Origin of the sequence: Paenibacillus mucilaginosus 3016 (assembly GCF_000250655.1) — a bacterium.
GTDB lineage: Bacteria > Bacillota > Bacilli > Paenibacillales > NBRC-103111 > Paenibacillus_G > Paenibacillus_G mucilaginosus.
Genome location: NC_016935.1, coordinates 8,397,501 through 8,455,171 on the forward strand (window position 1 = coordinate 8,397,501; position 57,671 = coordinate 8,455,171).

Sequence of the window (57,671 nt, forward strand, 5' to 3'; positions counted from 1 at the left end):
GGCTTTCGTCATTGCGTCGTTAACTGCCGTCAGAACCAGATCCTGCAGCATTTCGACGTCATCCGGATCCACCGCTTCCGGCTTAATCGTTACGGCGGTGAGCTTCTTGTGTCCGTTCACTGTAACGGTAACCACACCGCCGCCGGCTGTGCCTTCAAACGTGCGGTTGGCCAAGTCTTCCTGGGCCTTCAGCATTTGCTCCTGCATCTTCTTTACTTGCTTCATCATTTGGTTCATGTTGTTCATGTAACCCACACACTCCTCTAGTCGATTAATCTTCTTTAATCTTCACGAGATCTTCTCCGAACATGGATATCGCCTCGGTAATCCATTCTTCCTTCGTCCCGCCGGCTCCCGGCTCTTCTTCCTGCACCAGCTTCATCTCTTCGCCCGCTTCCGCCGGCTTGGCCTGATCCGCCGATGCCTTCCAATCCTTCATCATGACCGTTACCAAACGGCGGGGCTCCCCATAGACTTCAGACAGCGCCTGCTCGATCAACTGCTTGTTGGCCGGCTTCTCGGTCGTTTCGCGGTGCATGGAGCTCTTGAAAGCAACGAGCAGATTCTCCTCATGCAGCGAGACGGGCTCGCCGTCGACCAACCAGGCGTGAACGGTGATCTTGAGCTCCTTCACCCGGGCAAGCACCTGACTCCACTGCTGCAGCGCGGTACGGAAAGCGGGATCTTCGCGGCCGGCCAGATATGCATCCAGCTTCTCGATCCGCTTGGTTACGACAGGAGCAGCCGACTGCCTCATGCTGCTGCCGCCCCCGCCGCCTGTGCCACCTCCGCCGGCCGCCGGCACCACACCCTGCTTCAGCAGCTGGTTCAGCTGCTCTTCAAGCTTCTGAATGCGGTTCATCAGCTGGCTTACTTGGGCATCCGGCCGTCCGGCTGCCGCAGGTGCGGAAGCGGAGCCTGCCGCGGGAGTCCCGGCGGCCTGGCTGCAGAGCTTCATCAGCGCCACTTCCAGCAGCGTCTGCGGCTGAACCGAGTACTTCATCTCGGTTTGATAATAGTTCAGCGTATCGATCATGGAGATCAGTGCTTCGCTGCTGAACCGGTCCGCCACTTCCTTGAACTGCCGGATATCGAGGATGCGTTCGGTCACAGCCTGGGAATTCGGCACCATCTTGACCATCAGCAGGTCCCGGAAGTAATAGATCAGACTCTCCATGCACTTGTCGGCACTCTTGCCTTCCTGCATGAAGGACTCGATCAGCTTGAGCGCCGCACCCACATCCCGGTTCTGCACGGCCGAGACCAGCTTCTCAAACTGGTCGGAAGCCATGCCTCCCGTGATGGACAGCACGTCATCATAGGTAACCCGCTGACCGGAGAACGCAATGATCTGGTCCAGGAGGCTCAGCGCGTCTCGCATCCCTCCGTCCGACAGACGCGCAATAAAAGCGAGTGCATCCTCTTCACTTTCGATGCCCTCTTCCGTGCACACTTCACGCAGACGCTCGACCTGTTCCTCCAGCGCAACCCTCCGGAAATCGAACCGCTGGCACCTGGAAATAATGGTGGCCGGCAGCTTGTGGGGTTCGGTTGTCGCCAATATGAACATGACATGAGCCGGAGGCTCCTCCAGCGTCTTCAGCAGCGCATTGAACGCCTCTGTCGTCAGCATGTGCACTTCGTCGATAATATACACCTTCTGGCGTACTTCGGTCGGTGCATATTTGACCTTGTCGCGGATGTCGCGGATCTCTTCCACGCCGCGGTTGGATGCCGCGTCGATCTCGACTACGTCCATCACCGCGCCCTCGGTAATCCGGATGCAAGCCTCGCACTCGTTGCAGGGCTCCACCGCCGGTCCGTTCAGACAGTTGACCGCTTTGGCCAAAATTTTGGCCGCGCTCGTCTTCCCCGTTCCCCGGGGTCCGCTGAACAGATAGGCATGGCTGAAGCGTCCCTCCCGAAGCGCGTTCTGCAGCGTCTGGACAATATGCTTCTGGCCGACCATATCCCGAAAGGACTGCGGCCTCCATGTGCGGTATAAAGCAATATGTGCCATTCTGGCCCTCTCCAACTGTTGGTTATCCTTATATTATACTACACTTGCGTAGAGGTTTGAAGCGGCCCCTTTTGAACGCCTCATGAACGAAAAAACGAAGGTTAGGGAAACGGAATGCTCACCGTAAACGTGGTGCCAAAGCCCTTCGATGACACACGAATGTGCCCGCCGATGTCATGGATGATCCGCTGACATACCGACAGGCCCAAGCCGGTGCCTTCCGACTTCGTAGTGAAGAATGGATCAAATATTCGATCGATCACAAAGGACGGAATTCCAGGACCCGTATCGTGAATCTCGATCAGCACTTTGCGCTCTTCCCGGTCGACTTTCTCCGTTATCGTCAAATATCCCCCTTCCCCCATCGCCTCGATTCCATTTTTGCATATATTCAAAAAGACCTGCTTGAGGAGCTCCCGGTCCGCCACGACTTTTGGAAGCCCATACATTGCTTCGTATTGAACAACGACCCGGTGCAGGATCGCCTCGTTATTGATAATCGGGAGAATCTCCCGAAGCACCTTCGGCACTTCGACCTCTTCGAAGGTAACGTTCTTCGGTTTGCTGAGCAGCAGAAACTCGTTCACCAGCTGATTGATCCGGTCGATCTCCTTCAGCATGACGTCGGTATAGCCGCTTTCCCGGTTCATCCCCTGGTCCTGGAAGGTTCGTCGCAGCACTTGGAGAAAGCCTTTGATGGAGGTAAGCGGATTCCGGATCTCATGTGCCGTACCCGCGGCAATCTGTCCGATCATGGCCAGCCGGTCACTGCGCTGCACCTGCTCCTCCAGAGAGCGGAGATTCGTGACATCCTTGAAAATAATATAAGCTCCTACCACACGGTCCATGTCGTCCCGCAGGACATTGGAGTCCACCAGCAGTTCATAGCGCTCCCGGTTGTTAGTCCAGGACATCGCGTGGTTGCGGACCACGATCCCGTCGAGAATCCTGCGGTCCACAAGCTGATGTTCCGCGGGAAGATCGGTAAAAATCCGGTCCATCGGCTGACCGACCACGCTATCCCGCATCACACCCAATACACGGCAGGCCATGTCGCTGATATCCATGATTTCAAACGAAGGATTGATAAGCAAAACACCCAAATTGACATCCTTCAGGAATGTATCCGCAAATCGTTGGAGCAAGCTGAGTTCATGCCGCAACGCTGTTCCTCCCCCCGTGTCTCTCTGTCCGCACAGCCGCATGGCCCCGCCATACCGCTGGTCCGGCAAGCTGCTACAGCTCCCCTACACATTCTCCCAATTTTTTCATTTTCCTTCTGAATCTGCAAAAACACCAGTGCTCTGCCTGATCTACCGGCTTCGGACTGGTGTTGTCTGATTACGCTTATCTAATTATGTAAAAGTAGAACCGTGCACCTACCTTGATATTGTGATCCAAGTGGAATTTTTATCGTCAGCTCAAGTCGGGCTGCCCTCCGGCACATGGAACATCTCGCTTACGGCTGCTTCCTTCCGGACCTGACCGGGTTCACGAGCTTCCATTGCGGAGGACCCGACTCTCAACACCAACTTTAAAACCCAACCCTTACATCACAATACCGCGAATAGGCGTTCGACCCCGCTACAGCGGATTGCGGGTTACAGGGCACCGCTACCTCCCCGTCTAGCACGGTAAGACTAAGTATAGTCGATTCAGAACCAAATAGCAACCTCGGGGAATTACTTGGTAGTCACATCAACCTCAGCTTCATATCGCGGCGCTTCATAGGCAAGCACTCCCGCAGCTTCCTGCCGGAGCCTGTCCCTCTCCTCCGCCGTCATCTCGGCCGGAACGAACAACCGAACCCGGGCCATGGTGCCGTTCAAAGAAATCCGGGTATCCTGCACCTGCGGAAAGCGCCTGACAATCGCCTCTCTCATCACGCGAAGGTCGTCGGGATAGTGCCGGTACGTCCGGCTCATCGGATTGTTGGGGTTCGTATCTGTGATTCCCAGCAGCCCATCCCTTGAATGCTGCTTCACCTGCACTGTATCCTGTCTTTGGCAAGCTGCTGTAGGCATCACCAGCATAGCCGCCATCAAGCTGACAAGAATGACTGCTCGAGACATAAGAAAAACACCTCCTGCGTTCCGTAAGATTACTCTTAGGATAGCCACAGGAGGTGCACTTATGCTCTTCCGGCATATAGAAACAATTAGATGCCGTATTTCTTTTTGAATTTATCGACGCGACCGCCAGCATCCAGGAATTTCTGCTTCCCAGTGAAGAACGGGTGGCAGTTGGAGCAAATCTCAACACGCAGATTTTGCTTCAGGGAGCCTGTCTCAAACACGTTACCGCAAGCGCAAGTAACTGTCGTCTGGTGGTAGTTCGGATGGATTCCTTGTTTCATTGACCTTTCACCTCTTTTGCCCTGAACCACCATGTGGATCAGAGTTATAAAACGCAGTGCCCCGATTATATCACGCCTGGGATCCCTGCTGCAAGTCCTTCTTGCGAATCTTCGCCAGCTCGTCCGGAATATGCGTATAGGAGCCGAGCACCACGCCAGGGAGCTCTTCCCGGAAGATTTGAAGCATTTGCTTCATCCCGTACCGTTCGCCGCGGGCCGGGGGAATCAGAGACAGGTAGCTCTCCGGGTCGATGTTAAGATTGCGCAGCTGGATCAGCTTCAAGTCGGTCCGGCGGACGAATTCGATCATGGCTTCCATCTCTTCTTCGCGGTCGGTTACACCCGGGAAGATCAGATAGTTGATCGAAGTCACCACGCCCTTGTCCGCCGCATACCGCAGGGATTTCTCCACATTCTTCAGCGTATAGCCTCTTGGCTTGTAATAGGCATTGTAATGATCGTCCAGCGCACTGATCGTGCTGACTCTCATCAGGTCCAATCCTGCGTCGACGATACCGCGGATATGATCCGTCAACCCGGCGTTCGTGTTGATATTGATGTAGCCCATATCCGTCCGGCTGCGAACTTCACGCATCGCTTCAATGATAGTCTTCGCCTGGGTTGAAGGCTCCCCTTCGCATCCCTGCCCGAAGGAGATGATGCTCTGCGGGGTCTTCAGATGCTCGAGCATGACCTGAACGACTTCATCCACCGTCGGCTTGAAGTTCATCCGGGTCTGGGGAGCGGGGAACCCGCTGTCGTCGGGCTGTTCCGAGATGCATCCGAAACAGCCCGCATTACAGGAGAACGAGACCGGTACGGCCCCTTCCCACCGGCCGAGGAACGTATTGGAGGCCGTCAGGCATTCATACCCGAGGGCGCAGTTGGACAGATGCTGGTACAGCCGGTTCTCGCTGTATTCTCCGAGGATCCGCTTCACCTGCACTTCCAGCTCGTCCGGGTCGCAGTTCTTCGGGTTCCAGCGCTCGGGATCGTCACAGGCTTCCGCAGCCACATAGAATCCGCCGTCCTTCCAGACTACAGCAGTGTAACCGAAGAGCGGCAGCACTTTGGTCTTGTCCGCTTTGGCGTAGCCCGGCAGCATCAGACGGGTAAAACTCTGGGGCAGCAGAGCTCCAACGGCCGTATACTCCCCCGGAAGCACCTTCATCTCGCCCGTAGCGGAATCGATACCAATGGGCCGCGTATCCGGCAGCGACACCAGCGTAGCGCCTTCCGGCAGAGGAATAAGCTCCTCTTCGAACAGCTCCATGATCTCTTCCCCGCTTCGGCCTACCGCCGTATAATCGGGATGGTCGTACACATTACCGTTCAAGTCGGCATAAACCAAGTTCATCGTGATGTTCCTCCTAGGAAACGGAATGCTTCACCCGACGGGAAGAGCCGCCGCCCGATTGGGGCGCGCTGCTGCCGGTATCCAGCGTATCCAGGAATTCCTGATTCGTCTTCGTATCCCCGAGCTTCTTCAGGAAAGCTTCCACATAATCGTGTGATTCGTTCATATTTTTGCGGATCGCCCATACCTTGTCGAGCTCTTCCTTCGTAAGGAGCATCTCCTCACGCCGGGTGCCCGAACGGCGGATGTCGATCGCAGGGAAGATCCGGCGCTCGGCCAGCTTGCGGTCGAGATGGATCTCGTGATTCCCTGTTCCCTTGAATTCCTCATAGATGACCTCGTCCATCCGCGAACCGGTTTCGACAAGCGCGGTAGCCAGAATGGTCAAGCTGCCGCCTTCTTCGATATTCCGGGCCGCGCCGAAGAAGCGCTTCGGGCGATGGAATGCCCCCGGATCGATACCGCCGGACAAGGTGCGCCCTGTCGGAGGGACGACCAGATTGTAGGCACGGGCCAAACGTGTAATGCTGTCGAGCAGAATCACTACGTCTTTCTTGTGCTCCACAAGACGCTGTGCTCTCTCCAGCACCAATTCCGCCACCTTGATATGATTCTCCGGAAGCTCATCGAAGGTGGATGCAATCACCTCGCCCTTGACGGAGCGCTGCATATCCGTTACTTCTTCCGGCCGCTCGTCGATCAGCAGGACGAAAAGCTCGACGTCGGGATGATTGGTCGAAATGCTGTTGGCGATTTCTTTCAGGAGCAGCGTCTTCCCTGCTTTGGGAGGAGCTACGATGAGCCCACGCTGTCCAAAACCGACAGGAGCAAGCAAGTCCATCAGACGAGTGGAAAGTTTGGAAGGAGAGGGAGTTTCCAAAACCAGTTTCTTTTGCGGGTAAAGGGGAGTCAAAGCCGCGAAGTGCAGACGCTCCGCAGCCGTTTCGGGATTCTCGCCGTTGACGGCCTCTACGTGCAGCAAACCGAAGTAACGTTCGTTTTCCTTGGGGGGCCGGCACTTCCCCGATACGATATCGCCGGATCTGAGATCGAATCTGCGGATCTGAGAAGCGGAAATGTAAATGTCTTCTGCGCTGGGGAGGTAGTTGATCGGGCGGAGGAAGCCGAAGCCTTCCTGGAGAATATCAAGCACGCCTTGCATGAACATGAGACCGCTCTGCTCCGCCTGCGCCCGTAAAATTGCAAATATAAGTTCCTTCTTCTTGAGCTGACCGTAATACGGAATCTGGTGCTTCTTGGCCAGCTTGTACAGCTCGGTAAGCTTAAGCGCTTCGAGTTGCGCCAAGTGCATATCCATAGTATCCAACCACCAAACTATTAAATTTTCAAGCTGCGCGAAATATACACTCTAGCATTACCCAAAAACCGTATCGCCTATACGGACTCAGTCGTTCTGCCGCCAAACTTCCGCACCTAAACTTGATAGATTGGCCACAAGGTGGTCGTACCCCCGGTCGATATATTCCACACCGGTGATCTCCGTCACCCCTTCCGCCACGGTAAGGCCTGCAATGACCAGCGCCGCGCCGGCACGCAGATCCGTCGCCTTGACTTTGGCCGCGCTGAGGGGCCCCCTTCGATAATGGCGGATCGGCCTTCCACCTTCACTTTGGCCCCCATCCGGTTCAGCTCGGGAATATGCTTGAAGCGGTTGCTGTATACATAGTCCGTCATGATACTGACACCGCGGGTCTGTGTCAGCAGCGAGCTCATCGGCGACTGGAGGTCGGTAGCAAACCCCGGGTACACCAATGCTTTGACATCGACACTCTCATACTCAGGCTGTCCGACAACCCGGATGGACTCGTCCATCTCATAGATATGGACCCCCATCTCCTGAAGCTTGGCCGTGACCGCTTCCAAATGCTTCGGGATTACATTGTCGACAACCACATCGCCGCGGGTAGCCGCAGCCATAATCATATATGAACCCGCCTGAATTCGGTCGGGGATAATGGAGTGGCGGCAGCCGTTCATGCCGTCTACCCCTTCGATACGGATCGTTTCGGTGCCGGCACCCTTGATCTTGGCGCCCATGGAATTAAGAAGGGTTGCTACATCTATAATTTCAGGCTCTTTCGCCGCATTTTCGATGATTGTGACACCTTTGGCCCTTGAGGCCGCCAGCATGATATTGATCGTCGCGCCTACGCTGACGACATCCAGATAAATCTTGGCTCCACGCAGTTCTTTCGCGCTGATATGCAAAGCGCCGTTCTCAGTCGTTACCTTAGCCCCCAGTGCCTCAAACCCCTTGATGTGCTGATCGATCGGACGGGGCTCAAAATTACAGCCTCCCGGCATGCCGATAGTCGCTTCGCCGAACCGGCCGAGGAGCGCCCCCATCAAATAATACGATGCTCTTAGTTTCTTTACGTTGCCGTTTGGCATCGGTTTCGATACCAGGCGGCTTGAGTCGATCACCATTTGATCCCGGTCCCACCGGACACCTGCGCCCAGCTCTCCGAGCAGCTCCGTGTAGATGGCCACGTCGCTCAACACCGGCAGATTATCGAGCGTCACCGCACTTTCCGACAAGATGGCAGCCGGAATAAGCGCAATAGCGCTGTTCTTGGCTCCGCTGATCTGAACCGTTCCCCGCAGCGGACGTCCGCCGGCGATCATCAATTTCTCCATTCGATTGTTTTCCTCCCACTTCGATGCTATACGCATGACCAAACTATGAAATCTTGAATCTGAGATGTGTGCTAGAGTTCCGCATGAAGAAGAGAAGGGAAAATACACCGGCTTACCGGTGTATTTTCCTCTATGCATAAAGAATTAAGCTTGGTTGGCGCTGCCGAACAGTTCGATTTTGGATTTAACCACTTCAACCATGGCTTTGCGGGCAGGAGTGAGGTATTTGCGAGGGTCGTACACTTTCGCATCTTTGCCGAGCACATCGCGGATTGCCTGCGTGCAAGCTACCTGGTTCTCGGTGTTAACGTTGATCTTGCCAACGCCTGCTGCGATCGATTGACGGATCATCTCGTCCGGTACGCCGGAACCGCCGTGAAGGACGATAGGCACCGGAATCTGGGAAGATACCTTCTCGATGATGTCGTAACGGATGTTAGGCTCGCCGGCATACATGCCGTGTGCCGTACCTACTGCAATAGCCAGACAGTCTACGCCGGTTTCTTCGTAGAAACGGATTGCCTCTTCAGGCTTGGCCAAACTTGCGTCAGCCTCATCCACGGAGATGTCATCCTCTACGCCGCCGATTGTGCCCAGCTCGCCTTCTACGGAAACGCCCATCGCGTGAGCCGCTTTAACGACTTCTTTCGTCAGGCGGATGTTCTCTTCGAAGGAATAGTGGGAACCGTCGAACATAACGGAGCTGAAGCCTGCACGGATACACTTCATTGCCACTTCAAACGAGCTGCCGTGGTCGAGGTGCAGTGCGATTGGCAGACCGGACTTCTTTGCCGCAGCTTCTGCGATGGCAACCGTGTATTCGATGCCCATGTATTTCAGAGCGCCTTCGGATACACCAAAGATGAACGGGGAGTTGAGCTCTTGAGCAGCATCGGTGATAGCCTGAGCGAACTCCAGGTTGTTCATGTTGAACTGGCCTACGGCGAATTTCTTCTCTCTTGCCTTAGGGAAAAATTCGTTCATTGAAACGAGTGGCATGGTATTTCTCTCCTCCTAGGGTTAAATGGACCGTGCAGAGTGTAATTGACCGCTCTACTGTCATACTGAGACATTATACCATAATCATTTACAAAGGTTAAACATGAAAAGTCTCGGATCCCGGTTTTTACCGCCGATCGGAAGCTCCGCCCCGGCCTCAAAACGGCTAATCCTGCACAAAATGGCATATGCAGGCGGTTCATGGAAGTGAACACACAAAAAAGAGACCCTTTTCAGGATCCCACAGCATAGGAACTATTATTAGGAGAACGCAGCTGGCCGTTCACCGCCTGACGAAGTTCGTCAATGTCGAACGGCTTCGTGAAATGCATAATGGCCCCGAGATCGGTCGCTTCTTTGATCATATCGAGCTCGCCGTAGGCCGTCATCATGATCACTTTGATCGAGGAATCGATACTTTTGATATGCTTGAGGATGTCCAGGCCGTCCATCCCGGGAATCTTCATATCCAGAAGAACCAGATCCGGCGATACGTTACGCACGATCTCGAGCGCAAGCTTGCCGTTGGATGCCTGATATGTTTCATACCCTTCACTGCTGAACACTTCCATCAGCAAGATACGGATCCCATTCTGATCGTCCACGATAAGCAGCTTCTTCTTCATTAAGTTTCCTCCCGTTCCTTCTCCCGTAGGTTGGAATGTCCGTCCTCAGGTGCCGGCTTTTAAACATATTCGATATACAGACAATGATTCCTGCCGGCTTCGGCAAAAAAAGTTGAAACTTTTGACATTTGTAGAAGGGTTTGCTCCAAAACCCACGCTCTGAGTTCCTGTCCCCGGCGGCGGCGCCCGCGGCCTTCTCAAAGAAGAAAAAAGCCGGAACCTCGCAGCTTGCCTGCTCGGATCCGGCTATGATGATTAACGGCTGATGCTGTAAGCCGCCTGTACGAAATGCTTGAAGAGCGGCTGCGGACGGTTCGGACGCGAGGTGAATTCCGGATGGAACTGCACCGCGAGGAACCAAGGATGGTCCGGGCACTCGACAATCTCCACGAGTCTGCCGTCCGGGCTCGTCCCGGAAATCTGCAGGCCTGCGGATTCAATCATGTCGCGGTACTCGTTGTTGAACTCATACCGGTGGCGGTGGCGCTCGTATACCAGCTCGTCATCGTAGCAGCGCATAGCCAGGGAGCCTTCCTTAAGCTTGCAAGGGTAGAGTCCCAGACGCATCGTACCGCCCAGATCCTCGATATCCTTCTGTTCCGGAAGCAGGTCAATGACCGGATATGCCGTGGTCGGGTTGATCTCGGAGGAGTTAGCCCCCTGCAGACCGACAACCGAACGCGCGTATTCCACCACCGCTACCTGCATCCCCAGGCAGATGCCGAAGAACGGAATGCGGTTCTCACGGGCATAACGGATCGCCGATACCTTGCCCTCGATCCCCCGGTCCCCGAAGCCGCCCGGTACGAGAATGCCCTGAACGCCGGAGAGAAGCTCGGCGACATTGTGGTCGAACACTTCTTCTGCGTTGACCCAGCGGATCTTGACCTCGGTATTGCAGTCGATGCCCGCATGGCCGAGCGATTCCACGATCGACAGGTAGGCGTCATGCAGTGCGACATACTTACCGACAATCGCAATCTCCGTCGTGTCCTTCAGGTTCTTCACACGCTGTACCAGCGCTTCCCACTCCACCATGTCCGGCTCGCCGGCTTTGAGCTTCAGGTGGTTGACGACGATCTCGTCGAGCCCCTGCTCACGGAGCATCATCGGCACTTCGTACAGCGTCTCGGCGTCGCGGCATTCGATGACCGCACCCGCGTCGATATCACAGAACAGCGCCAGCTTGCGCTTCATGTCTTCGGCCAGCGGCTGCTCCGTACGGCAGACGACAACATGCGGCTGGATCCCCAGGCTGCGCAGTTCCTTCACGCTGTGCTGCGTCGGCTTCGTCTTGGCTTCGCCCGCAGCCTTGAGGTAAGGAATCAGCGTACAGTGAATATACATCACGTTCTCGCGGCCGATGTCGCTCTTGATCTGGCGGATCGCTTCGAGGAACGGCAGGCTCTCGATATCCCCGACGGTGCCGCCGATCTCGGTAATGACCACATCGGAATGCGCTTCGCGGCCCGCGCGGAACACCCGCTCCTTGATCTCGTTGGTGATGTGCGGGATGACCTGCACCGTACCGCCGAGGTATTCGCCGCGGCGCTCTTTGGCGATTACGGAGGAGTAGATCTTACCGGTCGTTACGTTGCTGTTCTTCGACAGGTTGATATCGATGAAACGCTCGTAGTGCCCGAGGTCGAGGTCCGTCTCCGCGCCGTCATCGGTCACGAACACTTCACCGTGCTGGTACGGGCTCATGGTTCCCGGGTCCACGTTGATGTACGGGTCGAACTTCTGAATGGTCACCTTCAGGCCGCGGTTCTTCAGCAGGCGTCCGAGCGACGCAGCGGTAATCCCTTTGCCCAGCGAGGAAACCACGCCGCCGGTCACAAAAATATACTTTGTCATTATGTAATACCTCCCAAGTTTGTCAAAGTGATGCTCTACTGATTCCCGACCGATCCAACAAAAAAATAAAGGCGTCTTACGGAAGAAAAAGAACAGGCCGCCTAAAGCTATAGGCTTATCTTACCCCGGGGGGATTCCTTCCACTGCTCCAAATAAAAAACTTCTGTCCGAAGTGCGTACCGGACAGAGCTCGTCCCAAGATTTGGTTCTAAACAAGAAAAAGCGCCCCGCCTGCGGACGGGGCACTTTTATTGTAAGGACCGGCTGGTCCGTAACGTATCTTCTAAAGCCCAAAAAATAGTTTACATCGGCCTCCGGCTCCCTGTCAAGGAGAATCCTCGGACCGCCGGTTCTGTTCCGACAGCGGCCCGGGATGGCGGCTTCACATGCCCCTCCCCCGGCCGGCCGGAACGCGGATCAGACCGTTTTACTTGTCGTCGTCGTCATCTTCGGCAAGGTCGTCATCCGCCTCTTCCTCTTCAAGATCGCCTTCCTCTTCTTCGAGGTCGGCGTCCTCGATCTCTTCTTCCTCAACCTCTTCATCTTCGAAGAATTCGGTCTCTTCCTCGGCTTCCTCTTCCGCTTCGAAGTCGTCACGCGGCGCGTCGAAGGAATCGTAGTCCTCCTCTTCCGCGAACGTATCCTCTTCCTCCGCGAACAGATCCTCGTCGTCGAGATCGTCGTCCTCGTCGTTGATGATGCGCGGACGCTTGCCCGTGCCCATGGCATCCTCGGACTTCTCCACCGGATACCAGCGCTTCAGCCCCCACAGGTTCGTGCCTACACAGGCGAAACGGCCGTCGATATTGATTTCCGTATAGAGCTGCGCGATGACATTCATGACCTGCTCATCGGACAGCCCTTTGATTTTGGCGATTTCATTCATGAGATCCCGGTAATAGAACGGCGTGTTCGCCGCTTTCAGTAGTTCGAAGGCGAGGTCCACCATCGGCATTTCCTTGGCTTGCTCGGCACCGATCTTGAGTGTGTATTGAGCGCTCATTTCAGGGCACATCCTCCCAAATGATTGTATGTAACTGCAGATGATATCCAGCATCCGCCATCTTGAGTTTAAGTAAACCCTATTTTCGGTAAAAATGCAACTGCCCGCGCCCCCTCCCGGACACGGAATTCCGAGTCCCCCCTCCGCGCCGTTCCCCTGATGAACGCCCATGCCGTCTGTCTAAGGACACGGCTTTCAAGTGAGGTCTACGTTCGGATATCCCCAAAAAGAAACGAAGGATCACGCTGCCGCCGCAGGCCCCGGTTCAAAAGACCTGAGTCCGGCCGCAAACTGATCCTTCGTACCCGACTGTATCCGCAAGCGGCGCGCCTCCCTTGGCGCGTGCTTGCCCCTTGAAGTAACGGAAGAATGCAGGGGCACTCCTCTCCTGATATCGTATGTGGGTATCCGCTCTTTGACACGGCCTATCACCCAATTATTTTCAATAAGGCCATGGCTCATACCCCGATGTCCTCCCTGACATACCATAGAGCAATGCACCGTCAATCGGAACTGTATTGCTTATCAGGAGAGGGGGGATGATTGTGAATCCTTCGACGTTCGCAGCCTGGCTGCAGGAAGCCATGCAGCTTCCGGCCGACGATGGCCGCAGGCAGATCATCCGGATCGGCAGCGACCGGGATTTCGGCCTGCTCGCACGGCACATCTCCCGCCAGCGCAGGACGCAGCCCATGCTCGGCCGAATCCAGCCGCTGCGGCTGATCCGGGCCATCTCCTGTCCGGTCCTGCCGGAAGGCAAACTGGCTTCCGCTCCATTCATCTCTTCGGTCGAAACCGACAGCCGGGTGAAGCTGCACGTCGGCGCAGGCGGCGCCTCCTCCGGCAAAGGCCGGTCTCTCGAGGGAGCCGTGATCCCCTGGGGTATCCGGCACATCCGCGCACCCCAAGCCTGGACGAAGTCCAAAGGCGACCAGATCCGCATCGGCGTCATCGACACCGGCGTCGATTATGCGCACCCCGACCTGCGCCACTGCCTCTCCCGCGGGTTCAACGTGCTGAACCGCCAGCTTCTTCCCTATGACGACAACGGACATGGGACACATATCGCCGGCACCATTGCCGCTTATGCTCGGCAGAAGGGGATTATCGGCGTGGCCCCGCAGGCTCTGATCCACCCCGTCAAGGCGTTCGATCATCAGGGCGGCGCTTTTGTATCCGATATCATCGCCGGCATCGAATGGTGCGTCTCGAACGGCATCGACATCATTAACATGAGCTTCGGCATGAAAACGTACAGCAAGGCACTCGAGGCCGCCGTGCTCACCGCACACCGCGCCGGACTCATCATCGTGGCCTCCTCCGGCAACGAAGGCAAGCAGGCGGAGATCGATTACCCCGCCCGCTTCCGCCAGGTGATCGCCGTAGGGGCGACCACGCGCCGCGGCCGCATCGCCTCGTTCAGCAACGCCGGCAAAGGCATCGACATCTACGCGCCCGGCGAGAAGATCTACTCGACGTGGCTGCGGGGCAAATACAACGAGCTCAGCGGCACCTCCATGGCCACATCGCATGTCTCCGGCGTGGTGGCGCTGATGCTCGCCAAGCGGCCCGGGCTTAAGCCGCTGCGCGTCAAGGCGCTGCTCAAACGGCACGCCCGCTTCATCGTCAGCTCCGGCAAGAAGATCGGCGGCATCAAGGAGCTGCATGCGCTTCGGGCCGTCGCCGCCGTATCCAAATCGGCGAAGCGGTAACGGCTTCAAGCGCCTCTACTCGATAAGGCGCTCGGCCCTCAGCACGAGCCGGAAGTCGCCGGCAGGCTCGCCCATGACCGCCAGCCCGGTAGGTCCAGCGGACCGTGAGCAGCGGAAGTCCGGGCTCCGCTTCGGCGCCCGCCGACAGCACCTCCAGGCTCTCGGTGAACGTCTCGAGTTCCATCCGGCCCTGCGGTGTCTGCAGGTAGCCGTAATGGCGCAGCCCAGGGGCGAAGGTCTGCTCGAACGGCGTCTGGCCGTGCCGGATGATCCGCAGCTCCGACTGCGCCGCCTTCACGGTTGTCGTCGTATCGCCCATCTCCGATTCGGGCGGCTCCTGGTAGCGGAGATACACCGAGCCTCCCTTCGGAAACAGCTCCCCCTCCATCGTGCGGTCCACCGAGCCGCTTCCCGTGCTTCCCTGAAGCGTAATCCGGACGCGGCATCGGCCCGTAAGGCCCTCTGATGCTTCCTTCATTCCTTCCATCCTCTCCGTTTCCATAAGGTATGACAGCCCCAACGAAAAGACTGAAGCGGCTCCTTTTGGCCTCATTGTATCGAAAACTTTATTGTACCGAAAGCCTCATTGTATCGAAAACCCATTCTAGCGGAAGTCCGGCCTAAATGCGAACAAGCCCTCCGCCGGCGGATCGGATCCGCCGGATCCGGCATGTCAGCCCGGCCATGAAAAACTTGGCGGGAGGCGGACGCCGTGCCCGAGTTCCTTTCCGGCCGGTTTCTTGTTAAGATGTACATAACGCTGCCGGAAGAACGGCAGCCTCTATTCCCATACCCCAAGGAGCCGCAGCCATGGACTGCAACGTATTCCGCGTCGTCACCGAAACCGACCGCGCGCTGCCGGTCTATGTTGCCGGTGCGGGCGGGTGGAACCACCAGGAACCGATGGAACGCGAAGACGGCTTTCCCCACTTTCAGTGGATTCAGACCGTACAGGGAGCCGGCTGGTTCGAGGCGGGCGGACGCACGCATAACGTCGGGCCCGGCCAAGGGATGCTGCTCTATCCCCACGAGAAGCACCGCTATGCGCCGGTCAAAGAGCCGTGGACGGTGCGCTGGGTCAGCTTTGACGGCGCCTATGTCAAGGAAATGCTGGGAGCCAGCCGGCTGGATGCGTCACAGGGTTTGTTTTTGACGAACCCGGAGCTGCTGCTAAGCCGCATGCATGCCATCCTGCTCCTCATGGATTCGAAGGACCCCCGCGCGGCGCTGGAGAGCTCCGCCCTCGCATACCAGTTCATCCTGGACCTGTATCTGTACGCCTCCCCTTCCGAAGTGCGTTCGAAAGAGCAGCATTACGAACAGCTCGCACCGGTGTTTCATTATATTGCCGAGCATTATCCGGAGCCTGTCTCCCTGCAGGATATGGCCGGGCAGCTTGGCGTCACGCCCCAGCACACCTGCCTGCTGTTCCAGCAGACGCTCGGGATGCGCCCTTTCGCATACCTGACCCTGTACCGTCTCCGCAAAGCCAAGGAGCTGCTCCTGCAGGAGCCTTCCCTTGAGGTGCGTACCGTAGCCGCCCGGGTCGGATACGAGGACAGCAGCTACTTCATCAAGCTGTTCAAAGGGCAGGAAGGCATCACGCCCAGCCGCTTCCGCAAAATCCACAGCCCGAGATAAGATTTCGAGACAGCCCCTGCAGACAGAGCGGGGCTTCCGGCGTATCCGCCTATGAAAGCGGCAGGGAACTTTTCATAGAAACAAGTCGTCACAACAGTAGATTGATATACACGCCAACGAACCGATTCGAAACCGATTCCCCTATCCATCAATCATGGAAATCATACATAACGGAGGACCTGCAGCATGGACCCGAACACACCCCCTCAGCCATCCAAAAAACTGACGCGCCGCTCCTTCCTGAAAAAGGCTGCGCTGACCACAGCCGGCGCCCTGGTCGCGGCCCCGGCGGCCTACAGCTATGCCCGGTTTGCCGAGCCCAAGTGGCTCGACATCAATGAGGTCACCCTGACCAGCGCCAGGCTGCCGAAGGGGCTGGACGGCCTGCGCCTGGTCCAGTTCAGCGACGTGCATCTCGGCTTTCACTATGATGCGCCGGCCCTCGAGCAGCTCGCCCAGACGATCAACGGGCTGAATCCCGAGATCGTCTGCTTCACCGGCGACCTCGTCGATTACGCCGTCGGTCAAGCCGGCGGCGCCTATGTGAAGGCCCTCTCGCTCATCCAGGCCTCGGTGGGCCGGTACGCGGTGCTCGGCAACCACGATTACTTCAACGGGCCGAATGCCGTCGAGAAGGTGCTGAACAGCGCAGGCTTCAAGACGCTGCGCAATGCCGGCGTCCGGGTCGAACGCGGCGGAGGGGCGATGTGGATCGCCGGCGTCGAAGACCAGTGGCACGGCAAGCCGAACCTCGAGAAGGCCATGAACGGTGCGGCCTCCGAGGAGTTCACCCTGCTGCTCTCGCACTGCCCGGACTTCGCGGACGAAGCGCTGAAGTTCCCGGTCGACCTTCAGCTCTCCGGCCACAGCCACGGCGGACAGGTGCGCCTGCCGCTCTACGGGCACGTCGTCACGCCAAAATTCGCTCAAAAGTATGTCATCGGGCGCTACGAGCTCGGCGAAGGCAAGCTGCAGCTGTACGTCAACCGCGGCATCGGCGTCTCGCAGCACCAGGTGCGCTTCCTCTGCCGGCCGGAGCTATCGGTCTTTACCCTGCGGAAAGCCTAGGCCTGCGCGGGAAGCGCGTAAGGCAGGCGGATACCAGGACCGCCGCCCCAGACCCATACAGCTCCAGCTCCATATCGCGCTGGGTGTCCCACGGGTCGCCCTGCGACCCGATGAAGAGCGTCCCGAGCTCAGGCGCCACCGCGGCGGCCACCCACATCTCGATGAGCTCGTAGAACGCGCCGGTCGCGAGGATAAGCACGACGGCCCACACACGGGCCGCAGCCGGCCGGAGCCCCATCGTGCGGACAAGCACCTCCGCCGCCGGACACGCGAGCAGCAGCCCGTAGGAGAGATGCACCAGCCGGTCATACGGCAGGCGCCCGCCGCCGAAGACAACCTGCAGCCACGGGTCCAGCGGCGTGGCGCCGTAGGAGATACCGGCCCCGTACGCGTGCAGCGACAGGAACAAGGCCAGCTGGACATAGGAGGCAGCGGTCAGCGGAAGCTTCCGGTACGTTCCGGCCAGCAGGCCGAGGCAGGCAAACACAAGCAGGTTTTCGAGCAGCCAGTCGGACCGGTGGTGCGGAGCATAGGCCATCCACAGCCAGAACGCCGTGTAAGCCCCGGCGAGCCGCAGGACGAACGGCGGCGAGGCTCCCTCATATTCCGAATCGATGATGCTGTCCCTTCCCTTTGTCATACGCATGGCAGGACCCCCTTCTCTTTTGAGGTCCATTGTATGAGTCCGCCGACGCGAGCAGAAGTACTAACTTTTTCTAGTACTGGGTGCATAAGGGTGTCCAGTACTGGCACAAGCCCCGGAGTACAGAGCTTCTTCCCGGAGCCGGCTGACTATAGAACAGCAGCAAAAGGCTTCCCGCTTGATAGGCGGGAAGCCTTTTGCTGCTGCAAACAGCCGAGGCGAATGGGTGCATTCGCCTGCAGGCCGGTTTATTTCACGAGGCCGAGCAGAATCTCGCGCATCACCTTGGATGCGACGATCTGCGTCTGCTCCGAGTGGTCGTAATGCGGCGCCACTTCGACGATGTCGGCGCCCACGAAGTTGACGTCGCTGGCCGCCATCGCATGGATGGCATCCAGGAGCTCCTTCGAGGTGATGCCTCCCGGCTCGGCGGTACCGGTGCCCGGTGCGCAGGACGGGTCGAGGACGTCGATGTCGATCGTGAGATAGACCGGACGGCCCGCGAGTTCCGGCAGACGCTTCTTCAGCGGCTCGAGCACTTCGAACGGATGGAAGTTGATGTTCTCGCGCGCATACGTGAATTCTTCACGGGAGCCGGAACGGATTCCGAACTGATAAATGTTCTTGCCGCCCATGAGGCCGGCGGCCTTGCGCAGCGGCGTCGAGTGCGAGAGCGGCTCGCCCTCGTACGATTCGCGCAGATCCGCGTGGGCGTCAAAGTGAATGATCGCCAGGTCCGGATACTTCGCGTACATCTGCTGAATGACCGGCCAGGAGACCAGGTGCTCCCCGCCGAGGCCGAACGGGAATTTGTTGTCGTCCAGCAGGCCCTTCACATACTCCCCGATGATCTCGAGCGAACGCCCCGCGTTGCCGAATGGCAGCAGCAGATCGCCGGCATCGAAGTAAGTGATGTCTTCCAGGCTTTTATCGAGATAAGGGCTGTATTCTTCCAGGCCGATCGACACTTCGCGCACGCGCGTAGGGCCGAAGCGGGAGCCGGGACGGAACGATACCGTGTAGTCCATCGGCATGCCGTAGATGACCGCGCGGGAGGCCGCATAGTCGTCCGAGCTCAGGATGAACACATTGCCGGAATATTTTTGGTCGAGTCTCATGAAATCAGGTTCTCCTTCGCTATAAGCGGATTCGGGTGCGTGAGGCTTACTTCGTCAGATCTTCCACGAACTTCGGCAGAGCGAAGGCGGCCTTGTGCAGGCGCGGCGTGTAGTACTTCGTGTCGATCTCCGGAATTGCCGTCTCGTCCACCTGCAGCGGATCGTACTTCTTGCTGCCGAGGGTGAAGGTCCACAGGCCGCTCGGGTACGTAGGAATGTTCGCGCAGTATATGCGCACGATCGGGAAGATCTCCTTCACGTCACGGTTCACGGTCTGGATCAGCTCCGCCTTGAACCAAGGGTTGTCCGTCTGGGCGACGAAGATCCCATCTTCTTTCAGCGCATCGTAGATGCCTTTATAGAATCCCTGGGTGAACAAATTCACGGCCGGGCCGACCGGCTCGGTGGAATCGACCATAATGACGTCGTACGTATTCTTGTGGTCGTGGATGTGCATATAGCCGTCGTTGACGATAACTTCCACGCGCGGGTTGTCGAGCTCGCCGGCGATGGTCGGAAGATACTTCTTGGAGTATTCGATAACCTTGCCGTCGATCTCCACCAGTACCGCCTTCTCCACTTCCGGGTGCTTCAGCACTTCACGGATCACGCCGCCGTCGCCGCCGCCCACAACGAGCACGTGCTTCGGATTCGGGTGCGTATAGAGCGCAGGGTGCGCCACCATTTCATGATAAACGAATTCGTCCTTCACCGTCGTCATGACCATGCCGTCGAGTACGAGCATCGTGCCCCACTCGGCGGTTTCGATCATCGCCAGATCCTGAAAATCCGTCTTCTCCGTTACGTGCGTCTCGGTGATCTTGGCCGTAATGCCGAAGTTATCCGTCTGCTTCTCCGTATACCACAATTCCATTTTGAGTATTCCACCTTTCGTATAGAGCCTTCGACCTGGGCCGGACCCTTGCCGGAAAGTAAGTTACACCGGGGTTTCGCGTGCTTTCAGCCTGTCCTCTTGCATGTCACATTGTATTATAGTATTTCTCCCTGAAATTGCAAGCCGAACGGCAGAGATGCACAGGGCCGCACAAAAATTTTACACTGCGTTAACACAAGGGTGAATAGGTGCCCCTTTCTTTTTCCATACTGGTGAATGGAACTTATTGCTAATGAGGCGTTCACCGCAGAGGATGCAATGGAAACGGAGGGATCACAGGCCATGAGGAGCACACGTTATAAGGAACAGACGCCGGCGGAAAATGAACCCGTGTACCGCAAAGCCCGCGGCTGGCGGAGCTGGATGTCATTCGTCTTCACCTGCCTGATGCTCGGCGCCGCCGCAGCGGTGGTCGGCCTGCTCTTCATGCGCTCCCAGTCCCTCCCCGTCTCCAAGCTCGCGGCCGCTTCCGAAATGTACGATATCCACGGCGAGCTCATCGAAGCCTACGGCAGCACGAAGAACAAGCAGGCCGTGACCCTGCAGGAGATCGCACCGAGCCTTATCCAGGCCACGCTGGCCATCGAGGACCGCAAGTTCTATGAGCACTACGGGTTCGACCCGAAGGGCATCGCCCGGGCGGCCTGGGTTAATCTCCAGCATATGAGCAAGGTGCAGGGCGCCGGTACGATTACCCAGCAGCTCGCGCGGAATCTGTATCTCACCCACGAACGGACCTGGACCCGCAAAGCCAAGGAAACGTATTACGCCGTCCAAATGGAGCTTCAGATGAGCAAGGATCAAATTCTGGAGCAGTACCTCAACCAAATTTATTACGGCCATGCCACCTACGGAATCGGGGCGGCTGCGCATCTGTTCTTCGGTAAACCGGCGTCGGACCTGAACTTGGCCGAGAGCGCCCTGCTCGCAGGCGTGCCGAAGGGGCCCCGCTACTATTCGCCCTACTATGATATGGATAAATCGCTGGAGCGCCAGAAGACGGTGCTGCAGACGATGGTCGAGGCGGGATACATCACGCGGCGGCAGGCCGAAGAGGCCGGAAGAGAGAAGCTGAACATCCTCCCGCTCGAGAGCAAAAAGGCGGTGACGGCCCCTTACTTCCGCGACTATGTGCGGGGGACGGCTACCGAACTGCTGGGTCTCGAGGAGAAGGAGTTCGAGGAAAGCGGCCTGCGCATCTACACGACCCTCGATCTCAAGGCGCAGAAGGTGGCCGAAGAGGTTGTGGCGGAGCAGCTCAAGAGCTATCCGGAGCTGCAGACGGCGCTCGTGTCCATCGATCCGCGGAACGGCTATGTCAAGGCGATGGTCGGCGGCAGGGATTACGCCAAGAGCCAGTACAACCGGGCACTGAGCGCCACACGCCAGCCGGGCTCGTCCTTCAAGCCGATCGTCTACCTGACGGCCCTGAAGGAGAAAGGCTTCACGGCGGTCACCCGGTTCAAGAGCGAGCCGACGACCTTCACCTACGAGGACGGCAAGACGTACACGCCGAGCAACTTCGATAACAAGTTCTTCGATTGGATCGACCTGCGGACGGCGCTGGCCAAAAGCGACAATATCTTCGCTGTGCATACCGTGCTGGAAGCCGGACCCGACCGGGTAATCGAGATGGCCCGCCGGATGGGCATCACAAGCCCTATGAAGCCGATGCCGTCGCTTGCGCTCGGCACGTTCCCGGTGTCGCCGTTCGAGATGGCGTCCGCGTTCAGCATCCTGGCGAACCAGGGCGTCCGCACGGAGCCGACGTCAATCCTGCGGATCGAGGACCGCCGGGGCCGGGTGCTCTACGAAGCGCAGCCGCAGCAGGAGACGGTAATCGAGCCGGCCTACACCTACGTGCTCACCCATCTGATGGAGAGCGTGTTCGACCAGGGCGGCACCGGCAGCCGCGTCTCCAGCGTGCTGAAGCGGCCGGTGGCCGGCAAGACCGGCACGACCAACTCGGATGCGTGGCTCGTCGGCTACACGCCGGAGCTGTCGACGGCCGTATGGGTCGGCTACGATAAGGACAAGACCATCGGCACGATCGAATCGCACCTTGCGGCTCCGATCTTCGCGGAGTTCACGGAGCGGACGCTCGAGGCGGTGCCGCCCAAGCTGTTCACCATTCCGGAAGGCGTGAGCAGCGTCTACATCGACCCGAAGACCGGGAAGCTGGCGAACGAGAGCTGCCCGAACCCGCGGCTGGAGGCCTTCATCCAGGGGACGGAGCCGACGGAGTACTGCACGGAGCAGCCGGCGAAGAGCGATGCCGCGAAGCCGGATGCCCGCAAGGAGAACGGCACGTGGTGGCAGGATCTCAAGCGGTGGTGGGGTTCATAAGGCCCACGGCGATGTGCCGGATGCGGCGGGTAGGAATCAGGACGGACTGGCGAAATGACGCCGGTCCGTCCTTTTTGCGCGGGATGGACGGCGGAAGGCGAGCATACGGAAGGGAAGGCGGAGTTAGGGCCGTGTAGAGGCCGGATGGCGGGGTTTGGCGATTCTGTGATGTGAAACATCATATTTACGGGAGAGTAGCGCCTGTTTTGGGCCGGTATGCGATGAGTTTCATCGGATGATGGTCGCGCGGGCTGTTTCACTTCTCTCCTGCAGGTGTATGGGTAAGTATATACCTTTCGATAAAACGGGATGTGCCAGCTTACTTGGAAAGGAAGGATGCGCGATGGAGACCCTTCAGGAGAGAACCGAAACGTACCGCGAGTGGAAAAAGCAGCTCAAACGTCACTACCGCAAGTTCGCCGGCTTCGCGAAGGAAGCCTACCGCTACGAGGACGTGGAGGACGTGCACCAGGCGCGGGTGCACTGCCGGAAGCTGCTCACCCTGCTGAAGCTGCTGGATCCCGATGACCGGGAAGAGCTGCGCGTTCCGCTCAGACGGGCTTTCAAGGCGCTGGGCAAAGTACGCGACAGCGACGTGCTCATCGCGGACTTCGTGCAGCGCAAGGAAGACGCCCCCGACGGGGATACCGCCGAGATGCTCAAGCGCTATCTCAAGCTGCTGCGGGACCGGCGGCTGCGCTATGTGGCCAAGCTGGAGAAGCGGCTGCGCCCCGCGCTGCGCGGGAAGTTCCGGCGGCGCTGGGACGATTACCTGAACGGCGCGCTGCAGGAGCAGGCCGCTGCGGTCGACGCCACAGCCCAGCTCCGGCGCCTGGAAGCGAAGCTTGAGGCGAAGCAGGCCGAGCTGCGTGAGCTTGCCGCCCAACCGGACACGAGCGGGCTGGATCTGGCCGAGACGCTGCATGAAGCGAGGCTGATCGTCAAGGAGATCCGCTACGTGACCTCGGAAGCGGATTTTGCCCTGAAGCCGCTGCCGGGGGGCGCGCTGTCCTTCCTGCCGGTCAAGCCCCTGCAGGAAGAGCTCGGTGCCCTTAACGACAGCCGGGTGCGTCTGGCCCGGTGGCAGGACGCCAACCCTGAGGCGCTTGGCATTGACCCGGATGTTTACCGGCGGATGACCGACCGCCTGCGCGGGGAGATGGAGCGCCGCATCCGGGAGGTATCCCTGGCCAATCTTGATGAGCGGGATTGATGCCGGCGCACGTCCGGACATCCGGTATCCGGGGACTTGTCCGTCCCCTTCCGGCTCCCGCCAGAGCGCTGAGTTTCCCATAGGAGCATCAAATCAACAAGCCTCCAACCGGATCATCCGGATGGAGGCTTGTCTCATGCATCGCCCCCATCGGAACCCTGAGCTGGCGATGGTGATGGCGTTGGTGATGGCAATGACACCCCCGAACATCCGCCGGTGTGCCGCCTTACTCCTCCACCGCAGCCGTGCCGGTCCCCGGGACGAAGCCGCCGCGCTCGACCGCCTGTGCTCCCGCCTCGCTCTGCAGCCACTGCAGCAGCCGGCCTGCAGGACTGTCCGCCGGCTCATCCCCGCGGGTCACGGCGTACAGCACGGCGGTGTACGGGTAAGCTCCGCTGCGGATGTTGTCCCGGCTTGGCTGCACCCCGTCCACCGCCAGGAACTTCACGTTCTCGCTGCGGTTCATTTCGCTCGCATAATAATAGAAGGAGTAACCGAGCGCATTGCGCGCGTTGCGGTAGTCCGCCACCGCTTCGATCAGGCCGCCCATGCCGCTCGGCTTGCGGTCCATCGGAGGCTCCGCCATCCCGAGCCCCTTCATGACGTTCTTCTCCATGTACGTCTGCGAACCGGAATTCGCTTCCCGCTGGAACGCCGTGATGGGCTCATCCGCCCCGCCGAGCTCCTTCCAGTTCGTCACCTCGCCGCTGTAGATCCGCCGCAGGTCCCCGGCCTTCACTCCGTCCACGCCATTCTCCCGGTGGACGAGGAAGATGAACGCATCCCGGCCCAGCGGAGTCAGCTTCAGCTCCACCCCCGCCGCTGCAGCCTGCTGGCGTTCCTCATTCGAAGGGCCTGCGACGAGGATGAGGTCCGCCTCCCGTTCGATGAGGTTCAAGTAGGCTTCATGCGTGGTGTTAAAGTGTACGCTCTCGTAAGCCATCCCCCGGTTGACCCCCGTCAGCTCACCCAGCATCAGTCTGCCGAACGGAAGAGCCGCTGTGGCCCCGTCCACCCGGGGATAAGACTGCGGAGTGAACGGTCTCTGCTTCGGCAGCAGCTCCAGCGTCAGAGCCATCCCCCCGGTCAGCACAGACAGGACCGCCAGCGGAAGGAGGAGCCGCCGAAGCCGACGGGGGTTCCCTGCCGCCGCTTGGTGAAGCCAGGTCCCCAGGACCGCCGACACTCCCGGAAGCAGCGACAAGACGAGCGCCGCTACCTTCATCGGGGTCCCCTGATCGACATAGAACCGGGAAGCCTCGTACAAGGGCGTCGCCCAATAAGTGAACAGCGTGAACGGCAGCCAGCTCATATCCGTGAACTCCGCCACGGAACCGGTGCGCCCCGTGAACGTAAGTGTCCAGATCACCGTGCCGAGCAGCGTGACGGGCAGCACGGCCAGTACCTGCCGACCCGCCATCACCCCGTCCTGCCTGCCTGACGCATAGCCGTACAGGCCAAACAGGCATGCGATCGCCAGGGAATAGAGCAGCATCAGGAGCCCGACGCCGGCATCGCCTCTTTTCAAGGAACGGTACAGAAATTCGGGCTCCGAGCCGGTCAGAAAACCCGCAATCAAGATGCCCAGCAGGTACATGACACCGAACAGGAAGCCCCACTGCAGGACAAACCCGATCCCCCGATGGTCCTTCCGGTCAGGCTTTAGATTCACTTCACTTTCGATGTGCTTCTCCCCCTTTACCACCAGCCTCATCGTTCTATGTGTAGTGACGGATTTTCCAATAAATAGGTTGCAGTTTGAACCTCCGCCCTGCCTTCACCGCCTTGTGATAACGTTTCCAAAAAGGCTTGCATCAGCACAAAAAGGCAGACCCGAAGGCCTGCCTTTCTGCTGTCCTAGTATATGGTGTATATACTAGGGACTAGTATACCTTGTTAGAAGGAGTGACACAAGACCGTCACATAATCGACAAAATTAGGATAAAGCTTCCTTCAGAGTCGCATCCGACCGCTCCCACATGCCCGGATCCCACGCGGCGAGGAAGTCGCGAAGCTTGGCTTTCTCGGCCTCTCCGAGGTTATCGACCATGACCCGGCGCTTCAGCGCATAGTCCATCCGGTTGACGTGATCGGCGAGAATTTTCCATCCCTTGCGCGCTTCCGGATCTACGGTCATGGCACACGAGGTCACGCCGGCGTAATATTTGCCGTCTTCCTTGAAATCCACCGCCACCCACACGATCCAGCAGGGACGCCCGTTCGGCACCTCATCCGCGTTCACCGTGAACTTGATGCCCTTCTCGATCTTGCTCTTGGCATGAAGCGTGCCGTCGTCCAGATACACCTCGTCCCCGTCGATAATCACGCCCGACAGCTGGCTGAGGTCAATGGAGCCCTGTCCATACCCGCGGTGCTTTGTTTCTTTCTGCGAGATGATATTTAATGTAGGGAGCTTCTTTTCTTTTTCCTGTCCGCTTCCGTTGTTCTCCATGAGGCACCCACCTTCCACATTCGTCTTATTCCTTCATCATAATGCAAAAGCCCGTTTTTCACAATTTTGAACCCCTGAGAAATAATCCCCTGTCCACCCACATATACATGCTGTAGATGCTTGTCAACGGGGTGAATATGAGATGAAAAACCGACTACATGCCTCCATCACATCATGGGGCGCCGTTCTGATCGCAGCCTGCGGCGCCGTGCTGCTTACCCATACCCTGCTGCTCGCAGACGAAACCGCGGGGGACAAGCGCAATACCGCGTGGGCGGTGGCAGCGGACAGCGGCACCGGCCTGCCCATGCTCCGGCCCGCGGCCTCACACAGCGTCACGGCCGCTCCCGCTTCGCCGGCGGCGCGTGGGCCGGCAGACGGCTCGTCCACGGGCCTGGCGCTGTCGGCCGGAAGCGGCGAAGCCCGTCCCGCCGCCGCCCGCGCCGCCCCGGCCGGCGAGGCCCCGCCCGCTCCGGCGGCCCCTCCGGCAACACCCGCGCCGCCGAGCCTGCCGGCGAAGCCCGCGGAGAAGCCCGCACCGAAGCCGCTGTCCGGCCGGATCGTGGAATATCACCTAACCGCAGAGTACGACGCCACAGGCAAGATGATCACCGGCACCTCGTCGATAACCTGGACCAACCCCGGCAGCCTGCCGGTGTCCGAGCTGTATTTTCACCTGTATCCGAACGCCTTCGAATCGAAGAAATCCACCTTCATGCGGGAATCCGGGGGCAAGCTGCGCAGCGACGTATCCAAGGAAGGCAGCTTCGGCAGCATGACCGTCTCCTCGATCAAGTTGATGGGCGGCTCGGAGGCCGAACTCAGCGGCGCTTCCGAATATGTCCAGCCTGATGACGGGAACAAGGACGACCGCACCCTGCTGCGGGTGCCGCTGCCGAAGCCCGTGGAACCGGGAGCCAAAATCACGCTGCAGACCGACTTCACGGTGAAGCTGCCGCAGGTCTTCGCCCGGATGGGCTATGCCGGCGACTTCGTCATGGCGGGCCAGTGGTTCCCGAAGATCGCCGTCTACGAGCCGCAAGGCACCCGCGGGCGCACCGATGAGGGATGGAACCTGCACCAATACCACGGCAATTCCGAGTTTTATGCCGACTTCGGCATTTTCGACGTGAAGCTGAAGCTGCCTGCGGACTATAAAGTGGCCGCCACGGGCTTCCCGACGAAGCCCCCCGTCGACGACGGCGCAACCAAGATTCATACCTTCTATGCGGATGACGTGCACGACTTTGCCTGGTCGGCCTCCCCGCATTTTGTGTATTACGAGGAGCCGTATGCCACGCCCCATCTGCCGGGCGTACGCATCAAGCTGTACCTCGACCCGAAGCACGAGCATCTCAAGGCCCGCTACATGACCGCCGCCAAAAAAGCGCTCGCCCGCTACTCCGAATGGTACGGAACGTACCCGTACTCCACCCTCTCTGTGGTCGTGCCCCCGGAGGACGGAAACGGGGCGGGAGGCATGGAATACCCCACCCTGATCACCGCCTGGGGAGCCGGCGAGGAGAACCCGAGCCTGGAGCTCGAACGGGTCGTCGTGCACGAGATCGGCCATCAGTTCTTCTACGGGATGGTGGCGAGCAACGAATTCGAGGAAGCCTGGCTTGACGAGGGCTTCACTTCCTATATCGAAGACCGGCTGATGGAGGCCGAATACGGCGTGCGTCCGAATCTCCTCGTGGAATCGAGCTATATCACCAGCCCCGAGGCCCTGAAGAAAAACGCCTGGAGCTACGACGGGCACAGCCACTACGCGGAGAATGTCTACACCCGAGCAAAGCTGGTGCTGAAGGCGATGGAGCGGCAGACCGGTCCGGAGACCATGAACAAGATCATGCGCACGTACTTCCAGCGCTGGAAATTCAAGCACCCGACCACGGCCGACTTCCAGCTCGCCGCGGAGGACGTCACGAAGACGAGCTGGCAGAGCTTCTTCGACCAGTACGTCTACGGGGACTCCATGGTCGATTATGCGGTAGGCTCCATCTCCACCCGGAAGCTGACGGAGAACGGCCAAACCTACTATGAGAACAGCGTCGTGCTCCGCCGACAGGGCGGCTCGGTCCAGGGCGTTCCGGTCCGCTTCCACTTCACGGACGGCACCCGGCTCGACAAGACCTGGGAAGGCGGCGACAGCGAGGTGCTCATCAAGCTGAACCATACGTCTCCCCTCGCCTGGGTGTCCATCGATCCGCAGTATACGATCGTGCTGGAGAACAAACGGATCAACTCGTTCATGAAAACCGAGGTCGACCCGCAGCTGTCCGTCCGCTGGAACCTCAGCGTGCTGAAGATTCTGGAGATACTCTCCGGCTGGATCGCATGGTAAAGGAGGATGACCGAAGATGAATGCCTTACGTAACCGGATCTCCCACGGCTGGTCGATCGCCTGGAAGCAGCCTTTTGCCGTCATCGCCCTCTTCGTCTACCATCTGGCCTGGGGCGTGCTGCTCTACAAGCTGATCCAGTCGGTCGTGCTGCCTCTCCTGCACCGTTATCCCGGGGAGGTGCTTCCCCGGGAGGCCGTTCAGCTGTTCTGGATCGAAGGACAGTTCCAGCTGATGAAGACCGACCTCCTCCAGCCCTACCTCTGGTGGGCGCTGGGACTGCTCGCCCTGCGGGCGGTGCTGCATCCCGTGCTGAACGCCGGGGTGCTCTACTCGCTGCATAACCGGGATCTCAATGCGGGCTACCGGTTCGTGGAGGGGGTGCGCCGGCTCAGCGTCCCGTTCTTCTCGCTCTACGTCCTGCAGCTGCTGATGACCCTCGCGCCCTTGTACTGGCTGCTTCCCTATGCGGCCGGCCAATATATCAAGCACTCCTCTTATCTGTCTTACGGCAAGGCGCTGCTGCTACCTCTCGGCATCTTCATCCTGTGGGTCTTTCTCCTGCAGCTGCTGTTTCTCTTCCTGCAGATTGCGAAGACGGCCGGACGGTCGTCCCTGTACGCCCTGATCTTCGTCGCCCGGCATCTGCCCGCCATCCTTGCCGCCGGAGCGGCCGTCGCCGTGGTGTCCCTGCTGGTCTCGGCTGCGGTCATGGCCTCCAGCTACCTCTGGGCCGGCTTCCTCGCTCTGCTCGGCTATCAGGCGTACCGGCTGCTTCAGATGTTCTTCAAGGTATGGGCGATCGGTACCCAGTATGCCCTGTGGATCGAAAAAGCGTAACGCCGGGGCGTTTGCCTCCACCTGTCCTTGGTTTTATCCGGTATCAAGCGCCGTTTTCCATGCGTGGCTGCGTGGAGGGCGGCGTTTTTGCGTTTTTGCTTTTTCGACAGCTCGTTTGTAAATATGCCGTAAACCCTGGACCGCCCCCTTTTCCGGAAAAATATGTATGCGCTTGCAATCCTTATTCTGTACATAAACAAAAGGTTTCACTTTAAACGCCGACTTTGTGACAACTTTGTGACACAAGCAGGAGAAACTCGAACTTACTCGAATATAGTTACTCGGTAATAAAAAATGAATATTTTGCCGAATTTCTGTCTCAGAAAACGGGGGATCCATTTTGGGTGAATTGATCTCGCTTCAGAGTGATCATAGGGAACCTTCAACCGAACCCTTCAGCTAACCTCGTAGGCACTTGGAAGGGGAAACTTCTTTGAAAAAGCAGCTTGTAGGACTCACACTCGCATTATCTTTGTTTTGCGGTATTTCCGTCGGCAGCGCTTACGCGGAAACCCCATTAAGCGCAGCGGTCAACGATGGCTTGGGCGCGCCGTACAAATGGTCCGGCACCACCAAGAGCGGCTTCGACTGCTCCGGTTACACTTCCTGGGTATTCGCGAAGTTCGGCGTCGACCTGCCGCATACCTCCAAAGGCCAGGCAGCTATGGGCACTTGGGTGGACAAGGACAATCTTCGTGCCGGCGATCTCGTGTTCTTCAACACAGACGGCAAAGGCATCTCCCACGTTGGCGTGTATGTTGGTGAAGGCAAGTTCTACCACTCCGCCACGAATCAAGGCGTAACAATCACGAAACTTAGTGAAGGCTATTACGCCAAAAGGTATGTTACCGCCCGTCGCGTGCTTTCCGACGCTGCTTACGAGCAGCTCATGACCGACAAGTAACATCTGCGGCGTAACCCATCCTTACTTCTTCTTTTAAAGAAAGCCTTCTGGGCCTCCCCCGTTCGCGGGCCGGACAAGCCCTGGGGGCTTTCTGTCGTTATACGGCAGGATTCGGGTAAGTACCGTATATCTATTATTGGCGAAAGGAGCCGCCGACCACTCTATGATCCTCTTCCTGCACCGCAAAGACCTGCGGACTGCGGATCTGCCCGCGTTCGATTATATCCGTGCCTGCGGCCGGCCGAGCCTGCACGTGCTTGTGGTTGACCCGTTCCTGCTGCGCAGGGACCGCCACCGGGAACACAGCGGCCGCAGCTTCCTCGCCCAGGCGGCCCGGCTGCAGCAGCGGTATGCCGCCGAAGGGCAGCGGCTGCATCTGCTCTGCGGCGATCCGGCCGCGGTGACCGGTGCGCTGCTCGAAGCCCATGCGGTCCGCGAGCTCGTGTTCCACGAGGACTACACCCCCTACGCGGTGACGCGGGACCGCAGCCTGCGGGAGACCGCAGCCGCCCGCGGCGTGCGCGTCACCGCGTTCGACGAGCAGGCGCTTGCGGACCTGCGCGACTTCCAGCGCCATGCCGGCCGCAGCGAGCCGTACAAGGTGTTCACGCCTTACTACCGCCGGTGGCGCGATTACCTGCGGCAGCATTTCCGGCCGGCGTCCACCGTAAGCGCAGGGGCGCTGCAGACCCTGCCGCTGGCGGAGGGCTTTGCGGAGCGCTTCCCGCTGCCACCGGAGCTGGAGGAGGCGCTGGCCTCCTGCCGGTTAGAGCCGGAAGGCAGCGGCCCGGAGACGGCGCTGGAGGACTTTCTCTCCGGGCGGCTGGCGGGCTATGCGGAAGGGCGTGACCGGTATGCCCGAGAGGAGACCAGCCGCCTGTCGCGGCACCTGAACACCGGGGCCCTCTCGATCCGGCGTGTCTATGAGCGGCTGCTTGACGTCAGCGCCGATGCGGAGCCCTGGCTGCGCCAGCTCGCCTGGCGCGACTTTTATCTCTACCAGTCGCGGCTCGATCCCCTGTTCTACCGCTATGAGAAGGTATACGATCTCTCCGGCATGCCCTCGGACGGCTTCCAGGCATGGGCGGAGGCCCGGACGGGGATTCCCATCGTGGATGCGGCCATGACGGAGCTGAACACGACGGGCTGGATGCCGAACCGGCTGCGGATGATCACAGCCATGTTCCTGACGAAGAACCTCCTCTGCCCGTTCCCTTACGGGGAGCGCTACTTCCGTTACAAGCTGGCCGATTACGACAATGCGCTGAACCGCGGGGGCTGGCTGTGGAGCGCCTCGCTCGGCTTCGATGCCGCTCCCTACTTCCGCGTCATGAACCCCGTGACGCAGTCGCAGACCCATGACCCGTCCGGGGCGTATATCCGCCGCTGGCTCCCGGAGCTCTCCGGGCTGTCCGACAAGGAGATTCACCTGCCCCGGCCGCACGCGGTCGTGGAGTTGAAAGCGTCGCGGGCAAGGGCGATCGAGGTGTACAAGGAGATTCTGGCCTCATCCGCCGGAGGCCGGGAACAGGGGTAGCCGGGGTGCTGGGGAACGAGGCGGATGGAAGGCCGCTTGGAGACCAGGCATGCCGGTCATCTCCCCGCGTGCCGCAGGGCCGATCGGCAAAGGCACTTGCATTCCGGCCGGTCCAAGGACCGTACAGCCTGCTGGACCAAGGTCCAGCCCGCATCCCACCGCGGGTCCGTTTCAGGAGAAACCGGGGGGCGTTACAATATAGGTATACCCAGAGGGAAGGCGGCTTCTTCCCCAAACGAAAGGTGGACTCCTATTATGAAACGTTGGTACCGCTCGGTTTCCGATAAAAAACTCACCGGCCTGTGCGGCGGATTGGCCCAGTACCTGAACCTCGACCCTACCCTGCTCCGGGTGCTCGTCGTCATCCTGACCTTTGCCTCCAGCGGCAGCCTCATTCTCTTCTACTTCCTGGCCGCCCTGATGGTGCCGAAGGAACCGTATTCCGGCTCGTTCCCGCACTCTTAATGTGCCAGCCCCTCGCCAGTCATGGCCGAGGGGCTTTTGCTTTGCCGGCCCCCTCCTCTTTTCGCGCTGCAAGGACAATGCTTGTTTTGACAATGATAATCTTTATCAATTACAATAGGGATATTATTTCATCTGATCTTCCACGAATCCGAATCCCCCATAGGAGGCATCATTGCATGTTAATCCAAACCCGTACCATCGTCGTCCAAAAAGGACACGCCGACGCCGTAGTCGAGCGCTTCAGCAAAAGAGGCCCTATCGATGAGATGGAAGGCCTGCTCGATGTCAGCGTCATGGTCAACCGTTCGAAGAAAGAAGATACGGAAGAGGTCGTCGCCATGATCCGCTGGGAGTCGATTGACGCCTGGAAGAACTGGGAGAAGAGCCCCGCTCATATCCAGGGCCACCGGGAGAAGAAGGGCCAGAGCCTGCCGGAGTACGTGATCAGCTCGACCGTCAACATGTACGAAGTCAAGGAACGCCGTGAAGGAACGTTCGTGAAGCAGGAACAGTAAAGCTGGCGGCAGCACCGGGCGCAGAGGCCATCCGGACATGACCCGTTATATTTTCTGATCGTTCAAAAAAAGAGTACAACCCGCTAAGGATTGTACTCTTTGGCTTGCACCCGGGCGAGTCCTTACTCTTCTCCTACCGCCACCGGATTGTCCGGATACGAGATCCAGTCGCTCCAGCTGCCGGCGTACAGCTTCACGTTCTTGAGGCCCGCTTCACTGAGCGCCAGCACGTTCGGGCACGCGGTTACACCGGAGCCGCAGTACACGATGATCTCATCCGCTTCCGCGAGGGGACCAAAGCGTTCCTTCTGCGCCTCCGCGGACTTCCATGCGCCTTCCGCCGTCAGGCTGTCTTTCCAGAAGTAATTCACCGCGCCGGGGATGTGTCCCGCCGTCTTGTCGATCGGCTCCTCGATCCCCTGATACCGGCGCGCCTCTCTCGAGTCGATGAGCACGGTTCCCGGACGGCCCTGCCGCGAGCGGACGCCCTCCATGTCCACAACCAGTTCGCCGCGCACCTTGGGAACGAACTGTGCCTCATGAACGAGCGGGGGTTCGTCCGTCACCGGATAGCCCGCTTCCTTCCACTTGGAGTAACCTCCATCCAGGATGTACACCCGCTCGTGTCCCAGATAAGTAAGCAGCCACCACAATCTCGAAGCATACGCCCCGCCTTGGTCGTCGTAGGCAATCACGACGGAGCCCGAATGGATGCCGATGCGGCCGAAGGTGCGGGAGAGCGCATCCACGTCAGGCAGCGGATGACGGCCTCCATGTTCCGTTACCGCAGAGGACAGGTCCTTCTCCAAGTCCAGATAATGCGCGCCGGGAATATGATCCTTCTCGTAGGCGATCCGCCCCACATCAGGCTGTCCCAGGACGAAACGGCAGTCCACCAGAATCATCCGGTCGTCCGTACCGTGCTCGAACAGCCAGTCCACGCTAACCACATGCTTCATATGCCACTCTCTTCCTCTCATGGGATGATATGCTGTATAGTACCCAGTATACACCCAGTTGGACCGCCGAGGAAGCAGGAGAAAAGAGAGTCTGCTGCAGCCCGGTTTTCAGCGGAATTCCGGAGCGCAGGCTCTTGAACAGGAGGCGAGGAACCCGTCATGAGCAGCGGCTTTTCGGATCGTAAGGCACTTCACCTGTCCATACGGAACAAGAAGGAGCAGGCCGGCTTTCGGCTGGCCCCGTTAACGGAAGAACAAGCAAGGGTCATCTGCACCTGGACTTATCCCCCGCCCTATGATCTCTACAACTGGAAGCCTTGGGAGACGCTGCTTGCCCGCGGCGAAGAATTCGCCGATCCCGACATCCGCCAGAAGCAGTACCGCAGCGTCCTGGATGAAGAGGGCCGGCTCACCGGCTTCGCCCAGCTGTTCCCCATGGCAGGCGTGACCCGGCTAGGGCTCGGACTCCGCCCGGACCTGCGCGGCAGTGGGCTCGGAACGGCCTTTGTCCGGGCGATCGCCGAAGAAGCCCTTCGGCAAAAACCTGCCAACGAGATCGATCTTGAGGTGCTGACATGGAACACCCGGGCGATCCGGACTTATGAGAAGGCCGGCTTTGAGATCACGGATACCTATGAGCGGATGACACCGAACGGGCCCGCCGAGTTTCACTGCATGGTCTGGACAGGGAAGCTCCCCGGCGGGCCCGCTTCTGTCAGCTGACGCGGAGCATCCCAAACTTATGAAAAAAACGATATTCTCTCTCCTCTGGGCGGCCTTCCTGCTTATTGGCTCGATCGTGTATTACTTCGAGGCCTACCGCCCCGCCATCGGACCGGCAGGCCGCGGCGTGAACGACAGCGAAGTCTTTGGGCAGTTCCTGTACGGCATGCTCCAAGGCGGCGCGGTACTCACCGCCGCCCTGATCGGCGCAGCCGCCTTCCTGCGGAGGCGCCGGTCTCATCCCTATTCGAAGGAGGACGGCCTTATGCCCCATGAACCCGATGATCCCGGCCTCGCCAAGCTCCCCCCGCAGCAGCTGGAGGCCCTGAGGGGGGCTGCGCGCGTCCTGGACCCCGCCGGGATCTCCTGGGGCCTGGGCGGCTCCGCCCTGCTCTATGTCCGCGGGCTGACCGGCCGCTTCCCGAACGACCTGGACCTGCTCATCGCTGAGGATCAGGCCCCGCGGGCGTTCGAGCTGCTGAGCGCTCTCGGCCCGTCCGAGCTGCGCGCGCCCGAAGAGCCCTACTGCACGCTGCACTTCCGACGCTTTACGCTCGGGAGGAGCAGCGCCGACCTCATCGCCGGCTTCGGCATCCGGCACAGCGCCGGGGTCTACCGCCTGCTTTGGCGGCATGGCGAAGCCCTGCCGCGGCTGCCGCTGTACGGCACCCCGGCCGGCATCCCCCTCATGTCCCTCGAAGACTGGTACGTGCTGTACCTGCTCCTCCCCGGGCGGGCCGACAAAGCCGCGCTGATCGAAGCGCACTGGAGAGACGGCGGCCCCCTGCTGAAGGACCGGCTAAGCGAAACACTGGGCCGGCCGCTGCCACCGGCTGTGCGCGAGCGGGTGCTTGCCGTGTCCCGTATGGCCGAGCACCCGGAATCCGATCTCCCTTGAGGAAACGGGTATCCTTTCTTGCCGGTAATCTCCTTCTCGTGTCACCTTCATGGAACCCGGCGGCGGGACGATATATAACGGTAACCGGAGACACGGTCCCTGCCGGGCGTGTCTCTTCTACTCTTACATGTCCCTGTTCCAGGAGAGAAGGAGAACTGCATCCATGAATACACCGCATCCTGTACCATCCCGCGCCACCTCCCACGAGCAGTTCGGGTCCAAGCTTCTTGCCGGCACCTTGATGACCCTGCTCCTGTCATGCCTCCCGATTTATCTGCTTTTATGGCTCATCGGGATCATCAGCGGTCCGATGACCGCAGCTTTTACGGTGACTGCAGCCCTCTTGGCTTCGTTGATCCCCTGGATCCACAAGACATACGGTCCCCGGCCGCAGGGTAAGACCATCCTGACCGCTTACATGTTCCTCGTCGGATTCGTCATTCTGTGGTTCATTCCGGCCTCCGGTTCCTGGACCGCACTGCTTATCTATATGGCCCTGTCCCTCGTCTATCTTCATACGGGAACGAGTATCGTCGGGACCGCTGCGGCCCTGGGGATCGCCATCATTCACACCGTGTTCAACCCTTATATCTCATCCCAGCCTGTATTCGACAAGATTGTTATGTTCGTCGTCTTCCTCATGGTCGGTTTTGCCGGCATCACCGTCTGCATGATGGGCAGGAGGATGGTCGGCGAGCTGCAGGAAGGACAGAGGGGCATGGCGTCACTCCTGCGCGACGTGCAGGGTTCCGTGAAGGGGCTCGAGGCCTTCGGGCAGCAGCTCAAGGACAACGCCGTCGAGACCGACCGGATCGGCCGCGAGCTGGCAGTGAGCTTCGCGGAGATTGCCAAAGGCATGGAATCCCAGGCGGCCTCCGTCTCGGATATCAACGGATCCATTCACGACTCCGGCGCGTTCGTGGCCTCGATCGGCACTTCGACTGCCGACATGATGCGCGTATCCGAGCGGACTTCCGCTGTCATTGAAGCCGGCAAGGGGCACATGGCCAGCCTGCAGTCCGACGTCTCCCGGGTCAGCGGCATGATGGACACCACGTACGCTTCCATGGAAACCCTGCGGATGCAGAGCGAGCAAATTTCCACCGTGCTGCAGTCCATCCAGGCGATCGCGCGGCAGACCAGCCTGCTCGCCCTCAACGCGGGCATCGAAGCCGCACGGGCGGGAGAGCACGGCCGGGGGTTCGCCGTCGTGGCGCAGGAGATCCGCAAGCTCTCCAGCGGCGCGGAGGAATCGACGGCCCAGATCACGGACATCCTCACCCGGATCCAGCACCAGACCGGTGTCGTATCCGGACAGATCCTGCAGGGCCGCGAAGCGGTCGGCACCATCCGCTCCTCCGGGAGCGAGGTCGGAGGGCTCTTCGCCCAGCTCTTGCAGGAAGCGCAGTCGGTATCGGAGCGCTCGTCCTCCATTGCTTCCATGCTGGAGCAGCTCGAGGAGCGCGCGAAGGCAATGGCACAGGAGGCCGGCTCCGTCTCGGCCGTTACCGAGCAGACGAACGCCTCGGTTGAGGAGATCAATGCCAGCCTCGATGAGCAGAGCGCACGGACCGGGCGGATCGCCGCCAGCCTCGGAGAGCTCGAGGAGCTCACCGCGCAGCTCAGCCGGATGCTTACGCAGCATGAGTAAGAGCATCACCGCGGGATCTCTTTGCCTGCCGGTTCGATGGGATTACGGATTGGCCCATAGGAAAGAAGGCACCGCGCGTTTGGCGGGGCGGTTCCGGATATGATACGCCGCCAACTTGCTTACTCCATCTAAAATAACAAGAAGGGTGGCTCCGCCTCGCAGCGCGGACCACCCTTCTTCTTTTGTGTATTATCCCTGCGGCAGCGCATCATCCGCCGTCTTCTCCCACGGCCGGTACGCCTCGTCGAAACGGGCCGCACTCGTGAAATCGAGAGCCGTCAGCCCGCCCGCATGCCAGGACGTCAGCCTCAGCGTAACGAGCTTATAGTCGATCGCGATGAGCGGATGATGGTCCAGCTCCTCGGCCGCTTCGGCGACCCGGTTCACGAAGGAGACGGCGTCTCTGAACGCAGGAAAGCGGTACTTGCGGACGATCCAGCGTTCCTCCTGCCGCGTCCAGCCGCCGGCTTGTGCCAGGCCCGCTTCGATCCCGGACTCCGTGAGTAGGCCTCCCATGCCCTGCGTCCCCCTTTTAGACGAGATGAATCACTCTGGTAAGCGCTTCACCATGATCGATGCGGATCAGATGCCGCTTGGCGTCATGGGTCACCGTGCAGCCGCCGACGCTCATGGGCGATTCCGTGCCGAGTCCGTAGAACAGGTCATCCGCCAGCGTCTTCATGCATTCCTTCCGCTCCGCGCTGTTCATGACATTCCAATCCTCCGCCGACATCTCCAGAAACTCGTGGCAGCCGTCAATTCCCTGCAGCGCTTCCGTGAAGTCGCTGATGATATCGTTATATTCTCTTCCGAACCTGATGCCCATGGACATGCCTCCTTATGGACCTTGAGTATCCTTTTGCCTCATTGTACCTGCAAAGCCGGGGGGCTGCAACCGTTCCTTCCCCTCACGTAAACGGATTCATTCCGGTCCGCCGAACCCCGGGACTCCCTGCTCCCGGCACCCCTCCCCCGCAAAAAATCAGGAACAATCGGCGGATTCCCTGCGCATTCTCATGCAAAATCTGGTACACTATAAGGATAGACAAAAAGGGCGGAGGGCGAAACATGCTCAAGCTGCAGATTCCAAAAAATCGAATCAAAGCGCTGGCCAGGCATCTGCGCGACCAGTTCGAATTGGAACGGCTCGAGCGCGGCTGGGAGCTGTTCCACAAAGGTCTGGCCCAGGACATCGAGCTGAAGCACGGGCTCGAAGTGCATGCCCTCGTCCGGGACACGAAGCCCGCCGAGGTGATCCTGAACCTCGAGACGATCCCGAAGAGCGAGTGCAGCTGCTCCCAGGGGGAGCACTGCGAGCATCAGGCAGCGGTGGTCTTTGCGCTGTTCGTGCCGCACGGCCGGCCGGAGCTGCTCCTGGCCCAGCTGAAGCAGGCCATTCTCGTGAAGAACCGGCAGGCCCAGACCCGCCAGGGCAGCACGCGCACGGCCGAAAAGAAGCAGGAGCAGCGGCTCGAGCCGCCCGCACCGGGACAGAGCCCGGGACAGTGGCAGCGGTTCTTCGACCAGCAGTTCTACGGCTTCTCGCTCAACCAGCAGAGTTCGATCGAGCAGTTCTACGGCGCCGTGAAGGAGAAGCTCGGCGGCCATGCGGAGGGCTGGCCCCCGCCGCTGAAGGAGCTTTATGCCCTGCAGCTGCTGCTGTTCGTCATGCGCAAGATCGAGCAGTTCTACCAGGAGACGAAGACTTCTTATCTTTCCTATTATATTGAGACGGGCTGCCGCACCGTCGGCCGGCAGTGCCACGACGAGCTGCTGACGCTGGTGCCGAAGCTCGATATGGAGGCGCTGACCCGCAAATATACGGCCCCATGGAAGGAGACGCTTGCGATGATCTCCGAAGCGGCCCTCTCCGGCAAGGAGTCGCCGCTTTCGTGGTCAACGGTATACCGCAGCATCTGGTGGCGGATGCCGCAAGACGGGCCTTGGATGAGCGGGGAACGGGCCCGCCTTGCCGGACTGCTCGCCGCCTCCGACCTCATGCCGCGGCGGCGGGATGCCCTGATCATGGCCGAGGCGCACTTTCTGGTCATCGAAGGCGACGACGAACGCGCGCGCCAGCGGATGGAGCAGCTCGGCCGGCGGGAGGCGAAGGATTTCTTCCTGTACCTGCACCGCTGCTACGAGGAGGAAGCCTGGGACCGCATGCTGGCGTGGCTTCGCTGGCTGCTGCCGGCCGTCCAGCGGGCCCAGCAGGATGAGCTGCGGCAGTTCTGCCATTACTGGATGGAGGCCGTGCAGCGGCAGCCAAGCGATGAGGAATGGATCGGGGTCATGGTGGGGCTGCTGCCGCGGACATATCCTTTTTACACGGCCTACCTCTTGAAGGCGAAGCGCTACAAGGCTTGGATGGACCTGCAGATGGCCAGCCGCGTCTCGCCGCTGAGCTTATATTCCGTCGATCTGCAGACGGTGGAACGGGAAGACCCCGCTCTCGTGCTGCCTCTCTACCACCAGGCCGTGGAGCGGGCTATCGCGGAGAAGAACCGCACCGCCTACGCGACGGCCACGAAGCTGCTGAAGAAGCTGCATGCTTTCTATAAGAAGCTGAACCGCCTTCCCGAATGGGAGGATTACATCTACCGCCTCGCGGTCAAATATTCGCGCCTGCGCGCGCTGCAGGAGGAGCTGAAACAAGGGCAATGGATTCCGTAACCGATACTTCCGCCATCCAGGTGAATGTACGCTGGGCGCCCCAGGGCGGCTTCTTCCTGTGGGGAGCCAGAGCCGGCGGTGGCGTCTGCGATCCCTACGAGCTGCGGGATTGGCTGTTCGCCTGGCACGCCCCCTCCTTCTACGGCACCTTCATCGAGACGACGGAGTCGCTCAATGTCGAGGGGCTGCTGCTGCCTGCGCTGGAGGCGCTGGATTATTTGGCCGCTCCGGGAATCGTGCAGCACCACCCGCTCACGCTTTCCCGGGAGCTGCAGGAGCTGATGAAGCTCGCCCCCCATGTGAAGGAGGCGCTCACGGCCGGCCGCTTCATGCCCGACTTCGCCAAGTGGAAGAGCGGCGAGCTCGGCTGGAAGCTCCAGCTGCCGGAGTCGGCCGCCGCCTGGGCCGCCCTCCCCGTGGCGGAGGCCTGGATGGACCGCCTCATCCCCGAGTGGACGCGGGCGGACGGCGTCATGCGCCAGAGCCTCGAGCAGCTCGAGCGGGCCTTCCCGCTGCTTCTGCGGGGGCAGGCCTCCGGCGATGTCTGGATGGACGAGGAGGACTGGCTCGTCTCTATCGGCTGGCAGTCGGACGGCACGCCGTTCCGCACCTGCCTGCGGCTCGAGGAGCCGGCGGAGCAGGTGGCGCTGTGGCCGCTGCAGGTGATCCTGCAGGACCGCAGCGACAAGGACCTGCAGTTCGCCGTGAATCCGGCTGATGCGGCATCCTGGGACAGCCCGCAGGAAGGCGAGGGTGAGCCGGCCTGTGATGAACCGGTGCCGGCCGGTGCGGAGGCGCTGCCCGCCTCCTGGCGGCCGCACCTCGGGCGCACGGCCCGGGATGCCGCCAAGTGGCGGCGCATGCTGCCTTGGCTGGCCGAAGGAGACGACAGCCTGCGGGACGCCCTGCCGCAGCATGAGGCCTGGGAGCTGCTCACGAAGGGCAGCCTCCGGCTCATGGAGGCGGGCTATTCCGTTATCCTGCCCGCCTGGTGGGAGCGCATCCGCAAGTGGAAGCCGCGCCTCAAGGCGAAGATCAAGTCTTCGGTGGGCACGGGCCCTCAGGCGATGTTCGGCCTGAACCAGCTGCTCGAGTTCGACTGGAAGATCGCGCTCGGGGACATCGAGCTGACCGAAACGGAATTCCGCGAGCTGCTCGAGCAGAATAAGCGGCTCGTGCAGATCCGCGGGCAGTGGGTGCAGCTCGATCCCTCGCAGCTTGCCCAGCTGCAGCAGGTCATGAGCCAGGTCGAGAAGAAGCAGGGCCTCTCCTTCCGCGACGTGCTCGAGCTGCATCTGCTCGGCTCGAGCGAAGGCGAGGAGGACCTCGACTTCCACCGGTCGCTGAAGATGGAGGTCGAGCTCAGCGAGCAGCTCGAAGAGCTGGTCGGCCTGCTCAACCATGCCCAGCGGCCGCCCCTGACCGATCCGCCGGACAGCTTCAGAGGCACGCTCCGGCCCTACCAGGTCGAGGGCATCTCCTGGCTCGTCTTCCTGCGGCAGTGCGGCCTTGGCGGCTGTCTGGCCGACGACATGGGTCTCGGGAAGACGATCCAGATGATCACGTACCTGCTTCACCTCCGCGAAGAAGGGCTGACTTCCGCCGGCGGCGGTGCCCAGGGGACAGCGGAGGGCCGAGCCCCTTCCCTGCTCATCTGTCCGACCTCGGTGCTCGGCAACTGGCAGAAGGAGCTCCAGCGCTTCGCCCCGGACCTGCGCGTGAAGCTGCACTACGGCCCGGCGCGGGCCAAAGGGGAGCGCTTCACGGAGAGCCTGCGGGAGTGCGACCTGATGCTGACCACCTACACCCTGTCGCATCTCGACGAGGTCGAGCTCTCCACCGTCGAGTGGGAATCGATCTGCCTAGACGAAGCGCAGAACATCAAGAACGCCTACACGAAGCAGGCGCAGTCCATCCGCAAGCTGAACGGAAGGCACCGAATCGCGCTTACGGGTACCCCGATCGAGAACCGGCTGACAGAGCTGTGGTCCATCTTCGACTTCCTCAATCCCGGGTATCTCGGCACGCTCAGGGACTTCACCCACCGGTACGTCAGTGCCATTGAGCGGACCCAGGATGCCGAGCTGATCGGCAAGGTCCAGCGGCTGATCCGTCCTTTTCTGCTGCGCCGCGTGAAGAAAGATCCGTCGATCCAGCTCGACCTGCCCGACAAGTACGAATACAAGACGTACGTATCGCTTACAGCCGAACAGGCGACGCTCTACGAGAACTACATCCGCGATATGTTCGACAAGCTCGATACCCTCTCGCCGATGGAACGCCGCGGCCTGATTCTGGCCGCACTGACGAAGCTGAAGCAGATCTGCAACCATCCGTCCCTGCTCTCCAAGGACTCCGCCAGGGCGCCTTGGCAGGGCCGCTCGAACAAGGTGGAGCGGCTGCTCGAGATGGTGCAGGAGCTTCGCCAGGAAGGCGACAAGTGCCTGATCTTCACGCAGTTCGTCGAGACGGGGCACCTGCTGCAGCGGGTGCTCCAGGAAGACTTCGGCCGGCGGGTGCCGTTCCTGCACGGGGGCAGCTCCAAAGCGGAACGCGACCGGATGATCGAGGTCTTCCAGGGGGAAGCACCGGGTTCTGAAGAGGAGGAGCCCGGCATCTTCCTGCTCTCCCTCAAGGCCGGCGGCACCGGACTCAACCTGACCGCGGCGAACCATGTGTTCCACTTCGACCGCTGGTGGAATCCGGCGGTGGAGAACCAGGCGACCGACCGGGCCTTCCGGATCGGCCAGACCCGCCAGGTGCAGGTGCACAAGTTCGTGACGCTCGGCACCCTGGAGGAGCGCATCGACGAGATGATCGACAGGAAGCTCGGGCTCAGCCAGCAGATTGTCGGCTCCGGAGAGCAGTGGATCACCGAGCTGTCCACGGATGATCTCAAGGACTTGTTCGCGCTGCGCAGCGAATGGGTGGAACGTTCCTGACCCGGACGGAGGGCGGGACGTGAACTCGGCTGCCACCGTCACAAATTCCCTGCTCCCTGACGATATAGTTGGTATCGACTTTTTTTCCGGCCGGGTTCCCTTCGATAATGAAAGGAATCCGCCCCGTCAGCCGGGCCTTCCGTCTGACGGCCGAACCGCATGGACCGGGAGACCGTTCCCACTTTCGCCTAGGGTGGTTAGCATATGAATAAATCCACTTCCAAAATGCCTCTTGTTTATGTCATTACGATCATTACCCTGCTTGTTATTGTCGGCGCCTCCAGTTATATCGCCTCCACCAATACGGAAGCGAAGCTGAACAGCGTGATCGGCAATGTGCTGCCGCTCTCTTCCTTGTCCGAGGAGCTGCTCGTCGATCTCATCAATATGGAGACCGGCCTCCGCGGTTTTGAAGTCACAGGGGAAGAAAAGTATCTGGAGCCGCACTACGAGGGAATGACGGAGCTTCAGCTGGATCTGGAGCGCATGAATGAATACCAGAAGCTGTATCCCCGTATCGGCAGTGTCATGGAAGCCGATCTGCTGCCCCAGATCCGGCGCCTGCAGGACCATTATTCGAGCCAGATCAACCTGATCCGCGCAGGACAAAAGGACCTGGCCATCCAACGGGTGGGCACGGGCAAAACGTACATGGACCGTTACCGCCAGCTGCATACCAAGCTGAAGACCGAGATCGATATCATTGCGGACGAAGCCCACAAATCCGCCCTCCTGGCCGAGAGTCGCTCGCGTCTCATCATCAGCGCGGGCAGCGCCATTGCCGTGATCGTAGGCCTTTATTCGGCCTTCATCTTCCACCGGGCCAACCGGGCCGAAGCGGCCCTGCGTAAGAGTGAAGAAACGTACCGGTTCATGGCGGAGAGCCTCGAGGTGCAGAACGAAGAGATTATCGCCCAGCAGGAGGAGCAGGAAGCCACGCTCGAGAAGCTCTCCCTGCGGGAACAGGAGCTCGAAGCGATCTCCACGTATCAGGAGAAGCTGACCGGAGCCAAAGACATGGAGGCTTTCCTGGAGGCTTCGCTTCCCGCCCTGCTCGCTTCGCTGAAGCTCGAAGCCGGTATGCTGGTCATGAAGAAGCCCGGAGAGACGCCGGCGGATGAACCCCGCTATGTCGTGCAGTATGCGCTCGGGTACCCTCAGCGCGGCACCGCCGTTCGCGAAAGCGAATTGCACGGAGCGGCCCGCCGGGTCATGACCGAGAAGAGCGGTTTCGAAGTCACGCGTGAAGCTACCGAGGCTGAGCGCGGCTTCCACTACGGCGTGACCTATGCGGTGGACCGCTATTGCCCGCTGCTGGACGACCGCAAGCAGGCGGTGGGCTTCCTGCTCCTGACCGGCTACCAGCGGACCCCGGACGAGCAGAAAACCCGCCTGTCCAAAGGTCTGCTGCACCAATTCGAGCTGGCCTTCCAGGTCCAGCAGTTCAATGAGGACCGGAGGCAGCAGGCCGCCCATCTTGAGCAGCTCAACGAGCAGCTGCAGCATGAGAAGCGGCTGATCGAAGAGCAGAATAACCTCATCGGCAGCATTCTCGAATCGACGCATGAGTCAATGATGATGACCGATGCCGCGGGGAATATCCTGTTTGCCAATTCAAAGATGAATGTGGGGAACCGGATCGGGGATAACATCGGGGACGTATATAAGTTCGCCGTGAATCTTACGCCGCAGCTTGCCTCCACCTACGAGGCCATCCAGGCGCTGCTGCGCGGCGAGCGGGACCAGCTCACCGAGCGGTTCCACTATCCGAACGGTGAGGACGGCCAGCTCCGCCACTTCGAGCTGTATGCCAGCAAGGTCGAACAGAAGCTGACCAATGAAGTGCAGGGCTACCTGTTCGTGTTCCGCGACCGCACCGAGGAAGAGAAGGTCGACGAGATGAAGAACGAATTCATCTCGATCGTATCGCATGAGCTGCGCACGCCGCTCGCCAGCGTCCTCGGGTTCATCGAGATTCTCCTGCACCGCCAGCTTCCGGCAGAGAAGCAGCAGCGTTACATGCAGACGATCTACAAGGAAGCGACACGCTTGTCCACCTTGATCAACGACTTCCTGGATCTGCAGCGGATGGAGGCGGGCAAGCAGGTCTACCATCTTGTCCCTGTGGAGCTTGGGGGCATCGTCCAGGAGGTGGCCGAGCAGTGGCGGACCAAACAGGGGCATGAGATTCTGCTCGAGATGCCGCCGCAGGAGATCTGGGTCCGGGGCGATGCGGACCGCCTGAAGCAGATTGTCCATAATCTGCTGAGCAATGCCGTCAAATATTCGCCTCAGGCCGACCGCGTGGAGGTTACCCTGCGGACCGAACAAGGGGAGGCGCTTCTGGATATCCAGGACTACGGGCTCGGCATTCCGGAAGACGCCCGGGACAAGCTCTTCAACAAATTCTACCGGGTCGACAACTCGGACCGCAGGCAGATCGGGGGCACCGGCCTCGGCCTTGCGATCGTCAAGGAAATTGCCGAAGCGCACGAGGGAACGATCACCTATGAATCCGTGATGGGCGAAGGCACCACCTTCACCTTCCGCCTCCCTTCCATCGAGATGCTCCCCTCCGGAGGACGCATTCTCATCGTGGAGGATGACGAGAATCTGGCCAAGCTCATTGGCGATACGCTGGGCAAGCTGGAGCTTCCCGTAACCCATGTCCGTTCCGCGGAGGAAGCCATCCTGGCTCTGGACCGCACCGAGGGCGAGGGCCCGCGGCTGTGCGTCGTCGACATCATGCTCGACGGCACGAAGAGCGGCTGGGACTTCCTGCTCGAGCTCTACCGGCATCCGCAGTATCACCGCACCCCGGTTATCGTCTCGACGGCGCTCGATCAGCCGCAGGGATACCGGGAGAAGGAGCGCGAGAAGTTCCTGCGCAAGCCGTTCACGATGGAGAAGCTGCTGCAGGTGGCTGAGCATCTGCTGACCCATACGGAGCGCCACCCGGCTTACGTGTTCATGGGGCACGATGAGCTGGCCGTCGCCTCCAGCCTGGAGCGCAATGGCATCGAGATCCGGGAGATTACGCGAAGGGATGATCATATCGAAGTCGAACCCCGCCCTGCGGAAAGACGGCAGTATCCCGGACTGACTTAGCCCTTATTCTTCATTATCCTTCCCTTAGGGTGAGGCTGCGTCCTTTATGGACAATCCAAAAAACCATCCGTACCCTCTTCCCTTCAGGGAGAAACCGGATGGTTTTTTGGTATAACGATGGGGTTATCACAAGCCGGCAGCGCCTCGCGCGCCGCTTCACGACAGCCAGCCCAGGCCGTTCATCCAATAGACGGCGACCCCGAGTCCGCCCACCATCAGGCAGACCGCCACCAGCGCACCGATATGCAGCACATCGCCCAGCGTGTCTCCCTGTCCCCTTCTCGGCCGCACGGGATACGGTTCCCGCAAACAGCAGATAGAACAGCAGCAGCGCCGCCAGAAAAATAACCAATACTCATCACGATCGATCACCATCCTTGGTAACGATTGTAATCCATTGCTCCGCTGCGGGGGAGTACTAACTTGCCCTAGTACCGACTCATAAATCCGAACGGCAAAAGCCGCAGCGGTCCCGCTCCGGCTCCTCTAATCCAATCGGCGCACATCCACTTTCACCTCAAGCTTCTGACGGCCTGTCCCCCGGTAAACGCCCTTGACCGGCACGATATCGCGGTAATCCCGGCCGTGGCCAAGCTTCACGTACCGTCCGTCGACCTCCGCATTATTGGTAGGATCGAATCCAAGCCAGCCCGTACCCGGAATATGCACCTCGACCCAGGCGTGGGATGCCTGCTCAAAGTCGGCGCTTCCCCCGGTCAGATCGCCCACGAAGTGGTAGCCGCTCACGTAGCGGGCGGGAAGCCCGCGGCTGCGGCAGATCGCGATCATCAGGTGGGCATAATCCTGGCAGACGCCGCGCTTCAGCTTCAATGTCTCCAGGGCGGTCGTATGCACGCTCGTGGCTTCTGGGTCATATGTGAACTCGCCGTGAATGGCGCCGGTCAGCCGCATCGCCCACGGATACATCCCGTCTTCGCCAAATGGGTAACCGGCGGCATATGCCGCCAGCTCCGCCGACTCCTCCGTATAACCGGTCGGCAGCAGGTACTCGATGTACCGGTTCTGCAGCGCCTCCCCTTGGAGCAGCGCCGCCTGCTCCCCGAACGGAAGAGTGGGAAGCGCGTCGCCCTGGTGCCGGTCCATGGTGGTTACCGTAGCCCTCACGTGTATCACGAGCTCGCGGTGCGGCTGATGCACCGAGAAGGAATGCACCCGGTTGCCGAAGTAATCCTCGTAGGTGAACAGGGAGGTGCCGGGCTCCACCCGCACCTCATGATGAAAGCAGGACTGCCTGTAATTCGTGCGCGGGGTCAGACGGATCTCATTGACACTGTCCGTCACCGGTTCTTCGTAGATATACCGGGTTACATGGGAGATTTCGATTTTCATGCGGAGGCCTCCTCCATACGAAAAAAGGCCGCGGCCATCCCCTTGCCCAGCTTCTGGCTGGAGTTCATCAGATACTGGAGCAGACGCTCCGCGTCCTCCATGGACATCTCCTCGTCGAGGCAGGCGAGCTCCGCCCTGACCTTGGCGGCCTGCCGGACGGCTTTCTCATGCGGGAGGTGCGCCTCGCCAGCCTCAAGCTCAATCCCGGCCAGATGCTCCTCCAGCTTCGCAAAGGAGTACCGGACCGAACGCGGAAAGCTCTCGCATTCGATCAGGAAGCGGATGATATGCTCCGCCGAGACCGCATCGGCATAATGCCGGCGGAACGACTGCTGGGCGCTCACCGACTTCAGCACCGCCTGCAAATACGGATAAGGCGGCATACCTGCGCCCTCGATCGCATGAACCACCGACTGGAGAATCCGCACCGTATTCTCCGCACGTTCGAGGAACCGGCCCCCTTCGATAAAATGCCACTCGTTCTCCCGAAGCATTACCGACTGCTCCATGCCGAGGAACATCGCGGCCCGTTCCTTGATGCCTTTGTAGAACGGATAGGGCGCTTCCGACAAAATGTCGGCCACCTTCTTCTCTCCAAGCCACAAGTAGAAGGAGTTCATCACCTCCCACAGCTCGGGCGGCAGCTTCTCTCTCAGGGTCCTCAGGTTCGCGCGGGCCCGGCTGACGCAGGAGAAGAGCGAATTGATATAGCCCCGGTCCAGGGTGATGAAGGAGAGCACATCCCGTTCCGTGAACGCATCGAACTGCTGGAGGTAGTCCGCTCGGGCACCGAGGGCATCGACCAGCCGGGCCCACTTGTGCTCCCCGTCGGCGAAATCCCCTTCATGCTGAATATGATAATGAACATCGATCAGCCGCGCATGGTTCTCCGCCCGTTCCATATACCGGCCTACCCAGAATAAAGCCTCCGCATTGCGATTCAGCATGCTTCTCACTCCCTAGTAAGGATAAAGACCAGGAACCAGGACGCGGACCTCCTACTCCGTCACACAAGGCAGGCGTCGGCGCACGTCAGGGGCCAGCACCCACGTATCCTTACACCCGCCGCCCTGTGACGAATTGACGACGAGCGAGCCTTCCTGCATCGCCATCCGTGTCAGTCCGCCCGGGATGATATGTACCTCTTCGTCCGCCCCCATGAGCACGAAGGCCCGAAGATCCAGATGGCGAGGCACCATCCGGCCTCCGGCGAGCACCGGAGCCCGGGAGAGCTGCATGGTAGGCTGGGCGATATAACGGCCCGGATCCTGTCTGATCCGTTCCGCAAAGAGGGCCAGCTCCTCCTCCGTCGCCGAAGGGCCGATGAGCATCCCGTACCCGCCGGAAAGCGAGGTTTCCTTGACGACGAGCTCCGGCAGATGGGCCAGAACATATTCCCGCTCATCGGGCCTCTCCAGCACATAGGTCGGCACATTCTTCAGCAGGGGCTCCTCATTCAGGTAGTAGCGGATCATGTTCGGCACATAGGCATACATCGCCTTGTCGTCGGCTACTCCGGTGCCCGGCGCATTCGCAATAGCCAGGTTGCCCGCCCGGTAGGCATTCATGATCCCGGCCACGCCAAGCATGGAGTCCGGCTGGAAAGCCAAGGGGTCCAGATAGTCGTCGTCGATCCGGCGGTACAGCACATCGACCTGCTGCAGCCCCTTCATGCCGCGGATATAGATTTTGTGATCGATAGCGGTGAGATCCCGGCCTTCCACAAGATGGATACCCATCTGCTGGGCCAGGAAGGCGTGTTCGTAATAAGCGGAGTTGTATTCGCCCGGCGTCAGCAGGGCGATCACGGGATCCGCCTTGCGCCCCGGAGCCAGACTGCGCAGCACCGACAAGAACCGGTTGAGGCTGATTTCCACGTCGCGTACACGTGTGCTGAGGGTTAATTCGGGGAAGAGCTGGTTCATCAGATTCCGGCCCTGGAAGAGATACGAAAAGCCGGAAGGCGACCTGAGGTTATCTTCCAGCACATAATATTCACCGTCCGAGTGGCGTATGAGATCAATGCCGGAGGTAGTAATATAGGCACCGCCGGGAACACGCAGACGCATCATCTCCGGGCGGAAGTAACGGTTCGCGACCACCATCCTCCGCGGCACAATCCCATCCCGGATGATATGCCCGTCATGATAAATATCGTGGAGGAAGCGGTTCAGCGCCCGCACCCGCTGCAGCAGTCCGGCCTCCAGCCGCTCCCACTCCCCGGGCGGGATAATCCGCGGAATCATGTCGAACGGAATGGTCCGCTCGAGCGGCTGGGATTGGGCGGGGTTATAGAGGGTGAACGTAATGCCCTCCTCCATCATCCGCTGGTCAATCGCCGTCTGCTTCTGGGCCATCTCCTCAGCCCCCATGGCATGGAACCGCCGGTACACTTCCTTGTAGTGGTCGCGGACCACCGGCCCCGCCTCCCCGGCGAACATCTCATCATAGAAACCCTGCAGCGGGTAAGGCGGGAAGGATGAAGCTTGGGGTTGGGCCATCGAAAAACCTCCCTATTCTATCAAAATGTTAGATTTCATTACATAGTTAATAGGTTTTCGATGGAAAAAGCCGAATAATCCTCTTTCTTATACTGTTTATCATATGTCTACAACCTGATTGTGTCAATATAATTAACACAGGATTTGTCCACTCCCCAGGCTGCAGTGAAGAAGCGTCCACAACGTCATTGCCTGCCTTCTTGCACCCCCTGCCCCTTGCTGTCAAAATAGCCGAAATATGCGCCTTTGGCACCGATGCAGCGGTTGTTCTGCCTTCTTTTCCCGCTACCCGCACCTCCGCGGTTGAAACTCTTTCCTTCTGTTTTACGTTAAGTAGGTAAGCAAGCCGGCAGCCTTCGACAAGCCCGGACGACAAGACGAACAGCAGGTTCCGGCCCGGAGAAGTGTTTCGACTGTGTTCGACGGCGGAAACCTCTTGAACTTGGGTCTTGGCGTTCGCCGTTCTCTCTTATATAATAAGAACAAACGTTCGTAAACTTTCCTCTTTATTCCTTATGCCGAATTGGTGTTTAAGAACTCTCCCGGGTGGTTAATAAGAAGCGGAGGTGATTCCACATGGAAAATCCAATGGTGAAGTGCAGTATTTCCAACTGTGAGTACTGGGAGAGCGGCAATAACTGCAGCGCGGAGGTCATTATGATCGAGGTCAATGCGCACGCGGACAAGCCGGGTACGCAGAGCAAGGACGGACTGGAGTACGACTCCCGCCATCAGGATCAGGCCAGCGGCGTCATTGACACCTGTTGTCAGACCTTCGAAGAGCGCACATCCCATTAACATGGGGCCATACGACTACGTTCCTTATGACAATGTTCGTCAGAAGAACAGATACCCGGAGCCCCCGGGCGGTCTGTTCTTTTGATGCGGTGAAGGTGGAACGGACCTTAAGTCTTACCTTTGCTGCGAATGTATTATTAAGGATGTATTTGCCTCTGGAAGAAGGTATTACCTCCGACCTACATGCTTCATTCCAGGATAACCAAAGGAATCGGCGGTCATCGCCGGACCTTTCTCCCAATATATCAACCAAATCTATTAGTAATGGAGGACGGAACATGAAATTCAGCATCAGCTACAAAGGAAAACTACTCGGGCACCCTATGAGCCGGGAACAAGCGGAAGCCGCACTGCAGAAGCTCAGCCTCTGCATGAACAACCTGCAGATCGTTCAAGTTACTTCCGAAGCGCCTGCCGCGGTGGAGCCGCGCCAGCGTATTATTGTCTAAATCCCCGGCAAGGGATGACTCCGGCGGTTTTCCTTCCGCCTCCTCGCCGCATCCCATCATGCGGTCACTTCACAGCGGCAGACACGAACATGGGCTGAAGCCGAAGCTTCAGCCCTGATTGGCGTTGGCGCGCAAGAGGCAGGAGGCCTTGTAAAAGTCTCCCGGAAAAAGGAAAAGGGGAGCTTCCGCTCCCCCTGCCCCCAACGCCGTCTCCTCGCCGTTATTCGAATCCGATGCTCTTCAGGTAAGCACGGAACCCTTGACGCCCGTGCTCATCCCGCTTATAGACCCCGGCATCCCTCAGCACATCGGAGAACTTGCGGCCGACCGCTTCTTTCAGCAGGCGCTCCGCCTCCTCCCCGGTCAGCGAGGTGCCGTGCTCCTCCATCATACCGGACAGCCAAGCGGCATGCTTGTGCAGCGGGTGGGAAGCGTCTTCCGTGATACTGCCGTCCATCGGCATGCCCCCCGTGAAGAGCTTCGCCGCCAGCTCCAGCTCATCCTTGAGCCGGCCCGGCAGGACGGCCAGCCCCATCACTTCAATCAGGCCGATATTCTCCTTCTTGATATGATGCAGCTCCTGGTGCGGGTGGAAGATTCCGTCCGGATGCTCTGCACTCGTACGGTTGTTGCGCAGCACGAGATCGAGCTCATACTCCCCGTTCGCATTGTTGCGGGCAATCGGCGTAACGGTATTGTGCGGCGTCCGCGCACCGTCCTGCTCCGTATAAGCCAGCACTTCCTGCGAAGGGTCGCTGTATTCCCTCCAGGTATCCAGGATCGTGCCCGCGAGCTTCAGCACCAGCTCCCGGTGATGGCTCTGGATGCGGAGGACCGACATCGGCCAATTCACGATCCCCAGCTTCACGCCGGGATATTCAGGATGGGTGAAGCTCTCTTCGACCGGCGCGATCTCCATCGGGAACTTATGCCGCCCGCCTTGGAAGTGGTCGTGATTGAGAATCGAGCCGCCGACGATCGGTAGGTCGGCATTCGAACCGACGAAATAATGCGGGAACTGATCGACGAAGTCGAGCAGGCGTTCGAAGGTGCCCCGCGAGATCTTCATCGGCCGGTGCTGCTTATCGAAGATAATGCTGTGTTCGTTATAATAGACATACGGCGAGTACTGGAAAAACCAAGGTTCGCCGTTCAGCTCGAGCGGAATGACCCGGTGGTTCTGGCGTGCCGGATGATTGAGACGACCTGCGTAGCCGACGTTCTCCACACAGAGCAGGCACTTCGGATAATGCGACTGCGGCGCGTTCTTCAGCATCGCAATCTCCTTCGGGTCCTTCTCCGGCTTCGAGAGGTTGACCGTCATCTCCAGTGCCCCGTACTCTGTCGGTGCAAGCCAGTACAGGTTCTTCTCGATCCGGTCCATCCGGATATAGTTGGAGTCGATGCACAGGCGGTAGAATTCATCGGTCGCCTGCTCCACTCCCTCTGTTCTGGCTTTGCTCCAGAACCGGCCAACCACTTCCGACTGGCGCGGCATAAGATGGCCCATAATGCGCGCGTCGAGCAGATCGCGCAGCGTGGTGTTGTTCTCTTCGAGCAGTCCGCTCTGCGCCGCATAGTCGAGCAGCCCTTCGAGGATGCCTACCGGACTCTCGGCCGGCGCTTCCTCCACCTCCCCCGCATAGGGCTCAGCGATCCCGAACAGATCCAGCAGCCCGTTGCGGGCGGCATACACGTCGAGGCCTTCGATGAGCCTGCGCTTCAAGGCGAACTGCAGCAGCCGCTCGATCAGGTAGGCCGCCTGAGCGGCGGGAGCGCTGCCCTGCGTTGCCTTCGGTGTCGTATCCATTGCTCTTTCCCTCCTTGCCGCCTCAGGGCGCGGACTCCGGGCCCGCTGCCCCGCGCGGCGGTATCGGCATGCTTGATAAGCGGTCTTAGGCGTTGCGGCCGTACCCGTCCGGCCGGCTCTGGTGCCAAGCCCACGCCGAAGCGATGATGCGCTCGAGCTGGTTGCGCTTCGGCTCCCAGCCGAGCTCGCTTCTCGCACGGTCCGAGGAAGCGACGAGCACGGCCGGGTCTCCGGCGCGGCGCGCTTCCACTACGGCCGGAATGCTGTGGCCGGTCACGCTGCGGGAGATGTCGATGACTTCCTTCACCGAGAAGCCCTGGCCGTTGCCGAGGTTATAGACCGCGCTGTCGCCGCCTTCACGCAGCTTCTTCACCGCGAGAATATGCGCATCCGCCAGATCCGTGACGTGAATGTAGTCGCGGATGCAGGTGCCGTCCTCGGTCGGATAGTCATCGCCGTAGATCGAGATGTGCTCGCGCTTGCCGAGCGCCACCTGCAGGATGATCGGGATCAGGTGCGTCTCCGGCGAGTGGTCTTCGCCGATCTTGCCCTCTTCATGGGCGCCGGCCGCATTGAAGTAGCGGAGGGACACGTACTTGATGCCGTGGGCCGTATCGAACCAGCGCATCATTTTCTCCATCGCCAGCTTCGTCTCGCCGTAGGCATTGGTCGGCAGGGTGCGGTCCGTCTCCAGAATCGGGATGTTCTCCGGTTCGCCGTAGGTGGCCGCCGTCGAGGAGAACACGATCTTCTTTACGCCGTACTGGTTCATCTTCTCGAGCAGGCACAGCGTGCCGTACACGTTGTTGTGATAGTACTTGCCCGGATTCTGCATGCTCTCGCCCACGAGCGAGCTGGCCGCGAAGTGAATCACCGCATCGATCTCGTTCTCGCCGAACACCGTATCCAGGAATTCCGCGTCACGCAGATCACCTTCGTACAGCTTGCCTCCGAGCACCGCTTCCCGGTGCCCCTGGTGCAGGTTGTCGACGATAACGACCTCTTCCCCTCTTGCCAGCAGCTCCGCTACCGTATGCGAGCCGATGTACCCCGCTCCGCCTGTTACCAAGATTGCCATAATACAGCCTCTCCCTTCGCTATCCTCTATTTTTCTATATTATCTATGTGAAAGTTCATGGAGTTTCCGCAGTTTAGCCGACTTCGATCTCCTTGACGCCGTCCCCGATGTTGCATACATAGAAATCGGCGGTGAGCCCGGTCTTGTTCTTGTACACCTGGCCGACTTCCTCGATGAAGCGCTCCACGCTGTCCTGGTGTACGAGCGACACCGTGCAGCCGCCGAAGCCCGCCCCTGTCATGCGGGAGCCGAGCACGCCCGGCACCTCCAGCGCCGCTTCAACCATCGTGTCGAGCTCGAAGCCCGTGACTTCGTAGAGATCGCGCAGCGAGTTATGGGAGCCGATCATGAGCTCGCCGAAGCCGACCAGATCATCCTCTTCCAGCACGCGCACGGAGTGCAGCACCCGGTGAATCTCCTCGACCACGTGCTGGGCGCGCTTGCGGACCACCGGATCCTGGATCAGGTCCTGGGACTCCATGAACTGCTCCAGCGACAGCTGTCCGAGCAGCCTCAGATCGGGGAACTTCACCTGCAGATCCTTCACCGCCTGCTCACACTGGGCGCGGCGCTCGTTGTACGCCGAATCGACCAGGCCGCGCTTCTTGTTCGTATTCCCGATGACCAGCTTGTAGGCACCGCTCTTGAACGGTACGTGCTTATACTCCAGGGTATCGCACATGAGCAGAATCGCATGGTCCTTCTTGCCGTTGGCCACGGCGAACTGGTCCATGATGCCGCACTTCACGCCGATGAACTCGTTCTCGGCCTTCTGGGACAGCAGCGAGATGTCCACCGTGTCCACCGGCTGCCCTTCCATCGTCAGCACGCCGTAGGCGGTCACCACTTCGATCGAAGCGGAGGACGAGAGGCCCGAGCCGTTCGGGATGGCGCCGCTGAACAGCAGATCATACCCGCCTACCCGGACGCCGCGGTCCTGCAGCTCCTTAATGACCCCTTTAGGGTAGTTGGTCCAGTCGTCCTCGGCACGGTATTCGATATCAGTAATGGAAATTTGTTTGCGCAGCGGGAAGTTGGTCGAAGCGAATCCGATCATCCCGTCGTCCCGGCGGCGCATCACCAGCGTCGTACCGAACGTCAGCGCGGCCGGGAAAACGTAGCCTCCGTTATAATCCGTATGCTCGCCGATCAGATTCACCCGGCCCGGGGCATGGAATACGCGGATCTCATGGGCGCTCTCCGCACCGTATAATTCGATAAACTGTTCTTTCAGCACCTGCACTTCACTCATGGCCGTTCACCTCATCAATAAGTATGGATAGAGCTGGAATACCTGATGCATCCTCATCCCTGATTGGTTACAGTATAGCGCAGGGAGCGTACCGGAGAGTATGGAACGATGTCAGACCCGCATGGAAAAATGTTAGATTACGCTAGGATCCCTCCCCTGCTGCGTGATACAATGGACCCCAAAGTCCACTGTTCAAGGAGCTGCTGAGCCGTGAAATCTTCCACTCCCCGTCCCGAAAGCTATTACGTCGTCTCGAATCCATATCCGCCCGCACCGCCGAGTCCCCTGACCGTCCTGTTCTCCGGCCACAGCCAGACGAAGCCCGGCCACAAGCCGGGGCCGAAGGTCGTCGACTACTATCTGCTGCACCACATTCTCTCCGGGCGGGGTACCTACACGTGCCTCGGCCAGACATACGAGCTCGGCCCCGGGGACAGCTTCCTGATCGAGCCCGGGAAGCTTGTCGCCTATACGGCGGACCTCGAAGATCCATGGCATTACCGCTGGATCGCCTTCGAGGGAGAGCAGGCCGCCTCCCTGCTGGAGGGCATCGGACTCAGCTCGCGCCAGCCGGTGGTCCATGCGCCCCGCCGCCGGAGCATCGGGGTGCTGTTCCACCAGGTGCAGAGCGCCTTCCGCTCCCGCAGCCTCTCGGCGAACCTCAAGGCGAACGGCCTGCTTCAGCTGCTGCTGGCCGACTATGCCGAGGCGCTGCAGGGTGAAGGCCGGACTCTCCCCGAGGATACCAGCCCGGCGGCACAGACGGTACAGCAGGCGCTGAACTACTTGTCCGCGCAGTATGCCGAGCCGATCACCATCGAGCTCATGGCCGAGACGCTCGGCTATAACCGGGCTTACCTGTCCACGCTCTTCAAGCAGCAGACCGGCGTCACCCCGGTCACCTTCCTGCTCCGGCTGCGGCTCGACAAGGCGCGCCACCTGCTGCGGGAGCGGCCGGAGCTGACGATCGAGCAGACGGCTTCCTCCGTCGGCTTCCAGGATCCGCTCTACTTCTCGAAGCAGTTCAAGCGGCAGTACGGCGTCTCGCCGACGGATTACCGCCAGTCGCTGCTGTAGCGAGCAGTACCGGGCGGCCTGCCGCGTCACGGCCTTCTTACTCGGCCGGATTGACGAGCGGCAGCATGAACGCCAGGCAAGCCCCCTGGCCGACCATGCTCTGGGCCCAGATGCGGCCGCCGTGGTAGTCGATGATCTCCTTGGCGATCGCCAGGCCCAGCCCGCTGCCGCCGCGGGCGGTGTTGCGGGACTTGTCCTTTTTGTAGAAGCGGTCGAAGATGTACGGCAGATCCTCGGGATCGATGCCCGTGCCGTTGTCCTGCACCTGTACGACCAGCGAGTACTCGTCCACGATGAAGAGCAGCTGGATCAGCCCGCCGGCCGGCGTATGCTTCACGGCATTATAGATAATGTTCGTGAGCACCTGGTCGATCCGGTCCAGATCCACCCGGATCCAGGCCGGGTCGCTGTCCGCCGGCTTCATGACGTGGGAGATCATCTCGAAGCGCAGCCCTGCGCCCGCCAGCTCCAGCTCGTAGCGCTCCTCGAAGTAGCGGATGAAGTCATCGGCCGGCACCGGCCGGATATCGAAGTCGAGCTGCCGCGCCTCCAGCTTCGAGAGCTGGAACAGATCGGCGATCAGGCGGCTGAGGCCCGTGATGCGCCCATGGATCAGCTTCAGGTACTTCTGCTGCTGGTCCGGCTGGGTGACGACGCCGTCGATCAGCGCCTCCACATAGCCCTGGATCAGCGTCATCGGCGTGCCGAGATCGTGCGAGATGTTGCTGAGCAGGTGCCGCCGGGACGTCTCCATCCGGGCGAGGTCCTCGTTCATTTTCTCCAGACTCCGGTTGATCTGCTGCAGCTCGGCCGTGCGCTCCCGGATCTTCTCCTCGAGCCCCTGGTTCATCTCCCGCATCTGCCGGGAGAGGGTCTCCACAGAGCGGTAGGCCTTGGCCGACTTCGCGCTGAGGATGAAGGAGGTCATGAAGACGCAGAAGAGCAGGCCGTACGAGGAGACTTCCCCGAAGCGGATCCACTGGTTGTAATACAGAATGTCGATGACGACGCTGGTAATGTAGGAGCCCGCCCCCACGACGGCGAATACCGCCCCTTCCCTCCGCCGCGCCAGCGCCTGCCCGATGCACATCATCATGTAGACGCAGCCGACGACCGTGATGCCCTGGTAGAAGGGAATGAAGTAGGTGAACCACGGGGCGGGGAAGAAGAAGACGGCGACCGAGAAAAAGAGGCCGAGCCCCTGCGCGGTCCGCACCGCCTCCCGCCTCACTTCGAGCGGATACAGTGAGCGCACGAACATCAGTATCGCGGGCACGCCGATGAAGAAGCAGATGTACTCGATCCGCAGGCCGGTGACCCATGACAGGTCCTTCCAGAAGTAATGCAGCACCACGCTTCCGATCAGCGACGCCCGGATCCCGACCAAGACACAGAAGAGGCCGAAGAACAGCGCCCCCCGCTCCTTGCGGCGCAGCGCATACAGGCCGATGTGGTACAACCCCATTGACAGCAGACTGCCGATGATGAGCATCTCGAAGGCCAGCGATTGATAAACGCGGTCATGGATGCCTTCAACCGAGCCGAGCTCGATCGGCCTCAGCACCCCGCCGAGGCGGTGATGGAAGTTCGACACCTGAAGAACGATATCGAGCGTGCCCATGCCGCTCTTGTCGAGCTTGAGCACCTGCGCCTTGTAGCGGGGCACGGAGGACTGCAGATCCATGCCGATCGAGCCGACCTCCGCCAGCAGCCCCCCGTTCACCCACACCTTGTAGGCTGTCCGTACGGACGGCACGTACAGGGCCAGATGATTCACCGGGTCATCCACCTTGACCTTGATCCGGTAGGTGGCATAGCCGCTGCCCCCAAGC

The 57,671-nt window shown here is 60.0% G+C and carries 48 protein-coding genes, 1 other RNA gene, 1 pseudogene and 1 riboswitch (2 of these 51 cut by a window edge); of the genes and pseudogenes, 20 read left to right on the forward strand and 30 right to left on the reverse strand.

Annotated elements, in window-relative coordinates; genetic code table 11:
- The 13 genes and pseudogenes from PM3016_RS35165 to rpoE all read right to left on the reverse strand — a co-directional run.
- Positions 1-246, reverse strand: the 5' portion of a protein-coding gene (locus PM3016_RS35165; RefSeq protein WP_013921271.1) for a YbaB/EbfC family nucleoid-associated protein. Its footprint begins 66 nt before the window's first position; the window shows 246 of its 312 coding nt (coding positions 1-246); the start codon lies at positions 244-246; its stop codon lies off the left edge, out of view.
- Positions 247-271: 25 nt separating this feature from the next.
- The gene (dnaX, locus tag PM3016_RS35170) at positions 272-2,020 is read right to left on the reverse strand and encodes a DNA polymerase III subunit gamma/tau (RefSeq protein ID WP_013921272.1); all 1,749 of its coding nucleotides are present in this window, start codon (positions 2,018-2,020) and stop codon (positions 272-274) included.
- Positions 2,021-2,121: 101 nt separating this feature from the next.
- A complete protein-coding gene (locus PM3016_RS35175; protein WP_013921273.1) occupies positions 2,122-3,183 on the reverse strand; it encodes an ATP-binding protein in 1,062 nt (353 codons plus the stop codon).
- A 208-nt stretch (positions 3,184-3,391) separates the two neighbouring features.
- Positions 3,392-3,655, reverse strand: an RNA gene (ffs, locus tag PM3016_RS36950) — signal recognition particle sRNA large type.
- A 47-nt stretch (positions 3,656-3,702) separates the two neighbouring features.
- Positions 3,703-4,092, reverse strand: coding sequence for a hypothetical protein (locus PM3016_RS35180; RefSeq protein WP_014372605.1), 390 nt, complete (start codon positions 4,090-4,092; stop codon positions 3,703-3,705).
- Between the two features lie 86 nt (positions 4,093-4,178).
- Complete coding sequence (rpmE, locus tag PM3016_RS35185) at positions 4,179-4,376, reverse strand: 50S ribosomal protein L31 (protein WP_014372606.1); 198 nt, start codon at positions 4,374-4,376, stop codon at positions 4,179-4,181.
- Between the two features lie 70 nt (positions 4,377-4,446).
- The gene (locus PM3016_RS35190) at positions 4,447-5,733 is read right to left on the reverse strand and encodes a radical SAM family protein (protein WP_013921276.1); all 1,287 of its coding nucleotides are present in this window, start codon (positions 5,731-5,733) and stop codon (positions 4,447-4,449) included.
- Between the two features lie 13 nt (positions 5,734-5,746).
- Positions 5,747-7,051, reverse strand: coding sequence for a transcription termination factor Rho (gene rho, locus PM3016_RS35195; protein WP_013921277.1), 1,305 nt, complete (start codon positions 7,049-7,051; stop codon positions 5,747-5,749).
- A gap of 87 nt (positions 7,052-7,138) precedes the next feature.
- A pseudogene (locus PM3016_RS35200) lies at positions 7,139-8,391 on the reverse strand (UDP-N-acetylglucosamine 1-carboxyvinyltransferase).
- A 144-nt stretch (positions 8,392-8,535) separates the two neighbouring features.
- On the reverse strand, positions 8,536-9,390 hold the full coding sequence (fba, locus tag PM3016_RS35205) for a class II fructose-1,6-bisphosphate aldolase (protein ID WP_013921279.1): 855 nt from the start codon (positions 9,388-9,390) through the stop codon (positions 8,536-8,538).
- A 233-nt stretch (positions 9,391-9,623) separates the two neighbouring features.
- The gene (locus tag PM3016_RS35210) at positions 9,624-10,016 is read right to left on the reverse strand and encodes a response regulator (RefSeq protein ID WP_013921280.1); all 393 of its coding nucleotides are present in this window, start codon (positions 10,014-10,016) and stop codon (positions 9,624-9,626) included.
- 255 nt (positions 10,017-10,271) lie between these two features.
- Complete coding sequence (locus PM3016_RS35215; RefSeq protein ID WP_013921282.1) at positions 10,272-11,873, reverse strand: CTP synthase; 1,602 nt, start codon at positions 11,871-11,873, stop codon at positions 10,272-10,274.
- 427 nt (positions 11,874-12,300) lie between these two features.
- Positions 12,301-12,876: a DNA-directed RNA polymerase subunit delta gene (gene rpoE, locus PM3016_RS35220; protein ID WP_013921283.1), complete on the reverse strand. Its 576-nt coding sequence runs from the start codon at positions 12,874-12,876 to the stop codon at positions 12,301-12,303.
- Between the two features lie 539 nt (positions 12,877-13,415).
- Between rpoE and PM3016_RS35230 the strand changes: the two genes are divergently transcribed.
- Positions 13,416-14,588, forward strand: a complete 1,173-nt coding sequence (locus PM3016_RS35230) for a S8 family peptidase (RefSeq protein ID WP_014372608.1) — start codon at positions 13,416-13,418, stop codon at positions 14,586-14,588.
- Here PM3016_RS35230 and PM3016_RS35235 read toward each other — a convergent pair.
- On the reverse strand, positions 14,530-15,066 hold the full coding sequence (locus tag PM3016_RS35235; RefSeq protein ID WP_014372609.1) for a YwiB family protein: 537 nt from the start codon (positions 15,064-15,066) through the stop codon (positions 14,530-14,532). The two genes, PM3016_RS35230 and PM3016_RS35235, sit on opposite strands and share 59 nt — an antisense overlap.
- A 332-nt stretch (positions 15,067-15,398) precedes the next feature.
- Between PM3016_RS35235 and PM3016_RS35240 the strand changes: the two genes are divergently transcribed.
- A complete protein-coding gene (locus tag PM3016_RS35240) occupies positions 15,399-16,229 on the forward strand; it encodes an AraC family transcriptional regulator (RefSeq protein ID WP_014372610.1) in 831 nt (276 codons plus the stop codon).
- A gap of 186 nt (positions 16,230-16,415) precedes the next feature.
- Entirely contained in the window at positions 16,416-17,297 is an 882-nt protein-coding gene (locus PM3016_RS35245) for a metallophosphoesterase (protein ID WP_013921289.1), read from the forward strand.
- On the opposite strand, the gene PM3016_RS35250 is transcribed toward PM3016_RS35245, so the two are convergent.
- From PM3016_RS35250 to speE, 3 genes are all read right to left on the reverse strand, one after another.
- Positions 17,278-17,943, reverse strand: coding sequence for a DUF2238 domain-containing protein (locus PM3016_RS35250; RefSeq protein WP_014372611.1), 666 nt, complete (start codon positions 17,941-17,943; stop codon positions 17,278-17,280). The genes PM3016_RS35245 and PM3016_RS35250 overlap by 20 nt on opposite strands.
- 245 nt (positions 17,944-18,188) lie before the next feature.
- The gene (speB, locus tag PM3016_RS35255) at positions 18,189-19,058 is read right to left on the reverse strand and encodes an agmatinase (RefSeq protein WP_013921291.1); all 870 of its coding nucleotides are present in this window, start codon (positions 19,056-19,058) and stop codon (positions 18,189-18,191) included.
- 46 nt (positions 19,059-19,104) lie between these two features.
- Positions 19,105-19,932: a polyamine aminopropyltransferase gene (gene speE, locus PM3016_RS35260; RefSeq protein WP_014372612.1), complete on the reverse strand. Its 828-nt coding sequence runs from the start codon at positions 19,930-19,932 to the stop codon at positions 19,105-19,107.
- 303 nt (positions 19,933-20,235) lie between these two features.
- Here speE and PM3016_RS35265 point away from each other — a divergent pair, with 303 nt between their 5' ends.
- Both PM3016_RS35265 and PM3016_RS35270 read left to right on the forward strand, forming a co-directional pair.
- The gene (locus tag PM3016_RS35265) at positions 20,236-22,299 is read left to right on the forward strand and encodes a transglycosylase domain-containing protein (protein ID WP_013921293.1); all 2,064 of its coding nucleotides are present in this window, start codon (positions 20,236-20,238) and stop codon (positions 22,297-22,299) included.
- A 343-nt stretch (positions 22,300-22,642) separates the two neighbouring features.
- Positions 22,643-23,512, forward strand: coding sequence for a CHAD domain-containing protein (locus PM3016_RS35270; protein ID WP_013921295.1), 870 nt, complete (start codon positions 22,643-22,645; stop codon positions 23,510-23,512).
- Positions 23,513-23,738: 226 nt separating this feature from the next.
- On the opposite strand, the gene PM3016_RS35275 is transcribed toward PM3016_RS35270, so the two are convergent.
- Positions 23,739-25,226 (reverse strand): PstS family phosphate ABC transporter substrate-binding protein, encoded by a 1,488-nt coding sequence (locus PM3016_RS35275; protein ID WP_014372614.1) that lies wholly within the window; start codon positions 25,224-25,226, stop codon positions 23,739-23,741.
- A 222-nt stretch (positions 25,227-25,448) separates the two neighbouring features.
- The gene (locus tag PM3016_RS35280; protein ID WP_014372615.1) at positions 25,449-25,964 is read right to left on the reverse strand and encodes a YwhD family protein; all 516 of its coding nucleotides are present in this window, start codon (positions 25,962-25,964) and stop codon (positions 25,449-25,451) included.
- A 142-nt stretch (positions 25,965-26,106) separates the two neighbouring features.
- Between PM3016_RS35280 and PM3016_RS35285 the strand changes: the two genes are divergently transcribed.
- The 6 genes from PM3016_RS35285 (at position 26,107) to PM3016_RS35310 (ending at position 32,570) form a co-directional block, all read left to right on the forward strand.
- A complete protein-coding gene (locus tag PM3016_RS35285) occupies positions 26,107-28,311 on the forward strand; it encodes a M1 family metallopeptidase (protein WP_014372616.1) in 2,205 nt (734 codons plus the stop codon).
- A 16-nt stretch (positions 28,312-28,327) separates the two neighbouring features.
- Complete coding sequence (locus PM3016_RS35290; protein ID WP_013921300.1) at positions 28,328-29,149, forward strand: hypothetical protein; 822 nt, start codon at positions 28,328-28,330, stop codon at positions 29,147-29,149.
- A gap of 294 nt (positions 29,150-29,443) precedes the next feature.
- A riboswitch (cyclic di-AMP (ydaO/yuaA leader) is annotated at positions 29,444-29,578 on the forward strand.
- A 4-nt stretch (positions 29,579-29,582) separates the two neighbouring features.
- Positions 29,583-30,053: a C40 family peptidase gene (locus tag PM3016_RS35295; protein ID WP_014372617.1), complete on the forward strand. Its 471-nt coding sequence runs from the start codon at positions 29,583-29,585 to the stop codon at positions 30,051-30,053.
- A gap of 163 nt (positions 30,054-30,216) precedes the next feature.
- Positions 30,217-31,590, forward strand: coding sequence for a cryptochrome/photolyase family protein (locus PM3016_RS35300; RefSeq protein WP_014372618.1), 1,374 nt, complete (start codon positions 30,217-30,219; stop codon positions 31,588-31,590).
- Between the two features lie 255 nt (positions 31,591-31,845).
- The gene (locus PM3016_RS35305; protein WP_013921303.1) at positions 31,846-32,055 is read left to right on the forward strand and encodes a PspC domain-containing protein; all 210 of its coding nucleotides are present in this window, start codon (positions 31,846-31,848) and stop codon (positions 32,053-32,055) included.
- A gap of 176 nt (positions 32,056-32,231) precedes the next feature.
- Positions 32,232-32,570, forward strand: coding sequence for an antibiotic biosynthesis monooxygenase (locus tag PM3016_RS35310; protein WP_013921304.1), 339 nt, complete (start codon positions 32,232-32,234; stop codon positions 32,568-32,570).
- A 122-nt stretch (positions 32,571-32,692) separates the two neighbouring features.
- Here PM3016_RS35310 and PM3016_RS35315 read toward each other — a convergent pair whose 3' ends face one another.
- Positions 32,693-33,529, reverse strand: coding sequence for a sulfurtransferase (locus tag PM3016_RS35315; protein WP_013921305.1), 837 nt, complete (start codon positions 33,527-33,529; stop codon positions 32,693-32,695).
- Positions 33,530-33,688: 159 nt separating this feature from the next.
- Between PM3016_RS35315 and PM3016_RS35320 the strand changes: the two genes are divergently transcribed.
- The 3 genes from PM3016_RS35320 to PM3016_RS35330 all read left to right on the forward strand — a co-directional run bounded on the left by PM3016_RS35320 (position 33,689) and on the right by PM3016_RS35330 (position 36,801).
- Positions 33,689-34,252, forward strand: coding sequence for a GNAT family N-acetyltransferase (locus PM3016_RS35320; protein WP_014372619.1), 564 nt, complete (start codon positions 33,689-33,691; stop codon positions 34,250-34,252).
- Between the two features lie 19 nt (positions 34,253-34,271).
- Entirely contained in the window at positions 34,272-35,150 is an 879-nt protein-coding gene (locus tag PM3016_RS35325; RefSeq protein ID WP_014372620.1) for a hypothetical protein, read from the forward strand.
- Between the two features lie 163 nt (positions 35,151-35,313).
- Positions 35,314-36,801, forward strand: a complete 1,488-nt coding sequence (locus tag PM3016_RS35330; protein WP_014372621.1) for a methyl-accepting chemotaxis protein — start codon at positions 35,314-35,316, stop codon at positions 36,799-36,801.
- Positions 36,802-36,990: 189 nt separating this feature from the next.
- Here PM3016_RS35330 and PM3016_RS35335 read toward each other — a convergent pair whose 3' ends face one another.
- Positions 36,991-37,317 carry a 4a-hydroxytetrahydrobiopterin dehydratase gene (locus PM3016_RS35335; RefSeq protein ID WP_013921309.1) on the reverse strand — a complete coding sequence of 109 codons (327 nt, stop codon included), beginning with the start codon at positions 37,315-37,317 and terminating at the stop codon, positions 36,991-36,993.
- Between the two features lie 16 nt (positions 37,318-37,333).
- Positions 37,334-37,627: a hypothetical protein gene (locus PM3016_RS35340; RefSeq protein WP_013921310.1), complete on the reverse strand. Its 294-nt coding sequence runs from the start codon at positions 37,625-37,627 to the stop codon at positions 37,334-37,336.
- Positions 37,628-37,869: 242 nt separating this feature from the next.
- Here PM3016_RS35340 and PM3016_RS35345 point away from each other — a divergent pair, with 242 nt between their 5' ends.
- From PM3016_RS35345 to PM3016_RS35355, 3 genes are all read left to right on the forward strand, one after another.
- Positions 37,870-39,474 carry a hypothetical protein gene (locus tag PM3016_RS35345; RefSeq protein ID WP_014372622.1) on the forward strand — a complete coding sequence of 535 codons (1,605 nt, stop codon included), beginning with the start codon at positions 37,870-37,872 and terminating at the stop codon, positions 39,472-39,474.
- Complete coding sequence (locus PM3016_RS35350) at positions 39,462-42,416, forward strand: DEAD/DEAH box helicase (RefSeq protein WP_014372623.1); 2,955 nt, start codon at positions 39,462-39,464, stop codon at positions 42,414-42,416. Before PM3016_RS35345 ends, PM3016_RS35350 begins: the two co-directional genes overlap by 13 nt.
- Positions 42,417-42,620: 204 nt before the next feature.
- Positions 42,621-45,524 (forward strand): ATP-binding protein, encoded by a 2,904-nt coding sequence (locus tag PM3016_RS35355; RefSeq protein ID WP_014372624.1) that lies wholly within the window; start codon positions 42,621-42,623, stop codon positions 45,522-45,524.
- A gap of 156 nt (positions 45,525-45,680) precedes the next feature.
- Here PM3016_RS35355 and PM3016_RS41020 read toward each other — a convergent pair whose 3' ends face one another.
- The 4 genes from PM3016_RS41020 to PM3016_RS35375 form a co-directional block, all read right to left on the reverse strand.
- Positions 45,681-45,815: a hypothetical protein gene (locus PM3016_RS41020; protein WP_274379993.1), complete on the reverse strand. Its 135-nt coding sequence runs from the start codon at positions 45,813-45,815 to the stop codon at positions 45,681-45,683.
- A 195-nt stretch (positions 45,816-46,010) separates the two neighbouring features.
- Positions 46,011-46,874: a transglutaminase family protein gene (locus PM3016_RS35365; protein WP_013921316.1), complete on the reverse strand. Its 864-nt coding sequence runs from the start codon at positions 46,872-46,874 to the stop codon at positions 46,011-46,013.
- Positions 46,871-47,821 carry an alpha-E domain-containing protein gene (locus PM3016_RS35370; RefSeq protein WP_013921317.1) on the reverse strand — a complete coding sequence of 317 codons (951 nt, stop codon included), beginning with the start codon at positions 47,819-47,821 and terminating at the stop codon, positions 46,871-46,873. Before PM3016_RS35370 ends, PM3016_RS35365 begins: the two co-directional genes overlap by 4 nt.
- A gap of 51 nt (positions 47,822-47,872) precedes the next feature.
- Positions 47,873-49,375, reverse strand: coding sequence for a circularly permuted type 2 ATP-grasp protein (locus PM3016_RS35375; RefSeq protein ID WP_013921318.1), 1,503 nt, complete (start codon positions 49,373-49,375; stop codon positions 47,873-47,875).
- A 576-nt stretch (positions 49,376-49,951) separates the two neighbouring features.
- On the opposite strand from PM3016_RS35375, the gene PM3016_RS35380 reads away from it, so the two are divergent.
- Together PM3016_RS35380 and PM3016_RS39030 are read left to right on the forward strand one after the other, a co-directional pair.
- Entirely contained in the window at positions 49,952-50,173 is a 222-nt protein-coding gene (locus tag PM3016_RS35380; protein ID WP_013921319.1) for a DUF1540 domain-containing protein, read from the forward strand.
- 278 nt (positions 50,174-50,451) lie between these two features.
- Complete coding sequence (locus tag PM3016_RS39030; protein ID WP_013921320.1) at positions 50,452-50,622, forward strand: hypothetical protein; 171 nt, start codon at positions 50,452-50,454, stop codon at positions 50,620-50,622.
- A gap of 220 nt (positions 50,623-50,842) precedes the next feature.
- Here PM3016_RS39030 and PM3016_RS35385 read toward each other — a convergent pair whose 3' ends face one another.
- The 3 genes from PM3016_RS35385 to PM3016_RS35395 all read right to left on the reverse strand — a co-directional run bounded on the left by PM3016_RS35385 (position 50,843) and on the right by PM3016_RS35395 (position 54,762).
- The gene (locus PM3016_RS35385) at positions 50,843-52,432 is read right to left on the reverse strand and encodes a UDP-glucose--hexose-1-phosphate uridylyltransferase (protein WP_013921321.1); all 1,590 of its coding nucleotides are present in this window, start codon (positions 52,430-52,432) and stop codon (positions 50,843-50,845) included.
- An 85-nt stretch (positions 52,433-52,517) separates the two neighbouring features.
- Entirely contained in the window at positions 52,518-53,510 is a 993-nt protein-coding gene (galE, locus tag PM3016_RS35390) for a UDP-glucose 4-epimerase GalE (protein WP_013921322.1), read from the reverse strand.
- 73 nt (positions 53,511-53,583) lie between these two features.
- Positions 53,584-54,762 (reverse strand): galactokinase, encoded by a 1,179-nt coding sequence (locus PM3016_RS35395; protein ID WP_013921323.1) that lies wholly within the window; start codon positions 54,760-54,762, stop codon positions 53,584-53,586.
- 210 nt (positions 54,763-54,972) lie between these two features.
- Here PM3016_RS35395 and PM3016_RS35400 point away from each other — a divergent pair, with 210 nt between their 5' ends.
- Positions 54,973-55,839, forward strand: a complete 867-nt coding sequence (locus PM3016_RS35400) for an AraC family transcriptional regulator (RefSeq protein ID WP_013921324.1) — start codon at positions 54,973-54,975, stop codon at positions 55,837-55,839.
- A gap of 37 nt (positions 55,840-55,876) precedes the next feature.
- On the opposite strand, the gene PM3016_RS35405 is transcribed toward PM3016_RS35400, so the two are convergent.
- Positions 55,877-57,671, reverse strand: partial view of a sensor histidine kinase gene (locus tag PM3016_RS35405; RefSeq protein WP_014372625.1) — the 3' portion only. It continues 347 nt past the right edge of the window; 1,795 of the gene's 2,142 nt are visible here — the last part of the coding sequence; the start codon falls outside the window, past its right edge; its stop codon occupies positions 55,877-55,879.

What these genes read in the sequence shown, in the direction of transcription:
- PM3016_RS39030 (WP_013921320.1), top strand. Translation starts at nt 50,452, where the DNA reads ATGAAATTCAGCATCAGCTACAAAGGAAAACTACTCGGGCACCCTATG.
- PM3016_RS35370 (WP_013921317.1), bottom strand. Translation starts at nt 47,821, where the DNA reads ATGCTGAATCGCAATGCGGAGGCTTTATTCTGGGTAGGCCGGTATATG.
- PM3016_RS35285 (WP_014372616.1), top strand. Translation starts at nt 26,107, where the DNA reads ATGAAAAACCGACTACATGCCTCCATCACATCATGGGGCGCCGTTCTG.
- fba (WP_013921279.1), bottom strand. Translation starts at nt 9,390, where the DNA reads ATGCCACTCGTTTCAATGAACGAATTTTTCCCTAAGGCAAGAGAGAAG.
- PM3016_RS35385 (WP_013921321.1), bottom strand. Translation starts at nt 52,432, where the DNA reads ATGGATACGACACCGAAGGCAACGCAGGGCAGCGCTCCCGCCGCTCAG.
- PM3016_RS35245 (WP_013921289.1), top strand. Translation starts at nt 16,416, where the DNA reads ATGGACCCGAACACACCCCCTCAGCCATCCAAAAAACTGACGCGCCGC.
- PM3016_RS35300 (WP_014372618.1), top strand. Translation starts at nt 30,217, where the DNA reads ATGATCCTCTTCCTGCACCGCAAAGACCTGCGGACTGCGGATCTGCCC.
- PM3016_RS35230 (WP_014372608.1), top strand. Translation starts at nt 13,416, where the DNA reads ATGATTGTGAATCCTTCGACGTTCGCAGCCTGGCTGCAGGAAGCCATG.
- speB (WP_013921291.1), bottom strand. Translation starts at nt 19,058, where the DNA reads ATGAGACTCGACCAAAAATATTCCGGCAATGTGTTCATCCTGAGCTCG.
- rpmE (WP_014372606.1), bottom strand. Translation starts at nt 4,376, where the DNA reads ATGAAACAAGGAATCCATCCGAACTACCACCAGACGACAGTTACTTGC.
- PM3016_RS35395 (WP_013921323.1), bottom strand. Translation starts at nt 54,762, where the DNA reads ATGAGTGAAGTGCAGGTGCTGAAAGAACAGTTTATCGAATTATACGGT.
- rho (WP_013921277.1), bottom strand. Translation starts at nt 7,051, where the DNA reads ATGGATATGCACTTGGCGCAACTCGAAGCGCTTAAGCTTACCGAGCTG.
- dnaX (WP_013921272.1), bottom strand. Translation starts at nt 2,020, where the DNA reads ATGGCACATATTGCTTTATACCGCACATGGAGGCCGCAGTCCTTTCGG.
- PM3016_RS35325 (WP_014372620.1), top strand. Translation starts at nt 34,272, where the DNA reads ATGAAAAAAACGATATTCTCTCTCCTCTGGGCGGCCTTCCTGCTTATT.
- PM3016_RS35320 (WP_014372619.1), top strand. Translation starts at nt 33,689, where the DNA reads ATGAGCAGCGGCTTTTCGGATCGTAAGGCACTTCACCTGTCCATACGG.
- PM3016_RS35330 (WP_014372621.1), top strand. Translation starts at nt 35,314, where the DNA reads ATGAATACACCGCATCCTGTACCATCCCGCGCCACCTCCCACGAGCAG.
- PM3016_RS35335 (WP_013921309.1), bottom strand. Translation starts at nt 37,317, where the DNA reads ATGGGAGGCCTACTCACGGAGTCCGGGATCGAAGCGGGCCTGGCACAA.
- PM3016_RS35305 (WP_013921303.1), top strand. Translation starts at nt 31,846, where the DNA reads ATGAAACGTTGGTACCGCTCGGTTTCCGATAAAAAACTCACCGGCCTG.
- PM3016_RS35280 (WP_014372615.1), bottom strand. Translation starts at nt 25,964, where the DNA reads ATGGAGAACAACGGAAGCGGACAGGAAAAAGAAAAGAAGCTCCCTACA.
- PM3016_RS35270 (WP_013921295.1), top strand. Translation starts at nt 22,643, where the DNA reads ATGGAGACCCTTCAGGAGAGAACCGAAACGTACCGCGAGTGGAAAAAG.
- speE (WP_014372612.1), bottom strand. Translation starts at nt 19,932, where the DNA reads ATGGAATTGTGGTATACGGAGAAGCAGACGGATAACTTCGGCATTACG.
- PM3016_RS35235 (WP_014372609.1), bottom strand. Translation starts at nt 15,066, where the DNA reads ATGAAGGAAGCATCAGAGGGCCTTACGGGCCGATGCCGCGTCCGGATT.
- PM3016_RS35265 (WP_013921293.1), top strand. Translation starts at nt 20,236, where the DNA reads ATGAGGAGCACACGTTATAAGGAACAGACGCCGGCGGAAAATGAACCC.
- galE (WP_013921322.1), bottom strand. Translation starts at nt 53,510, where the DNA reads ATGGCAATCTTGGTAACAGGCGGAGCGGGGTACATCGGCTCGCATACG.
- PM3016_RS35380 (WP_013921319.1), top strand. Translation starts at nt 49,952, where the DNA reads ATGGAAAATCCAATGGTGAAGTGCAGTATTTCCAACTGTGAGTACTGG.
- PM3016_RS35315 (WP_013921305.1), bottom strand. Translation starts at nt 33,529, where the DNA reads ATGAAGCATGTGGTTAGCGTGGACTGGCTGTTCGAGCACGGTACGGAC.
- PM3016_RS35350 (WP_014372623.1), top strand. Translation starts at nt 39,462, where the DNA reads ATGGATTCCGTAACCGATACTTCCGCCATCCAGGTGAATGTACGCTGG.
- PM3016_RS35340 (WP_013921310.1), bottom strand. Translation starts at nt 37,627, where the DNA reads ATGGGCATCAGGTTCGGAAGAGAATATAACGATATCATCAGCGACTTC.
- PM3016_RS35355 (WP_014372624.1), top strand. Translation starts at nt 42,621, where the DNA reads ATGAATAAATCCACTTCCAAAATGCCTCTTGTTTATGTCATTACGATC.
- PM3016_RS35215 (WP_013921282.1), bottom strand. Translation starts at nt 11,873, where the DNA reads ATGACAAAGTATATTTTTGTGACCGGCGGCGTGGTTTCCTCGCTGGGC.
- rpoE (WP_013921283.1), bottom strand. Translation starts at nt 12,876, where the DNA reads ATGAGCGCTCAATACACACTCAAGATCGGTGCCGAGCAAGCCAAGGAA.
- PM3016_RS35210 (WP_013921280.1), bottom strand. Translation starts at nt 10,016, where the DNA reads ATGAAGAAGAAGCTGCTTATCGTGGACGATCAGAATGGGATCCGTATC.
- PM3016_RS35310 (WP_013921304.1), top strand. Translation starts at nt 32,232, where the DNA reads ATGTTAATCCAAACCCGTACCATCGTCGTCCAAAAAGGACACGCCGAC.
- PM3016_RS35190 (WP_013921276.1), bottom strand. Translation starts at nt 5,733, where the DNA reads ATGAACTTGGTTTATGCCGACTTGAACGGTAATGTGTACGACCATCCC.
- PM3016_RS35250 (WP_014372611.1), bottom strand. Translation starts at nt 17,943, where the DNA reads ATGCGTATGACAAAGGGAAGGGACAGCATCATCGATTCGGAATATGAG.
- PM3016_RS35365 (WP_013921316.1), bottom strand. Translation starts at nt 46,874, where the DNA reads ATGAAAATCGAAATCTCCCATGTAACCCGGTATATCTACGAAGAACCG.
- PM3016_RS35275 (WP_014372614.1), bottom strand. Translation starts at nt 25,226, where the DNA reads ATGAGGCTGGTGGTAAAGGGGGAGAAGCACATCGAAAGTGAAGTGAAT.
- PM3016_RS35180 (WP_014372605.1), bottom strand. Translation starts at nt 4,092, where the DNA reads ATGTCTCGAGCAGTCATTCTTGTCAGCTTGATGGCGGCTATGCTGGTG.
- PM3016_RS35290 (WP_013921300.1), top strand. Translation starts at nt 28,328, where the DNA reads ATGAATGCCTTACGTAACCGGATCTCCCACGGCTGGTCGATCGCCTGG.
- PM3016_RS35375 (WP_013921318.1), bottom strand. Translation starts at nt 49,375, where the DNA reads ATGGCCCAACCCCAAGCTTCATCCTTCCCGCCTTACCCGCTGCAGGGT.
- PM3016_RS35345 (WP_014372622.1), top strand. Translation starts at nt 37,870, where the DNA reads ATGCTCAAGCTGCAGATTCCAAAAAATCGAATCAAAGCGCTGGCCAGG.
- PM3016_RS35240 (WP_014372610.1), top strand. Translation starts at nt 15,399, where the DNA reads ATGGACTGCAACGTATTCCGCGTCGTCACCGAAACCGACCGCGCGCTG.